We start from the raw sequence: 57,671 nt of genomic DNA, 5'->3' as shown, positions 1-57,671 counted from the left end.
AACCGGCATGACCGGTAGGGTGATGCCAAGTCAATATGATACGTCAAAACAGCATGTTTCAATAACTTCCCATTATCCCGTTTGTTCTCCGCTATCCTTATTTGTGAAACTACTAATCCGTTCTAAGTCAGTGCCAGAAGTGCAGGATCAGTGTTAGCATAATCGCGATTCCAACCAGGAGAATTATTGATTTGATTATCTGGTCATGGTTTTGTTTTCGCGGTTCATTATCATTGGATGGACGTGTATCTTGCAGCAGGCAGGGAACAAGGTTTGCCATGACCAGAAAACAGACCAGGAGCAGGACTGATACAACAACAGTTTTCATCATTGTTTGAATACTCCGGTTATTTATTATGAGCTTGAACACTAAGTTCTGGAAACTGTGAATTTGGTGTAAACAAACAAATAGATGACTGCATGCTTTTTATCAAGATTATGGTGGCTCACTGGCAGAAACTATTGTAGACCATTATTTCTGGATAATTATTGTTTCCTGATTACAAAGATATCGACGTTCAATAAAGTGAGCATGCCGGGCAGTTTGGTGGCATTGACCAACCAATGCCGGTACCCGTTTTGAGAAGTCCGGAAAACTAAAACAACGTCATCAGGATGTCTGCTACTTTCGCCTTGTCCGGTAAGCCTTTGCTATGCCACACGGAGGAAATTTGGGCGACCAGCGTCCGGTTGATCGGCTTGTCCATAACAGCCTCATCAATGCCCCGCCATCCCTCTCTCAAATAGCTCAGCTTCAGGAACGCTTCCACTTTCGCCCGGTCCGGTAAGCCTTTGGTATTACACATGGAGGAAATGTTGCTGATCAGTGCCCGATCAAGCGGCTTGTTCTTAACGGCCTCATCAATACCCTGCCATCCCTCTCTCAAGCAGCCCAACTTCAGGAAGGCTTCCACATTTGTTTTTTTCGGTAAGCCTCTACCAGAAGACATAGAGGAAATGTGCCTGACCAATGCCCGATCAAGCGACTTGTCCTTAACGACCTCATCAATACCCCGCCATCCCTTCTTCAGGCAGCCCATCGTCAAGAAGGCATCCACTTTTGCCTTGCCCGGTAAGCCGTGGCCATAATGCATGGAGCAAATGTGGGCAACCAGTGCCCGGTCGAGCGGCTGGTCCTTGACGGCCTCATCAATGCCCTGCCATCCCTTCTTCAGGCAGCCCATCGTCAAGAAGGCTTCCACTTTCGCCTTTTCCGGTATGCCTTTGCTACGACACATGGAGGTAATGTGGGCGACCAGCTCCCGGTCGAGCGGTTTGTCCTTAACGACCTCATCAATGCCCTGCCATCCCTTTCTCAGGCAGCCCAGCTTCAGAAAAGCTGCCAATTTCGCCTTTTCCGGTATGCCTTTGCCACGACACATAGAGGTAATGTGGGCAACCAGCTCCCGGTCGAGTGGTTTGTCCTTAACGGCCTCATCAACGCCCTGCCATCCCGCTTTCAGGCAGCCCTGTGTCAGGAAGGCTTCCACTTTCGTCTTTTCCGGTAAGCCTTTACCATGACACATGGAGGAAATACGGGCGACCAGTGCCCGGTCGAGTGGCATCGACTTAACAGCCTCATCAATGCCCTGCCAACCCGCTTTCAGACAAGCGAGCTTCATGAAGGCTTCTACTTCCACCTTTTCCGGTATGCCTTGACTATGAAGCATGGAAGAAATATTGGTGACCAGTGCCCGATCGATCGGCTTGTTCTTAACCGCCTCATCAATGCCCTGCCATCCATCTTTCAGGCAGTCCAGCTTCAGAAAGACTTCCGCTTTCGCCTTGCCCGGTATGCCTTTGCGATAACACATAGAGGAAATGTTGGTGATCAGTGCCCGGTTAAGCGGTTTGTCCTTAACCGCCTCATCAATACCCTGCCATCCCTCTTTCAGGCAACCCAGCATCAGAAAGGCTTCCACTTTCGCTTTTTCCGGTAAGCCTTTGCCATAACACATGGAGGAAATATTGCTGACCAGCGCCCGGTTAAGCGGCTTGTCCATAACGTGCTCATCAACACCCTGCCATCCCTCTTTCAGGCAGCCCAGCTTCAGAAAGGCTTCCAGGTTCGCCTTGTCCGGTAAGCCTTTGCAATTACACATGGTGGAAATGTTAGTAACCAGTGCCAGGTCGAGCGGCTGGTTCTTAACAGCCTCATCAATACCCTGCCATCCCTCTTTCAGGCAACCCAGCTTCAGGAAGGCTTCCACATTCGCCTTTTTCGGAAGGCCTTTGTTATGGCACATGGAAGAAATCTGTTTTAAAAATGGGCTGGCAGCAATTGAGGCAACATCCCCTTCTTCCATGGTCGAAAACACGGTTACACTGACCTTACTCTTAAGCATGTTGGTTAAACAACCAGTGTTGTTCATTGTTTTGTCAACCGCCGAAAAAAACACATTGGCTTTTTGAAAATATTCTGAGCACGCCCAATGCTCTGTAACAATGTCGAATTGCTCAATTTTTGAAAACAGAGTCGGCAGGGGAGAGGTGCCTCTGCCCATGGATAACTGGATACTCCTCTCCTCCAGGGTTTTCAGTAAGGTACTGGCGTTAGACAGTAAGGTTTTGACGCTCGGGTGACTCAGGTATCGCCTTATTTGACGTTGATGAGTGGCGATAAACTTTGAGATGATTTTGCTGTAATCTGGCTCTTGCTCAGAAGAAGTTGATCTGCCAGTCTCTACGGTATTCACATGTTGCCGACACCTCCGTTTTTTTGCAGGCCGTTTCGATTCGCCTAACCGCTCTGTGAAATCCTCTTGAGTTTGCCTGTCTTCCCTACCAACGGGTTGAACCCTATGTCCGGAGAAATAGCGCTTTCTGATGTTGTTGTTGTCCGGTAATCGCTCAGTAGCAATGGTGGCTGGGGAAGTGGTGAAAGCAGTGTGATTTGGTACGGGAGTTGCCATGGGGGTACGATTGCATTAAGTAGAACGGCCAATTTATGCCTTGATGGCACATAATGCTGACCAGCTAAACCCGCCATAGTTCAATCATAAAGTTGAATTAGTTGAATTGTAATCTTAAAGTACAACGCGGAGGTGTTCTCAGCACTTGCATTACTGATATTGATTCGCCCATCTTCGCAGTGGACGACCAAATTATACATAGGTTGAGTGCTTATTGAAGGCACCGTGAAGTCAAACTGTCAGGCATGACCTTCAGACTTTTATGCCAGGCTTGAACGGCTCGATCCAAAACATGCGGTGAACTCAATCTTGCACCAGCTGTGATTGTCTCACAGCTGAGAATGAACCGAGTCAACTGTTACGATTTGGCAAAAAGCACCAGATTACCAACCAGAAATAGTGGATGATCCGAAGTAAATTACAAACTTAGTCCCTGGGCTAAGTTACCGTTAATGGTTGGAAGCACCAATGTTCAGTAATTCTGCTGATCAACCGGCCAACAGTTAATTTTTTTGCTGCCGTCAGTTCTCGCCTCCAGGCCAGATAATGGGGAAGGTAACGAGTTGCAACCCCTTGGAATACGCCGCCAATCCAGCGTTTTAAATGACTGTGATAAGAATTTACAGTCTGGATGTGGTAGATGCCTTCAACAACATGTTGACCTGCTGATGTCACCAGCTCCTTGAAGACAAATCCAAGCTTGTCAGCAAGTTTTTCGTGAGCGAGGTGTGCATCCGCACAGACCGTGGCCTGTATCGATATGCGGCCATTTAAATGCCTGCACAATTCATTAGCACTTTCGTTTTCTAATACACCGTCAACGGTATTTCGATTACGGTCCCGAGCCACCATTACCGGGACTTTTCGGGCTTTGTTGGGATCATTACCCCGCTTTCGGGTTGGCCGTGGAAGGCCTTCTCTTTGCCCTTTGAAGGATTCACGGAAAAATGTTTCATCAAGCTCAGTAATGCCACAAAGCTCTTCTGCTTGATCATTATTAATCACTTCAAGAAAGCGGTGACGCCAGCGGAACGCAGTTTTCAAGTCAATGGCATTCTCAGCAGCAGCTGGTCGCAAGACCATAGAGTGAGTCATACCTGCGAGGTACTTGTTCCATTTTTCAGGGTGCCTGAGCCTTGCCAAAGGCGTTCCACTAAAGGCGTTAAACGTTGAGTCGCAAGTCTTGCAGTGGTAGCGCTGTCGGCCATTTCGTATGCCCCAGCGACCAACGCTATGGCTTTTGCATTTGGGGCACCTGGGGTTTTCGGCAAATTGGGCAAGTATGCTCTTTTCTACGTCAGGTGTTGCATTATCGTTATTGGGTATAGATTCACTGTAAACAGGTTCAGAGTCAGTGGTTTCTACTACCTCGGTAACCTCTATTTGAGTACTAAGGAGCGAGTTGTTAAGAATGTCTCGCTGTTCACTGGTTAATGTTGAAATGGAATCAATAAAATTCTGGAAGAGTTCAGATTGCATATCACTCCCCTACAACGTAGATTTTATGGGAGTTTAGCTGATTCAACCATTAACGGTAACTTAGCCTAGTCCCTGTGTATTCGCTGCGTGCTAGGCATATGAAGAGTGACGGTTCTGTCACTGAGTTCTATTCCCCCTGTGTTAATCGTGCGAGGAGCCCTTAACCAATCCTCGCATAAGCATCCTACTGCCGCCCCTGCAATACACCCTTCAACCGGGTGACCCGAATAGGCACCAATAAGACCACCAGTAACGGCTCCAACAAATTCAGGACATTCAGTTCCAGGACAGTTAATATTCACACTGTAAAAGTTATTATTTTGTGGTTGCATATAGAATCACTTCTTAATTGGATTATTGAAGATTTTCAGTCTCTCAAAACTAACCTGCGATAATGCGCAGCAGTTTGTTGTGTTCTTGCCATTCCTTAAGCGTTAAGAAACTGAGAACATTTGACCGTTAAATCGTTAAATCGTTCAAACTCAGCTATGATGATTCTCTTTAAACAAATTCGAAAAGTCTTTGCTATGCTGAATCAGGTATTGATTAACAAAGATATTGTTTGAAATTTTTGATTAAAAACAAATAGTTTTTGCTTGGCCCTCCTTTTTCTGAAGGATAAATGCTGAAGGATAAATGGTTATTGCATCATAGCCTGGTACGGCCGAATCATCATATATGGATTGAATAGAGAAAAGTGTTATGACAAAAGGACAGTTATCAGGAATAATCATTTCAGGTCTTATTGTATCGGCCTGCACCCAGGAACAACACTTCGCTCTTGATGAAAGTGTTATGTTAGAAAAGCCCACGTATCACAGGCACAGTGTGGAAGAAATTCTGAACGCATCAGACGATGAAGAACTGGTTCGGCTTTCCGGGGAAATTGTTAAGAAAATCAAAGGGAAAATTTACCTGTTTCGTGGTGAAACCGGTGATATTAATGTGGTTATTGATGATTCAGCCCTACCTGATGAGCGGCTTAAGCTAAACGCTCCCATCGTTATCAAGGGGGAGGTGGATAACCCACCCGACAGAACCCCCAGGATTGAGGTAGATGATATTTATTATGTTTTTTAACCATTATCAAGAGAGCTATTTGCATTCAAAAAGTGATGATTATTTTATTCAAAATGCCTTTTACCAGGCAGTCTCTCATGAATGCGGTGGCCAGAAACTTTGCCATTCAATGGTTTTATCACCCAGTACAAGAAAGTCAGGATTAACAAGGCTTTCTTTCATGTTATAGCTGAAGCGCTGACCATCCGGATTGAGAAATAAGCCTCCGGCCCCTTCAACAACTCCCTGCACCGCTCCGGTATCCCATTCAGAAGTAGGGCCAAGCCTTGGATAGATATCAGACTGACCCTCAGCAATCAGGCAGCTTTTCAGGGCACTGCCTACTTTTCTTGAAATGAGGTTCGGGTAAATAGCTTTTAGTGCGTTAAGATAATTACGGGCTGCTTCTGTTCCATAACTGCGGCTGCCAAGAACAATCACTTCTTTCTCCGGGGCAAACTTTCTGGGCTGAATCGCCTGAACTACACCCTCTTTATCCTGTTTCCACGCCCCCAGGCTTTCCCCACCCCAGTAAGAGATATCCATTGCGGGAATATGCACGATACCAAGCAGAGGGTAGTTATTCTCAATCAGGGCGATATTGACTGAGAATTCACCATTTCGGTTAATAAATTCGTTAGTTCCATCCAGTGGGTCAATCAGCCAGTATCGCTGCCAGTTTCTTCTTTCCTGCCAGGGAGGATATTCCGATTCTTCAGAAAGCAGAGGGTACTTTATGGATAAACTGTTTAGTCCATCCACAATGACAGCGTTCGCCGCAAAGTCAGCATTAGTTACCGGTGTCGTATCTGGTTTGGTCTGTATCCCGATATCATCCTGGTAATAGACGGCAAGAATACGTTTTCCTGCCTCTCGGGCAATGTGAACTAACTCAGGGGTTAAAGACTCAAGATCGCTGCTCATATCTCGCGCTCATAGTGCCAAAGGTGGGTCAGTCTCTTTTAACATAAGCTTGCTGGCTAATTGTGTGCATTAGCTAATAACCCGGCTTTAAGTTTCTCACGAACCAGAAAGAGAGCTGCGATCACTCTGGCCTCAGTGAAGTCTGGCCGGGTACACAGTTCCAGCAACTGATCAAATGAAAAAGTCTCTACTACACTTAAAGGGATATTAGATATATGCAACCCATATTATCTACCGAAATAAAAAATTATCAAATTAATGCTCCACCAGCTCCTGACTTAAAATCAAACATTGATATCAAAAGAGTTACTGAAAGAAAACCATCAACTCCTGGAGCTCAGGTTTCTTTAAATAAAAGAAAAGCTACATGTTTAACTCGACTTTAGAGTTTTAAGAGCACAATAGTTCCGGCGCATAATCTGCTAAAAGCAACCATCCCCAATGACGAAATTCGAGATGGTTGCCATGCTCACTTCAGATCATCAAGTAATCCTCAGGGAGCTCGCTTCATATACAACCTTTCTTGCTGGAGCGCTATCATCAACTGCAGTACCAACGTTCTGCGAACTGCTGTTCGGTTGCATGCTTTCAGCCGACGGCTTTGTTACACAGGCGTTGTTAACAATTGATTTTCATTGTGTGTGGAGCAGCTACCACCACTGGCTATCTCAGGGCAAGTGGCAATGGAAGAACTTGGCACGCCACTTGATCCGTCTGGTCTGCTCCAAAGCTCCTGAGAATCAACCTGTGGTCCTGGGGCTTGATGACTGGGTAATCGAACGGTTTTCCGACAAAGCCCCTGCTTGGTACGCCCGGCATGGGCATGAACTGATGGGGTGAAAGTCCCCTGTGGGAGAACCTACATCTGACTGGCGGTAAAGACGCCTGCTGATGACAACCACTAGCTTAAGGCAAGTGCAGTCCCGCGAGGGGCTGTGCGGAGGCAGTCTGAGTGCAAAGGTGCGAGCCGACGTACAGAAATCGCATATAAGGCTGAGTCTCTGGGCGAGTGAGCCAAGGATCACAAAGCCCTATGGTTCGTGAGACACGGTAAATGCGGCGGTTGTGCACTGAAAGTTCATGTCCTTATCCCTGTCTCTTGATCACAAATAGCTACCTTGTTCTATCATTTCTCACTGATAAAACAGGTCATGCTTCCACTTTCTCCTAAACCATGGTCAGAACTAACTTTTGGATGTGCTGATTTGGGCGATACTCGACGTACAAAACGACTTGTCAAAGTTGCTGCCGAGCTTTCAGCTCATACCGGTAATTCTTTGTCATCTTCATGCGAAGGTTATACCGCACTGGTAACTGGAGCTTACCGGCTGATTGAGAATGAGGCCGTAAAGCCTGAAGCAATAGCTGAGGCAGGCTTTCAGGCAACTGCCAAAATAGCGAGACAGTCTCGCCTACTTCTGGCTCTCGAAGATACAACAACCCTGGGTTATAAACATGCTGTCAGATCCGAGCTTGGTGATCTTGGAGGTCCTGAAGGCTCTAAAACCAGAGGATTCCACGTCCACTCTGTCTTCTTGGTTGATGCGGATACAGAGCGAAGCATTGGGCTTATTGATCAAGAACGATGGGTTAGAGAGGACGTTCAGCGGGGGAAAAAGAACCAACGTCGTCAGCTACCTTACGAGGGAAAGGAAAGCTTTAAGTGGCAAAGAGCCTCTGAAAACACAGAACAAAGGATGGGGGGTAAAATGCCTGACATCATCAGTGTTTGCGACCGGGAGGCGGATATATACGAATATATGCACTACAAACTGGATAACCGACAGCGGTTTGTTGTAAGAGCTACACAAAACAGAATCCTGGTGGATGGCGAACTCTTATTATTTGATTCCTTAGCTCAGACTGAAGTGTTGGGGAAATATACGATAGTGGTTCCTCAAAAAGGAGGTAGAAAGAAGCGAAAGGCAACGCTGCAGGTCAAAAGAAAGAAGATGACAATACAGGCGCCGCAAAGGCCAGGCGGCAGGCCGGAACCGGTAACTATGAATATTGTGTCGGCTGAAGAGATTGGCAATGACTCCGAAGACCGTTTGCACTGGGTACTATTGACAACTGAAGATATTGAAACATTCGAAGACTGTCGCTCTATCATTCGATTTTACGAGCTCCGATGGCGAATAGAAGAGTTCCATAAGGCTTGGAAATCGGGAGCAGGAGTAGAAAGGCTTCGTCTGCAATCTCCGGATAACATTGAACGACTTGCGGTCATATTAATGTTTGTCGCTGTCAGACTAATGCAAATCCGTGAAGCATTAATGTTACCGAATGACAGGCAGCACAAAGACAGAAAGCTTTGGAGTGAAAAAACACTCGCGAATGAGGTGGTCAGTGATGATGAATGGCAGGTTCTCTGGCTAACCTATGAAAAAAAAGCGTTGCCCGATAAGCCGCCAACAGTCACTTGGCTGCTTCAAACGATTGCTCGGCTTGGTGGTTGGGGTGATTCAAAGCATACAGGGCAGCCCGGCTGGTTAGTGGTATGGGAAGGCTGGGCGAAATTGCAGGATCGGGTAAAAACCTGGCAGATAGCCCGGCAGTTCAGCGCTGGAGAGATGTGATCAAGAGTCAGCCTTATCCGGGGAGATCTGTTCAACATGCGATTGGTAATTCCCAGTTCTCAGCCACTGGTTACAACAGGCTCGGCGAACAGGTCTCATCATCCTGTTCGAGCAAACCCGATGGCAACCAATAGCGCCAGCAGAGGTAACTCCGCGTGGTGATTGGACAGAAGTCAGCAGAGGCCATAGTAGCTGTACGACAGAAGCCATTAACGGATGGGAAGTCGTTAGCGAAGGGCCGAACATCGACGACAAAGAGGAGACTGATTCCCTCAAGGCGATGCAGCCGTCCGGCGACTCACCGTACTTGGCGACAGAATCTTTAACCAGCTTTGAACCATGATCTACTAAATTGCGTACTTGAACCGGCTAATCTGGCAAGTGCATGGAAACAGGTCAAAAGCAACAAGGGTGCTCCGGGTATTGATGGAGTCACTATTGAAGCTTATCCAGACTTTGCCAAACAGCATTGGCCTTCAGTGCGTCAAGCCTTATTGGACGGAACCTACCAGCCATCACCCGTGCGCCGACATGTTATAGAAAAGCCGGACGGCGGTGAGCGTTTGCTGGGAATCCCTACCGTGATGGATAGGGTCATACAGCAGGCCATTGTGCAGGTGCTGACCCCTGTCTTTGATCCGGGTTTCTCTCCAAACAGCTTCGGCTACCGACCGGGACGGTCAGCACACGACGGAGTCCGTCAGGTTAAGCAGTTGATCAACCGGGGGCTTCATTACGCTGTTGACGTTGATCTGAGTAAATTCTTTGATACGGTTAATCACGACGTTTTGATGTCGAGGGTCTCCCGTAAGGTCCGCGACAAACGCCTTCTGAAACTGATTGGTAGCTACCTGCGCTCCGGTGTCATGATTGAGGGCAATGTCTACCCGACCAGGGTTGGCATGCCACAGGGTGGGCCTTTATCACCCTTGCTGTCTAATGTGGTCCTCGACGAACTCGACAAGGAGCTTGAATATCGGGGTCATTGCTTTGCAAGATACTGTGATGATTTTGTGATTCTCGTCAAAAGTCAGCGTGCAGGGGATCGGGTGATGCACAGCATTACCCAATTCATTGAACGCAAATTGAAACTGAAGATTAACTCCCGGAAAAGTAAAGTTGTGAAAGCAACAGAAAGCGAATTCCTGAGTTTCACCTTCACAGGGAAGAAAGTTCGCTGGGCCCAGAAGTGTCTGGACCGATTCAAATACCGGATACTCAAGTTGACCAGTCGTCGCTGGGGTGTCTCAATGCAACATCGGTTACGCAAATTGGCACAATATATCCGGGGTTGGATGGGGTATTTCCGGTTATCGGAATATCACCGACCAATTCCCCTGCTGGATCAATGGATACGTCGGCGAATCCGTTGCTGCTTTCTGAAGCAATGGCGCAAGCCGAAAACCCGTTTTAAGAATCTGGTCAGGTTAGGCGTTGATAAAATTAACGCCGCCAAGATCGCAGCCAGCAGCAAAGGGTATTACCGTCTGAGTAAAACCTATGCGGTACAACAGGCACTGAATAACAGTTACCTCGCGAAAATTGGGCTTGTTTCATTGAAAGACTTATGGATCAGGTTTCACCATCATCGTTGAACCGCCCGGTGCGGACCCGCATGCCGGGTGCTGTGGGGAGGGCTGGAGAAAGACCGGCCCTTACCCGATTCGTACACATCATCAACACAGCAAGAAACGCAATCGGCCGACGTACATCTGGGGGCAGTGTTGGGTTTCCCTGGCCATCATATTTGAGCGGGCTGCAGATGAAGTATTTACCGCCATACCGGTGATCTCATTTCCGACACCAGCTTCAGGTAACACCAGCAAACTGAAAATTGCCGTGGCCATGCTCAGGGTGGTACGCAATGAAGTGAAGGATCGAGTGCTACGCCTGCTAACCGATTGCTGGTATATGAACTGGACACTGATAAAGCCAGCTCTGGAAATGAACATAGAAGTTGTTGGTCAGATACCTTCAAATCGGGCCCTCTATGCTTTGCCGCCAGCACCCACCGTAAAGAAGCGAGGGCGCCCAAAAAAGTACGGCATCAAGATGACGACAGAACAGGTTAAGAAACTGCCGGAAGAAAAAGCAACAGTATGGATGTACGGCAAATTTCGCAAAATACGTTATCGTACCCTGATCTGTCGCGCCAGATTCCTTAAAGGTCGTGAAGTACGCGTCGTCTGGAGTCGCTTTGAAAATGACAAAGGTCTGACCGAAAGCAGAATATTCATCTCGACCAATCCGGAACTTGAGGGACTGGAGGTGCTTCGTGCCTATTCCCGGAGATGGCCGGTAGAGCCAATGTTTCACCAACTCAAACATGCTTTTGGCTGTTGCCATTTATGGCAGCAGAAATTGCGAACACTGCTTCGATGGATGCATTTGAAAATGGCAGGCTATGCATTATTGCAGTTATTAACCGTTTGTAAAAATCAGGCATGTCTGAATATTTCTCGGATACCCTGGAGAAGCCCGGATACAACCACTGCAGGCATGATGAAAATTGCTCTTTCAGGAATTATTCCGAGGTTCTCTATTCGCAAGGGCTGGAACAGATATAAGCAAAAATATGAGTTCAATTTTCGCGATCTGATCGACCAGTTAATACCGGATAATTCAGAAGCAGCATAACTAAAGGCTTTTAGGCAAAAAACGGAAGTAATAACGAACTTGGAAAAACAGTTCACTGATTTCGGCTTGCTTCACTATAAAAAGCTGACCGAATTATCGTTTTATACAGACTCTAAAGTCGAGATGTTTAAAACAACTGCAGGTTTTAGATTCTCCTGAGTTGTACATTAAGATAAAAAAATCGAAGCGAAATCCTGTTGTTTTTCCTTTTGTACTAGGTGGAAGCAAACATTTTAAAATTGATCCAGACATTCCTCTTTTGAATCATAATTGCAGCTTAAGAATACCAGAGGATAATCAACAGCAGCCGAATACGTGGAATGAAGCAGTGACAAGGCTCTCTAATATTTTTACATATAGCTTTCAAAAGTTATGCAAGGTTACAGTGCCTGAGGATAAAGGATGTGTATTTTCCGGGAACTGCCACCACTTTGCAAACTATTTAGCCTTTGGAATGGATAAGCAAGAAGATATTGACTTTCTTGACTGGTATGAAAATCTTCCATTCGCTTCACTCTTACCGTTCAATGAAAAAGACTTAAAGTGGGGTGATATTGTTCAGCTTTTAGATAAAGGAAATCTTGAACACAGTATGTTCTATATCGGTTCCAGCAGCCACAAATCCCGAAGTGGGAAATAATTATTTTCAGAGTCTGTCTTATCATCCTATTAGTTACGACATTCATTTTACACCAGGCAATGCTTGCTGAAACTGCTGACGCTGACGGTTGGCAGCGTTAACGTTGGTTAAGAATAGCAGCGGTTAGTCGTCATAGTGACAGCCTGAAACCGTCAGTCCTGTGGGTGTATCAAGATGGCATTCAACATCCACATAGGTACCGAGCTCTTGTGGAAGACTGCCGTCGGTTGCGGTATAGCCCCACACATTCTTTTGCCCGGCTTCAGACTGAGTCACCTTCCCTTTCAGTTCGATTGTACCATCATAATTTTCATGCTCGATCTCCAGCAGCAGGTTTTGGCTGTTTTGGGTCAGGCCAGAAAGAGAGACTCTGTCGCCATTCAGGTTCTGATAAGGCATGTTATAGAGTTCGTTTTCCATCATCAGGGTTGGCGTGAATGAAAAACCGTTCACTTCGATGGTGTCGGTTGTACTGTCGTAGAAGGCTTTTCCCTCAAGATTAAACTCAGGGCGGGCAAATGTCGGGCCAGTCGGTCCGGAAGGCCCAGTTGGGCCGAAATAACCATCATCATTGTCGAGCTCAACCCGTTGAGCAGCGAGACTATTGGTTGCACTGTCCCAGGTACCGTCAATTTCCAACAGCATACCGGTTTTGATAGCTGCTGCGTTGGCCAAATTCCTGAAGCGAGTGTTGGCAGTCAGGGTGACAAAGCGGTTATGGTTGAGTTGCAGGCGATCAAGATTGGTGCTGATCCAGCTAACCCGGCCCTCCAGTTCCATGGTGGTCATGTCATCATAGTCGGGGTTGTCGATATCGATCATCTCAGCAGTCATGGCCATGCCATTAATAATGCCAGTGACTTCAACCCAGAGACCATTAACAATCATGTCGGGTGCGTAGAATTTGCTGTAGTCGACGATTATGCTGCCGAGCTTGAAGGTTTTTGCAACACTGTCTACCCCGGTCACTACGCCCTCAATTTCGGCCAGTTCAAGTTCGTGAATCTCTTGCTCGATGTAAGTCGCCTGAATAGTCGTGCTATCAATCAGGAAGCCACTGACTTCTACTAATGTACCGCTGATAGCAGTGTCAAAAGTCAGGCCATTACCCCAGCGGGCGTTTTCAGTGAGAATGGTCATACCGGCCACGGTCAGGCTCTTTTTCTCCCTATCAACTGCGGTGACGGGCGCACGAATAATATCGTCATAAACGACAGAGAGCACCTTGTTGTTGCCGTCAGTGGTCAGTTTAAGCACCATGCCAACCTGCAGCTCTGGAGCAGAAGAGCGGCTCAGACTAATACCAGCCAGAGAGACCGAGTAACCAGCGACAACACCGTCGCCACTGTTTTGGTCATACCGGGTCAGTTCACCGTTAATAATTTTAGGTAGCACTTGCGGCATCGGTGTTATTGTCGGTGGCTGAGGTGGGAAATAAACGTCGTCGTCGCCACTGCCATCGCCACCGCCACAGCCAGCAATGACAAGGACGAGAGGGAGAATCAAAACCTTTTTGTTGTGCAACAACTGCTTAAACATGGTAACGCTTCAAAAAATAATAATCGGAAAGCAGTTATTATAAATTTTGTACCTTAATATCACGTTAAGCGTTTATTCATTATACGTTCATGCATGATCTAAATGGGTGCGTAAATGAGAAAAGGAAAAGAATTGAGGGTCAGGTTACTTTTCTTGGCGTTGATCTGAGCAAAACAAAAGCCCCGCATAAAGCGGGGACCGTAGAGAACGAACAGCGTCGTTGGAGTTTCCAGTGCATCCTGCCTGGTTTTTTGAGGCTTCCATTGGTTCACGTCACTGTGATACCAGAACACCTGTTCCCTGGCGCAGTGCTTCACTCAACCCAAGGCCCTGGCCTATAGGTTGAGGTTATTATTTTACGCACAGTGACGTATCATCCTATCCGCCTGAATACGGGAAACACTGCTGACTCTCCCGTAGGTAACAATAAACAACCTCGCCAAAAGCAAGGCTGCAATTGCTGATCCATCAGCTGTATGCGGTTTTTATTATTATTGGGGTGGTATTTATTCTTAGACAAAGAGTGAGTATTTAGTGTTTTTATTACCAGGCCCCGAAACAATCGCTATCGACTTCGGCAATCACTCAATGGACAGACATAGATTACGTATTTACCGAACTAAAAGAATTGATCTACGTCAATAAAACCGAGTTTGTAGTGATAACCGAGCGTCTGACATCGTGGCCATGAACGGCAGTGAAATGAGCTGATGCCCGATATCCTGACCAATAACCTGCTCTTTGTCATGACCAGCTTGATGGGCAGTATCTATTAAGGCCAGTGGAAACTAATCACCCAGTAATCAGCGGCATTATTTTGTTGCTGCTTTGTACCAACCGGGCCAGAAAACTCATTCTTCTACCGGGATGTTATCCGTATCTGCAAGGCCCGGAGAGGTCCGGGATAGTGCAAATCAACACGATACACCAGGGCTAAGTTACCGTTAATGGTTGGAAGCACCAATGTTCAGTAATTCTGCTGATCAACCGGCCAACAGTTAATTTTTTTGCTGCCGTCAGTTCTCGCCTCCAGGCCAGATAATGGGGAAGGTAACGAGTTGCAACCCCTTGGAATACGCCGCCAATCCAGCGTTTTAAATGACTGTGATAAGAATTTACAGTCTGGATGTGGTAGATGCCTTCAACAACATGTTGACCTGCTGATGTCACCAGCTCCTTGAAGACAAATCCAAGCTTGTCAGCAAGTTTTTCGTGAGCGAGGTGTGCATCCGCACAGACCGTGGCCTGTATCGATATGCGGCCATTTAAATGCCTGCACAATTCATTAGCACTTTCGTTTTCTAATACACCGTCAACGGTATTTCGATTACGGTCCCGAGCCACCATTACCGGGACTTTTCGGGCTTTGTTGGGATCATTACCCCGCTTTCGGGTTGGCCGTGGAAGGCCTTCTCTTTGCCCTTTGAAGGATTCACGGAAAAATGTTTCATCAAGCTCAGTAATGCCACAAAGCTCTTCTGCTTGATCATTATTAATCACTTCAAGAAAGCGGTGACGCCAGCGGAACGCAGTTTTCAAGTCAATGGCATTCTCAGCAGCAGCTGGTCGCAAGACCATAGAGTGAGTCATACCTGCGAGGTACTTGTTCCATTTTTCAGGGTGCCTGAGCCTTGCCAAAGGCGTTCCACTAAAGGCGTTAAACGTTGAGTCGCAAGTCTTGCAGTGGTAGCGCTGTTGGCCATTTCGTATGCCCCAGCGACCAACGCTATGGCTTTTGCATTTGGGGCACCTGGGGTTTTCGGCAAATTGGGCAAGTATGCTCTTTTCTACGTCAGGTGTTGCATTATCGTTATTGGGTATAGATTCACTGTAAACAGGTTCAGAGTCAGTGGTTTCTACTACCTCGGTAACCTCTATTTGAGTACTAAGGAGCGAGTTGTTAAGAATGTCTCGCTGTTCACTGGTTAATGTTGAAATGGAATCAATAAAATTCTGGAAGAGTTCAGATTGCATATCACTCCCCTACAACGTAGATTTTATGGGAGTTTAGCTGATTCAACCATTAACGGTAACTTAGCCATACACCAGGGTTATGAAAGCTCTATTGACAAACACCGGAAGTCTTCCAGGAGGCTGGAAACTATGTGATTTCATTTTTTATGTACTTACGTACAGATAAAAAACCATAGAAAATTTGCCATATCTTAAATGATGACTAACCTGCCTAGTGTCCCATCAAATGTTGTCGCTTCTGCCAAGAACCAGACAATAATTCGGACTTATTAATAGATACTATCTAGTTCTCGTCCAAAAACGCATCAGGCAATCATAATTAGATTGTACGTGCGTTTTGATATTTCCTGAAATTCCAGAGAGCCGCAAAAACTCTTCCCTTTTTTTCTCTAATCTGGGACGGATATTGGAGAAAAACGCGAAAAGCAGGCAGAAAACATCCTCCCACCATGCTGGAAAGGTACTTTCATGTAGCGTGGAGGTGGCTATCAGGATGGTGCCGGGTGTCTGGCCAGAATCACCAGGTTGTAACAGACCACCGATAACCAGCAATGAGAATCAAAACGCTCAGAACCCTTGCAGTGGCAACGTGATAGCCCAAAACATCTCTTTAGCCACGAAATTCCCGCTTCAATACCTGCCCGGAAGCGAAAGAGCGTTTTATACACATACTGACTTTTAGTCATCTCTTCGACTTCAAGTCCGCGCTTCTTATTAAAAGCTACATCGCTGATTCCCATGGCCTTGGCTTTTTCCAAATTAGCGCGACACGCGTATCCGCCGTCACCGCTTGTCTGGCGAGGTACACGACCATAAATTTCTTTTTGTCTTTCCATCATCGGAATGAATTGGTCCGAATCCGCTGGGTTACCTTCCTCAATAACCAGGTCCAGGATCAATCGACTTTTTCCCTGAACCAGGTTCAGTTTATGGCCATACTGTACTTGCCGCCTGTCTTTTACGATGATATCCGTATGGGGTTCATACAGGCTAACCACTTTTTCCTGGGCTGGCACCTTTTCACCCTTAAAGACCCTGCGCTCTGTCTGGGAGACTATTGCATCCACCAGGGGTAACAGGTGATCCACATCGGCCTGCCACTTGTCGGCATCATCAGCCAGGAGACACTGCCCCTGCTGACGGGCGTTTGCTAGCGTGACAGTAGCTTCGATAAGTACCTTCCGGGATTTTCGGGTCAACTGCAGCAGTTTTTTATAATGCTGATGCCGCTCTTCTTTGCCAGCGTAGATGCATTTTCTGGCCGCATCTTTTACGGCTCGGTTGTGATGGGTATATTCATAAAGCGGTGTCGCTGTCAGTGTTTGTCCCCGTTCCAGCAGCCGACAAATTTCTTTAACGGAACTGGCTAAAAGATCACTGTCGCAAGGAGGTTTGATATCCGATTCGGTGACTGTGCTGTCAATAGCCACAGTGCGCCCTTTTTCAATACCCTGATCTTTAGCGGTCATTAGCTGACAGTTATTAATCCGTTCCCATGTAGATGCAGTAAGAAGGCTGATGAGCCCATGCAAACTGGAGCGACTGGGGCGCTGGTTTGGTTCGAGGCGACAAAAGTCTCGAAAGAGCATGGAGTCCATCAAAACAAACGACAAGTAGTCATAATCACAATTCAAATACTGTTTCAGGAGTGCCGCACGAAGAACGGATTCTGCTGATAGTCCGTTCCGCCCAGTGTTCTGTTTATCACCAGAACTTAAGTCCTCATAAATCCAGTCATTGAACTGTGGATGGGCGTCAAGCCATTGCGAGATACCGGAAAGCTGGGAGCAGATTTCATGAGGTACGTAATGGAGTTCCATACTACACTGCGGGTTGCGTTTTTTGCGCATTTGGAGTCCTCTGTTTTTGGCAATCCCTTATGTTTCTTGCTCTTGGGAAGTTTAGTCGCCAGATAGCAGTAGGGCTCCACTTAATTTTTCCTGATCCACCGACCCTACGTCGTGAGCCAGCTGCTATAATAAACGTCGATAGTCATGTGTTTTGGAGGTAAAACTGATGTGTAAAAACACCATTCAGTTCCAAAAAGGCCTTGGCATTATGCAATTTCTGGCTAATTACGGCAGTGAAGAGCAGTGTGAGAACGCGCTGTCCTCTTGGCGCTGGCCAGATGGCTTCCAATGCCCGAAGTGTGGCTCCCGCAGTTTCTGCAAGCTTCACCGGAAAGCTGAATTCCAGTGCAATTGCTGCCGTTGCCAAACCTCGCTTACCAGTAACACTATCTTTGACTCAACAAAGCTGCCTCTAGCTACCTGGTTTCTGGGTATCTATCTCGTCACCCAGAATAAAGCGGGGATTTCTTGCCTGACGCTTCATCGACAACTTGGCATTTCCTACAATGCCGCATTGCGCATGAAACACAAACTCATGCAGGTCATGATGGAAAGAGATAACAGCTGGCAGTTGAGTGGTTTTGTTCAGATTGATGACGCCTATTGGGGCGGAGAGCGCCACGGAGGCCGCCGGGGCAGAGGCTCAGAGAACAAAGCCCCCTTCGTGGCCGCAGTTCAGACAGATGCTGATAACCACCCTATCTACATGAAGTTCAATGCCGTTGATAACTTCCGGCGAAAAACCATTCAGGAGTGGGCAGAACATGCCCTGAAAAAGGGTGTCCGGGCCGTCAGCGATGGCTTGTCCTGTTTCCGGGGTATTGAAGATGCCGGATGCCAGCACACAGCCATCATTACCGGTGGTGGGCATGCATCCATGGAGAATGAGTTGTTCACCTGGGTAAATACCATGCTGGGAAACGTGAAAACAGCGATTACCGGTACTTACCATAAGCTCGACCCCAAGCATCTGGGCCGTTATCTATCAGAGTTCAACTATCGGTTTAACCGGCGTTTTGATATGCCTTCAATGATCTCAAGGCTAGGTCGGGCTGCAGTCAATACAGCACCGATGCCGGATCGACTTCTCAAACTGCCAGACGTCCAGTGGAAACCGGGTTAGCCATCAACCGATAATTGAAAGTCAGTTGACGTATTAATATCATTATTTCGAATGATGATGTGGGTCTTTGCTTGTTCGGAGCGGTTATGAAACCGAATTTAGTTGATAATCTGGAGAACAAGCCGTCATGATGCCTGCTCCACCGGTAATACTGGAGAGGTTCTATTATTTCTTTACCGGGTTATAGACATAAAGAATGAAAAGCTGCACGTATATTCTTAAATTATCTTTCCCTGTGTCATGACGTACGATCAGTGGTAATCAGGTAATTTTTTAGGATAAAATCTACAGTTTTCAATTGGTTGTGTTTTTGGACGAGAACTATCTATGGCTCTGACGCAATGAGTGGTGTTGTTAACGTAATTCTCAAGAAGGATTATGAGGGCGCTGAAGTGAAGCTTCGCACTGGTGACGCACATGATGGCGGTTATCAGAATAACAGGCTTGAAGTTTTGGCCGGTACAGCTGGCGAAAGATCCAGGGTAACGTTCATCGCCCAATTCCAGAACAATGAAATGCTTCGTAATGCCGATCGTGACTGGGCAAATAATGATGATAGCGACCGCAGCCAGATTTCTGCTTATAGTTCATACGGTGCTTCTTTTCAGGCAGCGGATAAAACAGTAACTATACCTGCTGATTGTGAAGGCCTGCTTGGTGAAAATGCTGTACTTCGATCCGATGGGAAGTGTGGCTATAACCGTTTCAGCTCACAGGACTCTTAAGCCGGAAAATGAAAGCTTCGACTTAATGGCGAACTTCGAGTATCACCTTTCTGATGATATGACCGCATTTTCCCGTCTGAGGTTTGGTCAGAAAGAGACCTTGGCTTATTTTGAGCCGAATGCCTACGACATTGAGCTTGCAGCTGCCGATCCAGGCAATCCAACCTCTGGTACTCCGGGCGCTCAGGATGGAACATTTACTCGCCGAATGGTGGAGTTTGGAGAGCGATCCAGTGGCGGTGAAAGCCAGTATCTTGGAGCCATGGCTGGAGTTAATGGTCTGTTCAAGGATCAGTATGACTGGGAAACTACCATTGGTTATACCATCCAGACAATGGATGAAACAAGCGACGAAATTATCCAGAAAACCATCGATGATATGGTGAAGGCTGGAACGTTGAATCTTCTGGAAGAGATTCCTCAAAGTGTTGTTGATGCAGCCCGCGGTACTTCTAAAATTGACTCAGAGTCTTCCATCATCAGCTGGACAGGTTCCTTTTCTGGTGACCTGATGGAGCTGCCTTCTGAACTGCTGCTTTTGCTACCTTCGCAGAAATTAACCGCACAGAGTATGAGGATGTTAGGGATCAAGGCACCCTTGATGGCATCGTAACTGTTCAGCACCCCCACATAAATCTGGAATTTTCTGATTTTTATACCATCCTCTTAAGCACCATTTTTCCACAATATTCGCCAGCATGATTCCAGAACTACCCGCAACTATGTCGGCTGAGATTCTCTTGAAAGAGAATGCAGAGCTGCGGATGAGAGTTGCCTGTCTGGAAGAGCGATGTCGAGAATTGGAAGAAAAGGTTGGCAAGAACAGTCAAAACAGCAGCAAGCCGCCATCGTCTGATGGTTATCAAAAACCTTGTAAAAACAGTAATTCTCCAGATCATTCTGACGACCTTTCCGCAGATAAAGGTACCGATCCATCGGATGAAAAACCCAATCCTAAAAGTCTGAGACAGTCTTCTGGTAATAAAGCCGGTGGAAAGAAAGGGCATCAGGGCACTTGTCTTAAACAGGTCGATATCCCTGACTATATTGAGTACCTTCCGGTTAAAGAATGCAATAAATGTCAGGCGTCTCTTCTTGATAGTGAGCCGGTCAATATATTGAACGACAGGTGTTTGAACCAGGGAGACCGGGTGAATTTGAAGTAACGGCCCATAGAGCTGAAGTAAAAATCTGCACTTGTGGTTGTCGGAATCAGGCTGAATTCCCGGAAGGTGTTACCGCTGCCGCACAATATGGCTCAGCCACACAGGCTATGGCCGTCTATCTTAACCAATACCATTTCCTGCCTTTTAAGCGCGTGTCAGAGTATTTTAATACTCTCTATAAAATGAGTGTAAGTGCAGGCACTGTCGCCAATTTTGTGGCCAGAACCTATGAAAATCTGGCTTCTACTGAAGAGGTTATTCGTGACGCCTTGCGGGAATCGTCTGTTGCCGGAGCCGATGAAACGGGTATGCGGGCCGAGGGCTCTTTGCACTGGCTACACGTTATGCGGGATGAACAATGGACGCTCTACTACTTGTCTGGTAACTATTCAGCACTGAGCAAAGGCATATTACAGTAATTCCGAACAGCTCTATGAAGTGATTGATATATGTCCATTCCCTGTTTTCTGGCAGACGACAAATAGCTGCGAATCCGTGCAAACATAGAACCACCGTCTGCACTCCTGAAGCAGCCTGAGATTTTCTGCTTTAACTTGGCCATTCGAACATCCCGCTCACTGCCATTGTTATCGAAGGGAATGGTAAAATCTGACATGAAGCGCAGTGTCTCAGCCTTGAACTCAGTGAGTCGTTTGAAGAGATTGTAAGCTTTAGTATTCTTGACTTTCTTGCGCTTAAGCTCCTCTCGTTGCTTCTCCATATAGACGACTTCTTTCATTAGAGCCCGCTGAAGCAACCGGTCATAAATCTTCTCGATTCGTTCACAGACAACACTTGGCATCTGTAGCATACCTATGGTCTTAAAGCCCTTGCAGTAATGCCAGGAAAGCCTCAGTAGCTTCATCAATCGCAACGCCAGTTGATTGCTGTCCCTATCAACAACACCCAAAAGCTCCCTCAGGTGATGGGCATTGCAAAGTACGTGAGTTGCCGCATATGCAAAATAGGATTTCCAATGATCATGAACCAGAACGCCTGCAAATGTTAGCAGTATGCCCATCGTGTCCATGGCCTCACGACCTCGCTTTTCAGACAAGTAGTAGAGCGTCCATTGTTCATCCCGCATAACGTGTAGCCAGTGCAAAGAGCCCTCGGCCCGCATACCCGTTTCATCGGCTCCGGCAACAGACGATTCCCGCAAGGCGTCACGAATAACCTCTTCAGTAGAAGCCAGATTTTCATAGGTTCTGGCCACAAAATTGGCGACAGTGCCTGCACTTACACTCATTTTATAGAGAGTATTAAAATACTCTGACACGCGCTTAAAAGGCAGGAAATGGTATTGGTTAAGATAGACGGCCATAGCCTGTGTGGCTGAGCCATATTGTGCGGCAGCGGTAACACCTTCCGGGAATTCAGCCTGATTCCGACAACCACAAGTGCAGATTTTTACTTCAGCTCTATGGGCCGTTACTTCAAATTCACCCGGTCTCCCTGGTTCAAACACCTGTCGTTCAATATATTTGACCGGCTCACTATCAAGAAGAGACGCCTGACATTTATTGCATTCTTTAACCGGAAGGTACTCAATATAGTCAGGGATATCGACCTGTTTAAGACAAGTGCCCTGATGCCCTTTCTTTCCACCGGCTTTATTACCAGAAGACTGTCTCAGACTTTTAGGATTGGGTTTTTCATCCGATGGATCGGTACCTTTATCTGCGGAAAGGTCGTCAGAATGATCTGGAGAATTACTGTTTTTACAAGGTTTTTGATAACCATCAGACGATGGCGGCTTGCTGCTGTTTTGACTGTTCTTGCCAACCTTTTCTTCCAATTCTCGACATCGCTCTTCCAGACAGGCAACTCTCATCCGCAGCTCTGCATTCTCTTTCAAGAGAATCTCAGCCGACATAGTTGCGGGTAGTTCTGGAATCATGCTGGCGAATATTGTGGAAAAATGGTGCTTAAGAGGATGGTATAAAAATCAGAAAATTCCAGATTTATGTGGGGGTGCTGAACAGTTACATGGCATCTATGTAGGTAAAGGTGGTACCTCAGGCGGTGGTGAGAGAACCCAATATGGTGTTGGTGGTGAGGTGATGGTTCCAGTTGTTGAGGATTTGGAAGTTACCCTTGCCGGTGGCTAAGTTACCGTTAATGGTTGAATCAGCTAAACTCCCATAAAATCTACGTTGTAGGGGAGTGATATGCAATCTGAACTCTTCCAGAATTTTATTGATTCCATTTCAACATTAACCAGTGAACAGCGAGACATTCTTAACAACTCGCTCCTTAGTACTCAAATAGAGGTTACCGAGGTAGTAGAAACCACTGACTCTGAACCTGTTTACAGTGAATCTATACCCAATAACGATAATGCAACACCTGACGTAGAAAAGAGCATACTTGCCCAATTTGCCGAAAACCCCAGGTGCCCCAAATGCAAAAGCCATAGCGTTGGTCGCTGGGGCATACGAAATGGCCAACAGCGCTACCACTGCAAGACTTGCGACTCAACGTTTAACGCCTTTAGTGGAACGCCTTTGGCAAGGCTCAGGCACCCTGAAAAATGGAACAAGTACCTCGCAGGTATGACTCACTCTATGGTCTTGCGACCAGCTGCTGCTGAGAATGCCATTGACTTGAAAACTGCGTTCCGCTGGCGTCACCGCTTTCTTGAAGTGATTAATAATGATCAAGCAGAAGAGCTTTGTGGCATTACTGAGCTTGATGAAACATTTTTCCGTGAATCCTTCAAAGGGCAAAGAGAAGGCCTTCCACGGCCAACCCGAAAGCGGGGTAATGATCCCAACAAAGCCCGAAAAGTCCCGGTAATGGTGGCTCGGGACCGTAATCGAAATACCGTTGACGGTGTATTAGAAAACGAAAGTGCTAATGAATTGTGCAGGCATTTAAATGGCCGCATATCGATACAGGCCACGGTCTGTGCGGATGCACACCTCGCTCACGAAAAACTTGCTGACAAGCTTGGATTTGTCTTCAAGGAGCTGGTGACATCAGCAGGTCAACATGTTGTTGAAGGCATCTACCACATCCAGACTGTAAATTCTTATCACAGTCATTTAAAACGCTGGATTGGCGGCGTATTCCAAGGGGTTGCAACTCGTTACCTTCCCCATTATCTGGCCTGGAGGCGAGAACTGACGGCAGCAAAAAAATTAACTGTTGGCCGGTTGATCAGCAGAATTACTGAACATTGGTGCTTCCAACCATTAACGGTAACTTAGCCCTTGCCGGTCGTTTTGATGATTACAATGATGACTCAAAAACCGGATCAGCATTTACGCCGAAGGCATCTTTTGCTTATCGTCCAGCCGATGTGTTGCTGGTCCGGGGCGGGGTTGGTAAGAGTTTCAGGGCCCCCGACATGCAACGTTTATTTGGAGGCACTTCAAAAGGCTTCCTGATTACCACTGATCGTACGTCATGACACAGGGAAAGATAATTTAAGAATATACGTGCAGCTTTTCATTCTTTATGTCTATAACCCGGTAAAGAAATAATAGAACCTCTCCAGTATTACCGGTGGAGCAGGCATCATGACGGCTTGTTCTCCAGATTATCAACTAAATTCGGTTTCATAACCGCTCCGAACAAGCAAAGACCCACATCATCATTCGAAATAATGATATTAATACGTCAACTGACTTTCAATTATCGGTTGATGGCTAACCCGGTTTCCACTGGACGTCTGGCAGTTTGAGAAGTCGATCCGGCATCGGTGCTGTATTGACTGCAGCCCGACCTAGCCTTGAGATCATTGAAGGCATATCAAAACGCCGGTTAAACCGATAGTTGAACTCTGATAGATAACGGCCCAGATGCTTGGGGTCGAGCTTATGGTAAGTACCGGTAATCGCTGTTTTCACGTTTCCCAGCATGGTATTTACCCAGGTGAACAACTCATTCTCCATGGATGCATGCCCACCACCGGTAATGATGGCTGTGTGCTGGCATCCGGCATCTTCAATACCCCGGAAACAGGACAAGCCATCGCTGACGGCCCGGACACCCTTTTTCAGGGCATGTTCTGCCCACTCCTGAATGGTTTTTCGCCGGAAGTTATCAACGGCATTGAACTTCATGTAGATAGGGTGGTTATCAGCATCTGTCTGAACTGCGGCCACGAAGGGGGCTTTGTTCTCTGAGCCTCTGCCCCGGCGGCCTCCGTGGCGCTCTCCGCCCCAATAGGCGTCATCAATCTGAACAAAACCACTCAACTGCCAGCTGTTATCTCTTTCCATCATGACCTGCATGAGTTTGTGTTTCATGCGCAATGCGGCATTGTAGGAAATGCCAAGTTGTCGATGAAGCGTCAGGCAAGAAATCCCCGCTTTATTCTGGGTGACGAGATAGATACCCAGAAACCAGGTAGCTAGAGGCAGCTTTGTTGAGTCAAAGATAGTGTTACTGGTAAGCGAGGTTTGGCAACGGCAGCAATTGCACTGGAATTCAGCTTTCCGGTGAAGCTTGCAGAAACTGCGGGAGCCACACTTCGGGCATTGGAAGCCATCTGGCCAGCGCCAAGAGGACAGCGTGTTCTCACACTGCTCTTCACTGCCGTAATTAGCCAGAAATTGCATAATGCCAAGGCCTTTTTGGAACTGAATGGTGTTTGGCTCTTGTAGGATTTCAGACTGCTACTGGGTTGAACATTGCTGAAGCCCTTTATCTACAAAGGTTGTCAGCATATTGTCCGGTAATGTTGCCCAATCCTTGTTTTTCGTGACCTACAGTCAGTTTTCACTGTAGAGCAGTTCGTAATCAAAATAGAGCCTGGTGTTTTTACACATCAGTTTTACCTCCAAAACACATGACTATCGACGTTTATTATAGCAGCTGGCTCACGACGTAGGGTCGGTGGTAATCAGGAATTTCTGTAACTGTTCAGCACCCCCACATAAATCTGGAATTTTCTGATTTTTATACCATCCTCTTAAGCACCATTTTTCCACAATATTCGCCAGCATGATTCCAGAACTACCCGCAACTATGTCGGCTGAGATTCTCTTGAAAGAGAATGCAGAGCTGCGGATGAGAGTTGCCTGTCTGGAAGAGCGATGTCGAGAATTGGAAGAAAAGGTTGGCAAGAACAGTCAAAACAGCAGCAAGCCGCCATCGTCTGATGGTTATCAAAAACCTTGTAAAAACAGTAATTCTCCAGATCATTCTGACGACCTTTCCGCAGATAAAGGTACCGATCCATCGGATGAAAAACCCAATCCTAAAAGTCTGAGACAGTCTTCTGGTAATAAAGCCGGTGGAAAGAAAGGGCATCAGGGCACTTGTCTTAAACAGGTCGATATCCCTGACTATATTGAGTACCTTCCGGTTAAAGAATGCAATAAATGTCAGGCGTCTCTTCTTGATAGTGAGCCGGTCAAATATATTGAACGACAGGTGTTTGAACCAGGGAGACCGGGTGAATTTGAAGTAACGGCCCATAGAGCTGAAGTAAAAATCTGCACTTGTGGTTGTCGGAATCAGGCTGAATTCCCGGAAGGTGTTACCGCTGCCGCACAATATGGCTCAGCCACACAGGCTATGGCCGTCTATCTTAACCAATACCATTTCCTGCCTTTTAAGCGCGTGTCAGAGTATTTTAATACTCTCTATAAAATGAGTGTAAGTGCAGGCACTGTCGCCAATTTTGTGGCCAGAACCTATGAAAATCTGGCTTCTACTGAAGAGGTTATTCGTGACGCCTTGCGGGAATCGTCTGTTGCCGGAGCCGATGAAACGGGTATGCGGGCCGAGGGCTCTTTGCACTGGCTACACGTTATGCGGGATGAACAATGGACGCTCTACTACTTGTCTGAAAAGCGAGGTCGTGAGGCCATGGACACGATGGGCATACTGCTAACATTTGCAGGCGTTCTGGTTCATGATCATTGGAAATCCTATTTTGCATATGCGGCAACTCACGTACTTTGCAATGCCCATCACCTGAGGGAGCTTTTGGGTGTTGTTGATAGGGACAGCAATCAACTGGCAACTGGCGTTGCGATTGATGAAGCTACTGAGGCTTTCCTGGCATTACTGCAAGGGCTTTAAGACCATAGGTATGCTACAGATGCCAAGTGTTGTCTGTGAACGAATCGAGAAGATTTATGACCGGTTGCTTCAGCGGGCTCTAATGAAAGAAGTCGTCTATATGGAGAAGCAACGAGAGGAGCTTAAGCGCAAGAAAGTCAAGAATACTAAAGCTTACAATCTCTTCAAACGACTCACTGAGTTCAAGGCTGAGACACTGCGCTTCATGTCAGATTTTACCATTCCCTTCGATAACAATGGCAGTGAGCGGGATGTTCGAATGGCCAAGTTAAAGCAGAAAATCTCAGGCTGCTTCAGGAGTGCAGACGGTGGTTCTATGTTTGCACGGATTCGCAGCTATTTGTCGTCTGCCAGAAAACAGGGAATGGACATATATCAATCACTTCATAGAGCTGTTCGGAATTACTGTAATATGCCTTTGCTCAGTGCTGAATAGTTACTTACTGTTTTTACAAGGTTTTTGATAACCATCAGACGATGGCGGCTTGCTGCTGTTTTGACTGTTCTTGCCAACCTTTTCTTCCAATTCTCGACATCGCTCTTCCAGACAGGCAACTCTCATCCGCAGCTCTGCATTCTCTTTCAAGAGAATCTCAGCCGACATAGTTGCGGGTAGTTCTGGAATCATGCTGGCGAATATTGTGGAAAAATGGTGCTTAAGAGGATGGTATAAAAATCAGAAAATTCCAGATTTATGTGGGGGTGCTGAACAGTTACGAATTTCTTTAACGGAACTGGCTAAAAGATCACTGTCGCAAGGAGGTTTGATATCCGATTCGGTGACTGTGCTGTCAATAGCCACAGTGCGCCCTTTTTCAATACCCTGATCTTTAGCGGTCATTAGCTGACAGTTATTAATCCGTTCCCATGTAGATGCAGTAAGAAGGCTGATGAACCCATGCAAACTGGAGCGACTGGGCGCTGGTTGGTTCGAGGCGACAAAAGTCTCGAAAGAGCATGGAGTCCATCAAAACAAACGACAAGTAGTCATAATCACAATTCAAATACTGTTTCAGGAGTGCCGCACGAAGAACGGATTCTGCTGATAGTCCGTTCCGCCCAGTGTTCTGTTTATCACCAGAACTTAAGTCCTCATAAATCCAGTCATTGAACTGTGGATGGGCGTCAAGCCATTGCGAGATACCGGAAAGCTGGGAGCAGATTTCATGAGGTACGTAATGGAGTTCCATACTACACTGCGGGTTGCGTTTTTTGCGCATTTGGAGTCCTCTGTTTTGGCAATCCCTTATTTTCTTGCTCTTGGGAAGTTTAGTCGCCAGATAGCAGTAGGGCTCCACTTAATTTTTCAGGATAAAATCTACAGTTTTCAATTGGTTGTGTTTTTGGACGAGAACCAGATAGCAGTAGGGCTCCACTTAATTTTTCAGGATAAAATCTACAGTTTTCAATTGGTTGTGTTTTTGGACGAGAACTAGGTAGAGCCGTCGCAGTCATCGACAGCCGGATGAGCAATTTTTCGGTCCGCACCAAATTCATTCAGATACTGAAAGTGATAAAGGTGATCATTATCAAAATCAAAGGCGTCAAGGATGGCTTCCGCCAGGTCATCAAGCAGATGGTTAGCCGATATTTTCAGTGTACGGGTACACTCATTTCCCAAAGCAACTGACAGTACATAACTGGCAGCAATAACCGGTTCCGGCTGCTCAAAGGTGCGTTGAAAATCTGGCCGAACTGCCTTTATCGCAGGTAGCAGGTTGATTTGCTCATCACCGTCTTCATATTCGCCGCTTTTCAGTGAATCTATAAACCCTTGCCGACAAGTGCTTAAAAACAACTGCCCCCAGGATGTTAATTTCAGAGAATGGATTTTCCGATTGTTATCCTCAAGGTGAAACTCGGCCAGTCCGGCCATTTTGAGAATGGACAGATTGAACGCCTTACCCCTGCGCAACCAGAAGTCGGGATCATTAACAGCTTTGTCTTGCCAAATGTCATTGTCGCCGAAAATCATCATAAACCCGGGCAGAAAACGATCATCGATAGAACTGATGCGCTCCCCGACACTCATGGCATAGCCTCGATTAATCCATGCTTCAAGCAAGGAAAAATACCGCTCAATATCATTCATTCCCTGCCACTGCTGGTACAGGGTTTCATTGATATGGAGCTCTGCATTCCCCCTGCTGTCCGGCTGAAGGCTGGCAAGACTTGAGCTGCGAGCCAACAATAATAGCCCCATGATTTGTGCATAATGAGGGAGCATTGGTCGTTGCAACGTCAGTATTTCTGGCTTTGACAGAAGGCTGTTAAGTGACTGAGCCCATTTAACCGGAGGCAGGTTCTTGTTTTTCGATAAAGGAACCGGGTTTTTAACCAGGTAGTCCAAAAAAACATCAAAATCCCGGATAAATATCTGCTGGAGGTCAGACAGGGTGAAAGCCGGCTAAGTTACCGTTAATGGTTGGAAGCACCAATGTTCAGTAATTCTGCTGATCAACCGGCCAACAGTTAATTTTTTTGCTGCCGTCAGTTCTCGCCTCCAGGCCAGATAATGGGGAAGGTAACGAGTTGCAACCCCTTGGAATACGCCGCCAATCCAGCGTTTTAAATGACTGTGATAAGAATTTACAGTCTGGATGTGGTAGATGCCTTCAACAACATGTTGACCTGCTGATGTCACCAGCTCCTTGAAGACAAATCCAAGCTTGTCAGCAAGTTTTTCGTGAGCGAGGTGTGCATCCGCACAGACCGTGGCCTGTATCGATATGCGGCCATTTAAATGCCTGCACAATTCATTAGCACTTTCGTTTTCTAATACACCGTCAACGGTATTTCGATTACGGTCCCGAGCCACCATTACCGGGACTTTTCGGGCTTTGTTGGGATCATTACCCCGCTTTCGGGTTGGCCGTGGAAGGCCTTCTCTTTGCCCTTTGAAGGATTCACGGAAAAATGTTTCATCAAGCTCAGTAATGCCACAAAGCTCTTCTGCTTGATCATTATTAATCACTTCAAGAAAGCGGTGACGCCAGCGGAACGCGGTTTTCAAGTCAATGGCATTCTCAGCAGCAGCTGGTCGCAAGACCATAGAGTGAGTCATACCTGCGAGGTACTTGTTCCATTTTTCAGGGTGCCTGAGCCTTGCCAAAGGCGTTCCACTAAAGGCGTTAAACGTTGAGTCGCAAGTCTTGCAGTGGTAGCGCTGTCGGCCATTTCGTATGCCCCAGCGACCAACGCTATGGCTTTTGCATTTGGGGCACCTGGGGTTTTCGGCAAATTGGGCAAGTATGCTCTTTTCTACGTCAGGTGTTGCATTATCGTTATTGGGTATAGATTCACTGTAAACAGGTTCAGAGTCAGTGGTTTCTACTACCTCGGTAACCTCTATTTGAGTACTAAGGAGCGAGTTGTTAAGAATGTCTCGCTGTTCACTGGTTAATGTTGAAATGGAATCAATAAAATTCTGGAAGAGTTCAGATTGCATATCACTCCCCTACAACGTAGATTTTATGGGAGTTTAGCTGATTCAACCATTAACGGTAACTTAGCCGTGAAAGCCGCTATGGCTTCCGTCGTTTTGGTTTCAAATATCATTGCGCTCAATTTTATTTCCATTGCCAGCCAGCATGTTGATGAGTTCAGCGAAAGCACAGTGGGAGCGGGTTCACAGAAAGTTATAGTTTAGTAAAAGTCACTTCAGTAAGCAGGTCAGAAAAGCCATCCGGTATGCGGGCGAGTTCATATTTTATAAATTTTTTATTGAGGCTTCAGTATCAACCAAATTATATTTTGGTCAACCTGCTTACTCTCCCTTGACAATCCGATTGTCAACCAAGGTTCGGTGACTCAGACCAACTCTTCCGTTTCAGTAAATACGTAATCTGTGCTTATCCATTGAGTGATTGCCGAAGTCGATAGTGATTGTTTCGGAGCCTGATAATAAGAACAGCAAAACTAACTCTCTGGCTAAGAATAAATACCACCCCAATAATAATAAAAACCGCTTACGGCTGATTTTTCAGCACTTGCAGCCTTGCTTCGGGCGAGGTTTTTTTATTGATTGATACGGGGAATAAGCAGTGTATTCCGTATCTGAGCGGATAGGATGATACGGCACTGTTCGTAAAATAGCCGGCTCAACAAACAGGCTAAGACCTTGAGTTGAGTGAAGCATCAAGGATGAGGTTATACGGTGTCACAGTGATGTGAACCGACGGAAGCCTCGAAAAACCAAGCAGGATGCCCGGGAACCCATGACGACTCCGGTCGTTCTCTACGGGCCTCGCTTTATGCGGGGTTTTTGTTTTGATGAGTTATTCACTGCTGTTCAAAAAATAAACAATCTGTTTTTGTTCTGCTTTTTCCCCTGTTTCATTGATTATCCCACGGGTTGTGCACCGAGTTATCCACGGAATTAGTGGACGACTAAAGTTATCCATCATATGGTCGACGGCTGTGCCACTGTCCGTCGGTATGAAAAACGGGTGCCGTGCCTTTTATGATGAATGAATGGAATAATCAGGACCCGGCCACGTTATTCTTCAGGCCTTTCTGAAGACGTTTCTGCAACGCCGCCTGATCAGGTATCCATCCCTTGACCCTGAACAAAAAAACAAGCATAACGATCAACCTTTGGCTGGCCAGCGAATGGCAGATAGTTTTGCGAGGGGAGAATCAAGATGAAACCGTTAACCCGGCAAGATGTGGATGATATTGTGCAGTGGGGAAGGTCGTTATCAGAAGAGCAGGGCACCCGACTGCTGGATCATTTTGAAAACCACCAGAGTCAGCTTTATAACGCCATCTACGGTGTGCTGTCAGACGCCATTGCTGAAGATAATGTCGATATGGCTAACCTGTTTATGGATCTCTGTTTCGATATCGTTCTGGTCTATCACCGGACACTGGGCGAAGCCCCACAGGAACCAGAGGATACCCGGTGGCTGGAGTCTAAAATGGCCTTGCTGGATGCTGAGTTCAAGTCGCTCAGCCCCGAAAGCCCGATGGCATCAAAACTGTCCTCAACACTGAATGATCGGTTTGTCCAGCGTTGCATGGAGTCCGGCACTCCGGTAGCACTGCTGAATTACCTGGATGATCAGGTGCTTCACTATGCCAGCTTCGATTCGGCACGGATCCCGGCCATCGCTCTGACCAATAACCTGCTCTTTGTCGTGGTTCGTCTGATGGACAGTCTTTATGAATACCAGCCGGAAACACTTACCCGATAACAGGAGGAAATGATCAGGTTCCATTACGGGTGGGTAAGTAAAGCACCACTGCGCGGCTGCTGGGCAAGCCAGGAGGTTCTGCCGATCTGGTAAGCCATAAAATGCAAGACACGATGCCAGCCTCGGTCAGTACTCCCGGGGAGCTTCCCCTTTTGCTTCGGTAAGCATAATACTGTCCGGTTTTTCATCCACGCCATCGACGATCTGGAGTGTAAACTCCCACTCAGTGTCGAGGTCATAAATAAACGTCAGATGGTCACCTGGTACCAGTGGCAGATCTTTAAGGCAGATGTCGTTGGTATGATCCACATTGGGCTGTTGTATCAATGGATGTTCTATGTGATAAGAGTGACCATAGCAATCTTCACAAAAAAAGTAGAAGAGCTTGTGGTTGCTGAACGAAAAGGCACTGAGAATCGCGTTTGCCAGTTGATCCAGTGTAGATTCGGCAGGCACCATCAGGGTTCGCCGGCACTTATAGGCAAACAGTGAAGCATTGATGATATAACTGTTGGCTCTTTTCGTATTGCAGACTGCTGATTTCATAAATCAGGCTGGAATCCTCCTGTGGCAGGGCTTGGCAATATTTAGCCAGCAGTTTCCTGAAGGCATTGTATATCAAGGCCTTTGGCCAATTTTCATTGCAGAGCAGTCTGTAACCCGAAAAGAGCCTAACTGTTAAATGCGTCGGCTTTTTGTGGATGAAGCAACTGCCGGATGTCTTCTCGCCAGGGTTGAACCACATTCTGCATACCATCGACTTCGTAAAGTTCATCCACGCAACCCCGGGGAATCGCCAGCCCTTCTAGGTCTATGGATCTGTGAAACCGGTTAAAGAGAACCACGCCGAGGGGAGTGAACTGCAGGTGTTTCAGCTGATGGCTGTCCTGCCATTGAAGCTTGACCAGGCCAAACAGTCTCAACAGGCTTACATTGTATGCCCCCAGTTGAGACGGCAGAACTTCAAGGCTCAGCGTCTGGATAGGGTCTTCTGTGAATAAACCCTGCCTTAGAAAGTTAACGCCAGCGCAACCCAGGATACGACTATCACGACTGCCAAGATCTTCACCAATAATGCTCGCATGGCCCATGGTGAGCCAGGCGTCCAGCAGGGAAAAATACTGCTCGGTGGCTGACAGTTGTTGCCATTGCGCCATCATGGTGTCGTTGATGACCAGTTGAAATTTTCGAGTACCCGCTATAATAATCCTGCCAAGGTCGGCGGCTCGAACCAGCAGGTATAAGCCAAGAACTGATGGATAGTGAATGGTGAGAGGCCGTTTCAGCGTGGTGCGGTCTGGCTCGGTCAGTTCATCATTGAATAGCGCGGCCCATTTTTGGATTGGCTGCAGTTTTCCTTTGCTCAGCGGCACGGGCTGAGCCATTACCCGGTTTAAAAAGCGGTTGAAATCCTGAAGCAGTGAGCAGGGCTGTACATCCGAGAAGGTTTGTTCCTGAACAATTTTCAGGTTTTCAGGTGAAAGTTTGATCAGTTTCATCGCTGTATCGAACGCCATGCAGATTATTGATGTCAGCAATAGTCTAATCGGTTTGCTCTGTATCGTAGGTTTATTTGCGCTTCCTGTTTGGCTTCTTCTGTTAAGGCTATTGATAAAAAAGAGAAGCGGCAAAGGTGTTACTACTGCCTTTTATTGACGAAAGTCCTTTTTGAATGAACTTACTTAAGAATCAAGCCCCGCTCCGGTTTCCTTTTTCTTCAGACGAAAAAAAACCGCCAGCCCAGCGGTTAATTCTGACTTCGGTTAAACGTCACAAATCATGTCGATGTGTTGCCATGGGCTGCTTTTTCTTGGTGAAGAATCCCAGGATTTTTCGCTTAAAGTGCATTCTTCGACGCCTGCGTTCCTCAATGTTCCATTTTTTTTCCCGCTTTTCCTCTTCCGCTTTGATCAGGGCTTGTCGTTTTTCTACATACTGATCCGAGACATCCGTTATCTGCTGAATCTTACCTTTTGCGAACACAACCTTCTTGATCTCGTTGTACTCAACTGCCGGAGCACTGCCATGATGTCCGCGACCCAGATTACCAACCCAATCATTCCCGAGAAGCACTTCACCAGTATATTCAAGAGGCAGCCACACATCGGTGTAACGGCGGCCAAACATCAAAGCAAGAGTCAGATCATCACACTCCGGTAGTGGGCTGACTCTTGATCACATCTCTCCAGCGCTGAACTGCCGGGCTATCTGCCAGGTTTTTACCCGATCCTGCAATTTCGCCCAGCCTTCCCATACCACTAACCAGCCGGGCTGCCCTGTATGCTTTGAATCACCCCAACCACCAAGCCGAGCAATCGTTTGAAGCAGCCAAGTGACTGTTGGCGGCTTATCGGGCAACGCTTTTTTTTCATAGGTTAGCCAGAGAACCTGCCATTCATCATCACTGACCACCTCATTCGCGAGTGTTTTTTCACTCCAAAGCTTTCTGTCTTTGTGCTGCCTGTCATTCGGTAACATTAATGCTTCACGGATTTGCATTAGTCTGACAGCGACAAACATTAATATGACCGCAAGTCGTTCAATGTTATCCGGAGATTGCAGACGAAGCCTTTCTACTCCTGCTCCCGATTTCCAAGCCTTATGGAACTCTTCTATTCGCCATCGGAGCTCGTAAAATCGAATGATAGAGCGACAGTCTTCGAATGTTTCAATATCTTCAGTTGTCAATAGTACCCAGTGCAAACGGTCTTCGGAGTCATTGCCAATCTCTTCAGCCGACACAATATTCATAGTTACCGATTCCGGCCTGCCGCCTGGCCTTTGCGGCGCCTGTATTGTCATCTTCTTTCTTTTGACCTGCAGCGTTGCCTTTCGCTTCTTTCTACCTCCTTTTTGAGGAACCACTATCGTATATTTCCCCAACACTTCAGTCTGAAGTCTGAGCTAAGGAATCAAATAATAAGAGTTCGCCATCCACCAGGATTCTGTTTTGTGTAGCTCTTACAACAAACCGCTGTCGGTTATCCAGTTTGTAGTGCATATATTCGTATATATCCGCCTCCCGGTCGCAAACACTGATGATGTCAGGCATTTTACCCCCCATCCTTTGTTCTGTGTTTTCAGAGGCTCTTTGCCACTTAAAGCTTTCCTTTCCCTCGTAAGGTAGCTGACGACGTTGGTTCTTTTTCCCCCGCTGAACGTCCTCTCTAACCCATCGTTCTTGATCAATAAGCCCAATGCTTCGCTCTGTATCCGCATCAACCAAGAAGACAGAGTGGACGTGGAATCCTCTGGTTTTAGAGCCTTCAGGACCTCCAAGATCACCAAGCTCGGATCTGACAGCATGTTTATAACCCAGGGTTGTTGTATCTTCGAGAGCCAGAAGTAGGCGAGACTGTCTCGCTATTTTGGCAGTTGCCTGAAAGCCTGCCTCAGCTATTGCTTCAGGCTTTACGGCCTCATTCTCAATCAGCCGGTAAGCTCCAGTTACCAGTGCGGTATAACCTTCGCATGAAGATGACAAAGAATTACCGGTATGAGCTGAAAGCTCGGCAGCAACTTTGACAAGTCGTTTTGTACGTCGAGTATCGCCCAAATCAGCACATCCAAAAGTTAGTTCTGACCATGGTTTAGGAGAAAGTGGAAGCATGACCTGTTTTATCAGTGAGAAATGATAGAACAAGGTAGCTATTTGTGATCAAGAGACAGCGCCAGAACAGAGCATCGCAACGCCGTTACCGACCAGCAATGCCACGGACTATCCCACAGCACCATTGGCAACGGCTGCAATGATAACTACCACCCCGCTGTCCAGTGTTAATCTGACAGCCCCGGCAATTTTCAACGAAACGGCAATGGCCAACACTGCATCTACCGCCACACCGGGCCATTCACCTGGTACCCGGCAACATAGCCCGTTACCGCAGCCAACGGCGGCCTCCGTCAATGAAACCGTGATGGCTGATACCACCTCACAACAACCGGTAATGACACCGCTCAACAACACAGCCATGGCCGAGGCAAGCACCCCGTCGTCCAGCCTGAATCTGGCAACCCCGACACCGTTCAACAACACGATAATGATCAACGCGACCACGCCAGAACAGAGCATCGCAACGCCGTTACCGACCATCAATGCCACGATCAATGCCACAGCACCATTGGCAGCGGCTGCAATGACAACCACTGCACCAGTGACAGAAACCGTGGTGACGTTACCGGCAGCCTCAATGACATTTACTGGTATGCCTCCAACATCAACACTACCCACAACGCCCATACCATTGGTTGAAACCCTGAGCAACTGGGTTGTTGTGGGTGCCAGCTTAGGGACTGCTTTCACAATCGTTGCTGGCATTGGTGCCTGCGCTCTCTACCAATACTGCCAGCGCCAGAACAAGATACCGATAGCAACAGAACCCGAAATACCTTTGGAAGCCCTGAATCAGCAGGCCAAATAACTAATTACCCATATTGATGAATGTTCTGCTGCATGGCTGGCTGTTGCTTGTCGAACATTGATAAGCCAGCGCCTTGATAACTTTCTCAACACCTGCTGGCTCCACCTTGAGGATATGACGATAGGTGGTGAATTTTTCTCTGGAAGTAGATCAGCGAGTGATTTCTATAAAGTGACTTTCTTGCTTTCAGGCATCCGTCCCATCCTTTGAGACATCACCCCAAAGGCCGGTCTCTTTATTAAGACAGTGGAAGCATTACTCTTTAGTCATGATGGAAAACTTTTCCTTGCAAAGCAGGGCGGACCCAGGTTTTTTGGTTTCACTATACTTTTCAACATAATTAAAAAAAGCTTTTTGTAGGCAGGGAAAGGGTATGGCGAGCATAGAGGGAGTCAATCAGCAAAATCATGCGTCGCTGTTAAGTCCCGTAAAAAGTGGTATAAAAAAAATTGGGGCAACTTTTAATCGTGCCGTCGCTCGCTATAAGGCAACCAAACATTTTCATCAACAAGCACCTACGCACCCCCAAAGATCGGTTCACATGCGTGGAGCAAAGATGGTTTCTCCACAAAATCATGTCAACCCAACCGCATTATCATCAAAATCCAACAGTACTCAACTACCACAACGCCAAAAAGTATCGGGTGAAGGGGCCGCACTGTACAAAAATATAAAGTACCGTCGCCTGGTTTCCAGGGAGCGGGTAACCGCTCAATTTGAGCAGCCCCAGCAAGTCTCCAGAAACATAATGAATGCAGCCTGGTCTGCTCATTATCAGGGCAAAACCCCCTGGGGGGAAAACCATGCATTACTGGTAAAAGGCGGTAAGCTTGGTCAGATCAGCATCAATATTTCTCTGCACAGTCAAGCCCTTAAGCAACCCTTATCAGCTAACAAAGGTGAAATTGAGCAGCAGGGTAGGCAGGTCATTGATAATTTGCAGAAAGGTATTAACGAGCTGCGCCAGCTGCTTTGTCAGCAAGGCAGAATGATGCATCCAACAGAATACCAACAACTGAACAGGTTATTGCAGAGCCTTCATAATGAACAGAAGCTGATGCTTCAGGTTATGGATGATCCGGGAGTTTCAAGTGTTGCAGGCTCACTGGATCTGACTCAGGCTATGGAGCTAAAACGACTTGGATACGACCTGACGCCTACTATGGTCAAGCATTTCAGCTCTTTTAACGATAGCCATCTAATACGAGGGTCTGATCAAAAGTTTGGTTCAGGTGCAATTCATTCAGTAACTAAACTCCAGTTTCAGACCACCACCGGCGTGGTCGAAAAAATCTTTAAAGGTGATGACCCTTTTGATCCTTGCCCATTTGACTCCATTATTGGCGCAGAAAACTATCTTGATAAAAGCAAACCAAGATTTGCCACACGCAACTTTGCAGCAGCAAAATTTGACAACCTGCTGGGAACCGGACTGATGCCTGAGATGGAGCTGACGGTTCACGACGGACAAGTCGGCGTACTGATGGATGTGGCCAAAGGTGTTAAGCCTTATGACCAAAGTACTAACCAAATTAACTGGACCCCGGTTGAAGACGATAGCCAGCCTCAAAAAGCAGCAAAGATTCAGGAACAGCTCAACAGTGCAGAATGGCTTGATGGAATCTGTGCCCAACAAGATCGTCATCCAGGCAACCTGTTTATCGATCCGGAAGACGGTAAGGTTACGCTGATTGATAATGACATGGGTTTCTACCCTGGTCTCCATCAGGTACGCACCCCCTCAAAGCCCGGGGGGGTTCGCCGGTTTGCAGGAAGTACCGCAGGGTTACCTTCGGTGATTGATGCCAAAGTTTATGAGAAACTGATGTCAATCACTCCGGCGCAGATTCATCAGCAAATGGATGGATTGATAACCCGAGAGGAAGCAGAGTCTACGGTCAGCCGTGTGAAAGAACTGCAGAGCCATGCCTCCAGGCTGGCAAGCAATGGCCGGGTTATTGAGAATTGGCAGCAATGGAAAGATCCGTCAACAGGATTGAATGCTGCGCAATTCCAGCGCCACTATGCACCCGACAGCTATCTATTATCCGTCCAGGGACAATCAGGAGGTTTATAGCTATGTTTGAGCACGAACCAGGCCGTAACTGTTATCAATCAGCTGTTGCACTCCTGACCAGCGAGGGACTGCCCTGCCCACCGTTGCATCACAAATTTATCGGTAAACTTCAGCAAATCCCCCATTCGGCACTGTTCACGACAGACCCCTCCCTGCCCGACCCCTATCATTTCCAGTTCTACCTGAACCAGTTACTAACTGGTCAGTGCCCAAGCATGGTCGTCTTTGGTGTATCCGGTCATGGTTTTTCTTCCAGAGCAATGCACTACTACATGATTGATCAACACATTGCAGTGCTGTTTCAGGATGGTCTACCGGAAACGCCGAAAGGCTGGCAGGAAAAACAGATTGTGGACTATGACCTCACCAGCCAGCTTTACATTGCCTGTCAGGACTCTGTAGCAACCAATCATCTGGCAGCCGATGAAAAACTGGTTATCTGTCGTTCATTCTTTCAACCCGGACACTGGGGGATCATCAAGCAGTCCGGAGAGAAAGTGAAATGGGAAATGGCCGCCAACCCACTGGACGCAGCTGCTGACTGGCTAACTGGCAAACAGGTTTAATGTTCAAAAAAACCCTGGAACTGGGAGTTTGACATCGTGGTCATGCACGGCAGTGAAGAGAGTACATCTGATATCCAGGTGATCGAACGTAAAGGTGAAGCGCCGGAGCAGTATCCGGAATATGAGGATTCTCATTGATCAATATTTAACCAACTATTCTTACCCCGCCTGCCTGAAAGGCTGCCTTTATCCCCTAACGGTTTATCCACAATCTTTTCCACACAAATTCCGGATAACTGAAAAAGGGGATAATAATTCTACAGGCATATACTGCAATGGGTTATAACGAACTGCTGACAGTATAAACACAACCTGCCAACAACTTATCCACAGACTTATTCCGGGAAAAGTGAGGGCACGTGTCTATTCTTGGGCTCATTCAAAAAGGACGCCCGACTCTCAAACATCCTTTTATTGATGGCAATGGCCGTACGGGTCGGGTACTGAATATTCTGTATCTCATTGAGCAGGAATTACTGAACTTACCGGTTCTCTACCTGAGCCGATACATGGTCAACAACAAGGCAGACTACTACCACCCTGATTTAATGGAGTCCCTGGAGGTTCTTACTAAAAACAGAAATGAAAATATTCCTGTCCGGTGGCGACGCCCCAATAACAATGGAATATTCGGTATTGTCACAGCCGTCCGCTGGGAGAATAGAAAAAAATCAGAAGTATTTGGCAGTTCAGACGACGACAGCGGTTCTTCAAAGTAAAACAACTGCTGACTAAAAAGGAATCACCAAATATGGCAACGTTTCATATTGGCCCCTGGTCAATCCATTTATCGATAGAAAAGCGCGATAAACGCAAGCACTCGAATCATAACAGCAGTCATCATCAAACTGACCAGATTGCTGATAATGAGCACTCTACCCATCTAAAAAATAAAACCATCAGACAGGAAGACAAAATAATGCCAAGCTCAATTACCAGTAAAAAAGCAACGGATAAAAATGTATCCATCTCCGGAGTGGATGCCATTGAAATTCTCAACCGAAATACAGATCTGGTTGCACTCCACAAAAAGGACAACACAGACAAGTTCTGGTCCTACAAACTAACCCACGGTACACGGGCTGAGTTTGCCTTTGACCCTAAAACAAAAACCAAACTCACCATTCGATTTGATAGAAAGCCGCCTGAAATTGAAGGGATCGAGTCAATTGTAGACATCACCCAAGCCAATAAATCAACGGCATTAGGACGAGTATTTACAGGTAATGACAACTCTTTTCAGAAACCGATGGAGTGGATCTGGCAAAAATTCATATCCGCTCCGGCAAACTGACCCTGATGACCTACGAGGGTTTTACAACCCAGCCCATTCCCATGCTTCGTGAAAGGGTTAAGCTTAACCTGCGCGAACGCACTGTCGATTTTTTTGACTACGGCTATGGCGACTACGATCCACAACCACTCTACTGGAAGTCCCGGCTGATCGACGCCAGTTTCCCCGATTATGACAAGCAGCAGTCATTCGATAAACGCCTGTCCGTCTTGAACATTCCTGAGCTGGCTGACGGGCACGGCCCTTCATTAGAGAATCTGACAGCCCTGCTTCGTATAAATCACGGACTCACAATTAAAGGTTACCGGTTCTTCAAAGCACAGAGCGCCATCGCCCCCCTATAATACACAGCACGACCAAGAACAATGCCGATGATCAAAACCGTAAAAGCTGGCCAGAGTGACCGGCCACATCCCGATAGCAAAAGATCTATATATGGACTATATTTAGGCCATAAACAGGAGGCAAAGTGATGAGAATTGAACCGATCAGCTTTGTAAAAAAGAATGCGGCTAACCTGGACCTGGAAGAACCGATTATCGTGACACAAAATGGCAAGCCAGTCTATGTCATTGAATCCTTTGAAGACAGAGAACGCAGGCAAGAAGCCACCGCGTTGTTGAAGCTATTATCTTTTGGTGCCAAAGACGAAGCAGAGGGCAAAACACTGTCGGGTGACCAGGTGCTGAACAATATCAGGGCAAAGTATCTGGATAATAAATGATGCGGGGGGTGTTCTCTCTGAATAATTGAAACCTATGTGCACCCCAATCACGACTATTATGGGAACCATCTTTCACAGTCGTAATCTGTCGCCATGCCTGCTTCTGTCGTTGCCCGTAAACCAAAAACCATTGTGTTGCAAATTGAAGTACCCATTGAATCTGGCAACATGCTGGATCTTGAAGATGGACTGCAGCGAGCATTGAATGAAGCAGGACAGCTCGGAACAAAAGAGTTGCTTGAACTGTTTGAACCACCCAACAAAGACCCCATTGTCGTAAACCAGCAGAAGTGGAGTTACAAGGGAAAGGTGCTGAAGCGATATGAAACCATGTATGGATGTGTGCCTATGGAACGTTCTGTTTATCAGGGGGGCAGAGGTGGTGTTACGCTGGCGCCTCTTGATCTTCGCACCGGTATTGTCGGCTCAGCTACCCCCAAGTTTGCCAAAACACTCGCTTGGAAATACAGTCAGATGCCCGCTCCTGCTGTTAAAGAAGACTTTGCAACCAACCATCAAAGAACTCTGTCTAACTCGTATATCAAGCATTTATCCGACAGGGTAGGTGCATTAATTGAAGACCAGAATGACATCGAATATGACTTGCCGCTCCTGCCAGAACCTGTCGAAACCATTGCCATAGGTCTGGATGGCACCTGCATGTTGCTCTGTGAACACGGCTGGAGAGAAGCGATGTGTGGAACCCTGAGTCTTTACTCGGCCAATGGTGATCGATTGCACACTATTTATACCGCCAGCTCACCTGAATATGGCAAGCAAAGCTTTATGGGCAAATTGGACGAAGAGATTGCAAAACTAAAACGCCTTTATCCACAAGCGACTTATGTGGGGGTCGCTGATGGGGCTAAAGAAAACTGGCGCTATCTGACGAAGCATACCTCTGCTCAGATACTCGATTTTTATCATGCCTCGGAATACTTGGCCGGGCAGCAGAAGCATTATTTCCGGACAGTAAAGCCAGGAGAAAGGTCTGGTTAGAAGATAGGCTCCATAACTTGAAACACACATGCGGTGCGGCCAGGAAAATACTGAAGGAGATTGAATCAGCAGAACTCCCGAAAAAGACGACGGCACTGATAGAAAAGCGTTACAAGGCAGTGACCTACTTTACCAACAATCATCACTTAATGAAGTATCAAGAGGCTCTGGAGCACAACTGGCCGATCGGTTCCGGAGTCACAGAAGCAGCATGTAAGACATTGGTCAAACAACGGCTATGCAGTTCAGGAATGAGGTGGAAATTAGCCGGGGCAGAAGTACTGCTGGAAACAAGGTCTCTTATCCATAGCAAGGGACGCTGGGAACAACTGTGGTCTAACGTTATGTCAGGCAAAGTTTTACTTGATTGCTAAGTCAGCTATTAACCCGAGAGAGCACCCCACGAAGAGTCATTCACCCTGGATAATCTGGACGAGGTAATCGGCGACAGCGGCGCCAGGGGCATGAAGGAGTTCTACGACAAGCGCCTTGCCAACTACATGAAGAAGTACACCAAAAAGTGGGGAGCGAAGCTTGAGCCGGTGGCTATCAACTTCAGTGGATCTCAGTACCCATACGATACCAAACCGGATACCGTCTGGTCGGTTATCGTTACCGAATCGGGTAAGGGCCGGTCTTTCTCCAGCCCTCCCCACAGCACCCGGCATGCGGGTCCGCACCGGGCGGTTCAACGATGATGGTGAAACCTGATCCATAAGTCTTTCAATGAAACAAGCCCAATTTTCGCGAGGTAACTGTTATTCAGTGCCTGTTGTACCGCATAGGTTTTACTCAGACGGTAATACCCTTTGCTGCTGGCTGCGATCTTGGCGGCGTTAATTTTATCAACGCCTAACCTGACCAGATTCTTAAAACGGGTTTTCGGCTTGCGCCATTGCTTCAGAAAGCAGCAACGGATTCGCCGACGTATCCATTGATCCAGCAGGGGAATTGGTCGGTGATATTCCGATAACCGGAAATACCCCATCCAACCCCGGATATATTGTGCCAATTTGCGTAACCGATGTTGCATTGAGACACCCCAGCGACGACTGGTCAACTTGAGTATCCGGTATTTGAATCGGTCCAGACACTTCTGGGCCCAGCGAACTTTCTTCCCTGTGAAGGTGAAACTCAGGAATTCGCTTTCTGTTGCTTTCACAACTTTACTTTTCCGGGAGTTAATCTTCAGTTTCAATTTGCGTTCAATGAATTGGGTAATGCTGTGCATCACCCGATCCCCTGCACGCTGACTTTTGACGAGAATCACAAAATCATCACAGTATATTGCAAAGCAATGACCCCGATATTCAAGCTCCTTGTCGAGTTCGTCGAGGACCACATTAGACAGCAAGGGTGATAAAGGCCCACCCTGTGGCATGCCAACCCTGGTCGGGTAGACATTGCCCTCAATCATGACACCGGAGCGCAGGTAGCTACCAATCAGTTTCAGAAGGCGTTTGTCGCGGACCTTACGGGAGACCCTCGACATCAAAACGTCGTGATTAACCGTATCAAAGAATTTACTCAGATCAACGTCAACAGCGTAATGAAGCCCCCGGTTGATCAACTGCTTAACCTGACGGACTCCGTCGTGTGCTGACCGTCCCGGTCGGTAGCCGAAGCTGTTTGGAGAGAAACCCGGATCAAAGACCTGTCTCTTGATCACAAATAGCTACCTTGTTCTATCATTTCTCACTGATAAAACAGGTCATGCTTCCACTTTCTCCTAAACCATGGTCAGAACTAACTTTTGGATGTGCTGATTTGGGCGATACTCGACGTACAAAACGACTTGTCAAAGTTGCTGCCGAGCTTTCAGCTCATACCGGTAATTCTTTGTCATCTTCATGCGAAGGTTATACCGCACTGGTAACTGGAGCTTACCGGCTGATTGAGAATGAGGCCGTAAAGCCTGAAGCAATAGCTGAGGCAGGCTTTCAGGCAACTGCCAAAATAGCGAGACAGTCTCGCCTACTTCTGGCTCTCGAAGATACAACAACCCTGGGTTATAAACATGCTGTCAGATCCGAGCTTGGTGATCTTGGAGGTCCTGAAGGCTCTAAAACCAGAGGATTCCACGTCCACTCTGTCTTCTTGGTTGATGCGGATACAGAGCGAAGCATTGGGCTTATTGATCAAGAACGATGGGTTAGAGAGGACGTTCAGCGGGGGAAAAAGAACCAACGTCGTCAGCTACCTTACGAGGGAAAGGAAAGCTTTAAGTGGCAAAGAGCCTCTGAAAACACAGAACAAAGGATGGGGGGTAAAATGCCTGACATCATCAGTGTTTGCGACCGGGAGGCGGATATATACGAATATATGCACTACAAACTGGATAACCGACAGCGGTTTGTTGTAAGAGCTACACAAAACAGAATCCTGGTGGATGGCGAACTCTTATTATTTGATTCCTTAGCTCAGACTGAAGTGTTGGGGAAATATACGATAGTGGTTCCTCAAAAAGGAGGTAGAAAGAAGCGAAAGGCAACGCTGCAGGTCAAAAGAAAGAAGATGACAATACAGGCGCCGCAAAGGCCAGGCGGCAGGCCGGAACCGGTAACTATGAATATTGTGTCGGCTGAAGAGATTGGCAATGACTCCGAAGACCGTTTGCACTGGGTACTATTGACAACTGAAGATATTGAAACATTCGAAGACTGTCGCTCTATCATTCGATTTTACGAGCTCCGATGGCGAATAGAAGAGTTCCATAAGGCTTGGAAATCGGGAGCAGGAGTAGAAAGGCTTCGTCTGCAATCTCCGGATAACATTGAACGACTTGCGGTCATATTAATGTTTGTCGCTGTCAGACTAATGCAAATCCGTGAAGCATTAATGTTACCGAATGACAGGCAGCACAAAGACAGAAAGCTTTGGAGTGAAAAAACACTCGCGAATGAGGTGGTCAGTGATGATGAATGGCAGGTTCTCTGGCTAACCTATGAAAAAAAAGCGTTGCCCGATAAGCCGCCAACAGTCACTTGGCTGCTTCAAACGATTGCTCGGCTTGGTGGTTGGGGTGATTCAAAGCATACAGGGCAGCCCGGCTGGTTAGTGGTATGGGAAGGCTGGGCGAAATTGCAGGATCGGGTAAAAACCTGGCAGATAGCCCGGCAGTTCAGCGCTGGAGAGATGTGATCAAGAGTCAGATCAAAGACAGGGGTCAGCACCTGCACAATGGCCTGCTGTATGACCCTATCCATCACGGTAGGGATTCCCAGCAAACGCTCACCGCCGTCCGGCTTTTCTATAACATGTCGGCGCACGGGTGATGGCTGGTAGGTTCCGTCCAATAAGGCTTGACGCACTGAAGGCCAATGCTGTTTGGCAAAGTCTGGATAAGCTTCAATAGTGACTCCATCAATACCCGGAGCACCCTTGTTGCTTTTGACCTGTTTCCATGCACTTGCCAGATTAGCCGGTTCAAGTACGCAATTTAGTAGATCATGGTTCAAAGCTGGTTAAAGATTCTGTCGCCAAGTACGGTGAGTCGCCGGACGGCTGCATCGCCTTGAGGGAATCAGTCTCCTCTTTGTCGTCGATGTTCGGCCCTTCGCTAACGACTTCCCATCCGTTAATGGCTTCTGTCGTACAGCTACTATGGCCTCTGCTGACTTCTGTCCAATCACCACGCGGAGTTACCTCTGCTGGCGCTATTGGTTGCCATCGGGTTTGCTCGAACAGGATGATGAGACCTGTTCGCCGAGCCTGTTGTAACCAGTGGCTGAGAACTGGGAATTACCAATCGCATGTTGAACAGATCTCCCCGGATAAGGACATGAACTTTCAGTGCACAACCGCCGCATTTACCGTGTCTCACGAACCATAGGGCTTTGTGATCCTTGGCTCACTCGCCCAGAGACTCAGCCTTATATGCGATTTCTGTACGTCGGCTCGCACCTTTGCACTCAGACTGCCTCCGCACAGCCCCTCGCGGGACTGCACTTGCCTTAAGCTAGTGGTTGTCATCAGCAGGCGTCTTTACCGCCAGTCAGATGTAGGTTCTCCCACAGGGGACTTTCACCCCATCAGTTCATGCCCATGCCGGGCGTACCAAGATGAAAGACTCGGTGCTGAAGGATGGGCAGCCGCTCTTTTCACTCAAGGGCAAGAAGCAGGGCAAAAAAACAAAGCCTGACAACGCTACCCGCTACGCCCTGAAAGACCTGCCCGACGATGTAGCAACCGTTATCAACGACATCCACGGCGGGATCGCTCCGAAACAGTGGTACGACCGGTTACAGGAGTGGTGGGATGCCAGGCCACTGAAAGAACATATCAAGCGGGGACTGCTGCACGTCCATCAGGGCGTGTTCACCGACGCCGCCATTATTGAACAGCAGGAAAAGCAACTGAATGATGGCAAGCTTATGGACGCAACCGTATCCGCCAGCAAGGCCGTTTACCTGGCTCGCAACCTGGACAACGTGACCGATGCCACATTCCATAAAGGCACTCCGATGTTGAAAGACGGCAGCATCGTCATTAAACCGGGCAGCAAGGGGTTGTTTGAACTGCTGAAGCCAGTCACCGGACGGGATGAGCTGGCCATCTGGGAAGTGTATGAAGGCAGTCACCGGGCGCAGCGGATCATGGATGAAGACAAGGCCGCCAGAGCCAAAGGCAATCAGTTATTGGCTCAGGGGCAGGCATTGAAAGAAACGCTGGATGCTGTGGCACCGGATGAGTACCCCGGCGGTCGAACCGGCTGGAACCGTGACCGCAGGCAAATGGAGAAAGACCTGAAACTGGGCAAGGAACTCAGCGGCCAGAACCGGGAGAACCTATACGACCAGAAGCGAATCGACACCATTCAGAACTGGGTACATACCCAACCGGAGCTGGCCAAGCGGTTCAGGCAGGTGATGGACGATTACCAGCAGCACAACCACGACCTGCTGGACTTTATGGAAGCCGCCGGTACCCTTAATCGGGATGTTCGCAAACTGTTCGATACCGGCGACTACATTCCGTTCCACCGGATACACGACCTGGAATACCAGGAAGAAAACCAGCCATTTATTCGACGGAAAAGGGGACTCGGCGGCCAGACCTCCGGCATTCAGCGGTTGCAAGGCGGGGTAGAGAAGATCGCGCCGCTGGAAGCCATGGTGCGCAATACCCGTTCCATGCTCGATGCGGCCCTGAAGAACATCGCCCAGCAACGGGTGCTCGACAATGCACTGCAACTGGGGGCCGTGGAGAAAATAGAGTCGGCCATTACCTTTACTGACGACGATGTAAAGGCAGCCCTTCAGGGGATCGGCGTGAGTACCGATCTGACGCCAGCACAGATGCGCGGCTGGAAGTCACTCATGGCCAGGTACGAAACCCTGAAAGGCACCACCAGTGTCTCCCGCGACGGCAAGCTGGAAACCTATGCCGTTGAGGATAAGTTACTGCTGGCATCCATTCAGGACATCGGGCCGGAGCTACACAGTGGGTTTATGAAACTGGTGGGCATTCCCAGCCGGATTGTCCGACGTGGGGTAACGGCGTTGCCTGCCTACTGGTTCCGCAACCTGACCAGGGATACGATCTCGACGGCAGTGCATATTGCCCCGGAGGTAAATGGCCGGGTGGTGGGCATGAACCCGCTGGCCGGTGCCATCCGGGGTTTCAGAAAGTCGCTGGATGACGATGAATCGCTATGGGCCATGAAAATGGCCGGGGGCAGCAGTAGTAGCGGTCATTATCGCCGGGGGTATGACAATATCCGCAAGAAGCTCTCCCCTGCGGAACAGAAGCGTATCCTGAGCACTCCCGGCAGACTGATCGACTTCTGGGACAGCATCGGTGCCCGGTTTGAGGATTCCAACCGGCTGCATGTATTTGAACGGGTCAAGGAGGAAGGCGGTTCCACGGCTGAAGCCGCCTATCAGTCGCTGGATGTGATGAACTTTACCCGTAAGGGCCAGTGGGGCATTGTCCGGTTCCTGACCCAGTCCATCCAGTTTACTAATAGTTTGCTACAGGGGCTTAACCGGATGTGGCGGGGCGTCAAGCCTGGTGATGAACTTCACTGGAGTGCCTTTTCCGGTGACGTACTGACACGGGGGTTGATGTACTGCTTTGCCTCCTGGTTGCTGGTGCGAATGTTTGAAGAGGATGACCGTTATAAACAGCTGAGCACCGATGAGAAGGTGGCCTACCACCATTTCTGGATCGGTGACGGGGAAGACGGCCACTACAGAATACCCAAGCCGTTCGAGGTAGGGCATATCTTTGCCACCATTCCGGAGTTTCTGTGGCAGGGCATGATGGGGCATGAAGACGCCAGGTGGACAAAGGACGCCCTGATGACCCTGGGGATGGCGATGTTCAACCTGGAGTCCACTCCCATACCGCAGTTTGTCAAGCCAATCTGGGAAGTGGGCGAGAATCGGGACCGTTTCCGGGACAGGGATATTGTGCCCATGAGCTTGCAGCACCTGAAGCCCGAAGCACAGTATGACCCGTACACCAGTGAGACTCTGAAGGAGCTGGTGAAGTACCTGCCGGAAGGTGCGCCGGACTGGATGCGCTCCCCCAAGAAGCTGGAACACCTGCTGAAAGGGTATTTCAATGCTTTTGCTACCGGCACTTTGATGGTCACCGATGCCGTTACCCGACAACTGACCGGTGCTGGTGAAAAGCCTGCCTGGAATAAACAGGACTACCCGGTGGTTGGTTCGTTCTTTGGTGATCGCATCAAAGGCAGCACCCGTTATACCAACGAGCTGTACGAATTGAACAAAGAGGTGAACGCCATTGCATCGTCCATCAAGCACTATCAGGAGACTGGTGAAACCCGGCGAGAGAACGAACTGAAACAGAACGCCGCTGACAAGTTGAAGCAGAAAGCCGGTCTTAACAAGGCCAGCCGGGATATCAGCAAGCTGCGCAAGGAGTTGCGCAGGGTGATGGAGGACAGAGGGCTAAGTGCCAGGAAAAAACGCGCCGGGCTGGATGAGCTGAATGGAAAGATCAACCAACTGAGTGCGCAGGCCGTGAAGCGCTATCAGAAGCCGGTCCGGGAAATGTGATTTTCATAAGAACCTTTATAACCGATTATTTTTTAATTCCGGTGAAAACCACACTGTTATCACTGCCATAAGGATTCGGCACATAATCATCCGCGTTATGATCATTTTCCCAAACCTTATCATCCAGCAGATACCGAAAGTGGAAAGCACCGTCGCCGGGCAATTTTGCCTTGGTCCGGAATGCCTTGTCTTTCTTATGATACTTCATGGTGACCGGTTGCCACTGGTTGAAATCCGCAACAAGGGATACTGATTTAATCCCCTTTTGAGCAAACTCAAAAGTCACTTCGGTTTCTGCTGTTTTCTTGATGATTTTTTTCTTCAGCATGGGATGCCCTTTATATTGTTGTGTGCAGGAATGCCTTAAATTACAGTGAATCCTCCGGTCGGGCAAATATAATAATCTGTCAGCGTCTTATATGTCAGCCTGGATAATATGGGGGGAAACTGATTAACAGTCAGCTATATCTAAAAAAACCGTGAATTACCATATTTCAACATAATGCAACAAAATCTATTGAAATCCATTTTTTCCCTGTTTAGGATGAAGTCAGGACAAGCAGTTTTCTTCTCAAGGATTACGGAAGATAGATTATATGGACCTGAATTCGGAAGCCGCTGTACCTGACAACGATAAAAAGCAGAACAATCCAAAAATCAGCCAGCAAAAGATAACCTTGGCGTGGAAACAGGCGATCCCCGTCTTTGCTATGCTCAATCTCCATGAGCGCCGGGCGTTTTCCTATTTGCTGTATCAACACTACGGAGCAAGGGACCTCCCGCCATGAATCATCCGGAAATCGCTGAGCGTCTGGCCGAAGCGATGGAGCTGGCAGGCATTGCCAGCATTCCCAAGTTATCACGCAAGTCCGGTATCGACCGGAACTACCTCTATCGCATTGCCAAGGGCGAAATTGCCAACCCGCAAAAACATCTGGATACCCTGACCCTGTCTCTTGATCACAAATAGCTACCTTGTTCTATCATTTCTCACTGATAAAACAGGTCATGCTTCCACTTTCTCCTAAACCATGGTCAGAACTAACTTTTGGATGTGCTGATTTGGGCGATACTCGACGTACAAAACGACTTGTCAAAGTTGCTGCCGAGCTTTCAGCTCATACCGGTAATTCTTTGTCATCTTCATGCGAAGGTTATACCGCACTGGTAACTGGAGCTTACCGGCTGATTGAGAATGAGGCCGTAAAGCCTGAAGCAATAGCTGAGGCAGGCTTTCAGGCAACTGCCAAAATAGCGAGACAGTCTCGCCTACTTCTGGCTCTCGAAGATACAACAACCCTGGGTTATAAACATGCTGTCAGATCCGAGCTTGGTGATCTTGGAGGTCCTGAAGGCTCTAAAACCAGAGGATTCCACGTCCACTCTGTCTTCTTGGTTGATGCGGATACAGAGCGAAGCATTGGGCTTATTGATCAAGAACGATGGGTTAGAGAGGACGTTCAGCGGGGGAAAAAGAACCAACGTCGTCAGCTACCTTACGAGGGAAAGGAAAGCTTTAAGTGGCAAAGAGCCTCTGAAAACACAGAACAAAGGATGGGGGGTAAAATGCCTGACATCATCAGTGTTTGCGACCGGGAGGCGGATATATACGAATATATGCACTACAAACTGGATAACCGACAGCGGTTTGTTGTAAGAGCTACACAAAACAGAATCCTGGTAGATGGCGAACTCTTATTATTTGATTCCTTAGCTCAGACTGAAGTGTTGGGGAAATATACGATAGTGGTTCCTCAAAAAGGAGGTAGAAAGAAGCGAAAGGCAACGCTGCAGGTCAAAAGAAAGAAGATGACAATACAGGCGCCGCAAAGGCCAGGCGGCAGGCCGGAACCGGTAACTATGAATATTGTGTCGGCTGAAGAGATTGGCAATGACTCCGAAGACCGTTTGCACTGGGTACTATTGACAACTGAAGATATTGAAACATTCGAAGACTGTCGCTCTATCATTCGATTTTACGAGCTCCGATGGCGAATAGAAGAGTTCCACAAGGCTTGGAAATCGGGAGCAGGAGTAGAAAGGCTTCGTCTGCAATCTCCGGATAACATTGAACGACTTGCGGTCATATTAATGTTTGTCGCTGTCAGACTAATGCAAATCCGTGAAGCATTAATGTTACCGAATGACAGGCAGCACAAAGACAGAAAGCTTTGGAGTGAAAAAACACTCGCGAATGAGGTGGTCAGTGATGATGAATGGCAGGTTCTCTGGCTAACCTATGAAAAAAAAGCGTTGCCCGATAAGCCGCCAACAGTCACTTGGCTGCTTCAAACGATTGCTCGGCTTGGTGGTTGGGGTGATTCAAAGCATACAGGGCAGCCCGGCTGGTTAGTGGTATGGGAAGGCTGGGCGAAATTGCAGGATCGGGTAAAAACCTGGCAGATAGCCCGGCAGTTCAGCGCTGGAGAGATGTGATCAAGAGTCAGACCCTGACCAGGGCGCTGGGGATTAGTCCCGTCTGGTTCTCCACTGGCAAGGGGGCTCCCTATGACCATGAGGCCATCGCAGACCCTATGGTGACCTGGCGAAAAACGACAATGGTCACAACGGTTGTGGTGGTTCCGTCAGAAGGTGATGTCTATGAAGTAGTCACCCGGGTTCCGGACCTGTTTTCCAGCCCTTACCATCCGCTTAAAAAACCGGAAAGTTATCGGTTTTTTTATATACCAGAAATGATTGAATCCTTTCCTGGCCTGACCCTGTTAACAGTGGAAAAAGAACTTCGCCCCGGTCCGGGGCTGTTTCTGGCCTGGAAAACGGTTAACGGCAATAAACGACTTTTTGCCTTTACCTGCACCTATTCCGGAATGGAAGTTATCAGTACCCAGCAGCCAGACTGGGAAGTGATTGGCCGGGTGAGAAATATGGATTACTGGAAAATTGAACTGCCCGACTGAGCCAGGCAATTTATCCACAAAATCGGTGGATAACCCGGTATAAAACTTGTTAGCCAATAAACAGAAGCCTGGTATCTCAGCCTGCTTCGCGGTTGAACTGCACCACACGTCACAACAACAGCTTTATCACTTTTCGGTCTGGGAAACTATCCAAAAAACAGGCCCAGCCTGCTGGCTGAATCGGTAACTTCGAGTGATCCCCTGTGCCGCAAGCGATGTAAGCTGTTTTAAAATATCAACCGAGAGGCAACGTATGTTGAGATTCCATTCTTATGATGCCATTGACGACACCGCCACCACCACCAACAGCTTCGGCAAAAAACGCACCCGGCATATCAAGCCGTTTATCCGTTCCGGGCAGGCCAATGACCTGCCAAGAGAAGACCGGGCTGAGCTGTTCGGGTACCTGGAGGGGCGCAGCGATATTATCGCCGATCAGGGGTTAAACGGCTGTCACTGTTTTTCTTTGCCTGGTGATCGGCCTTTGCTGAATTATCTCTGGGGCCTGTATATGGTCACCATGGCGTTCTGTCCGGTGCTGTTTAACTACCAGTTTGGCTGGTGGTGGGTGGACTTCACCCTTGGTTCAATGTTGTTCCCGCTGGGTTTTGCGTTTTTGAACCCGGTATCGGAATTATATGGCCAGCGTAGTGCACGACGGTTACTGAATTACACCGTACTGGTGTTACTAAGTCTTGCCCTGTTGAGCGGGGTGCTTAACCTGTTACTTGGGCTGATGGATAACGTTTTGGAGGACTTTCCGATCTATTATGCGCCACTGGCCGCAGCGTTATGGATCACGGATACCATCAACATTCAGCTTTTTCAGAAGTTTCGCTGCTGGATGAATCAGCAGTGGTTTCCTGTACGTGCGCTGTTGTCCAACTGGGTTTCCCTGGTTGTCTTTACGCCGATGTGTGCATTTTTCCTGTATGGTGCCTTTTGGGAGAACAGCGAACTCAACAGTCAGGTCTGGGGTATTGCCAGGCTGAAAGTACTGTTGTCATTGCTCTACCTGACTCTGCCAGTGGCGATAGTTCACTGTGCCAATCAGTGGCGCAGGGATAATATCAAGTGAGTTGAGCCAAGAGCATTAATGGTTTCAACCCACACCCGAAGGTTCTTTTCCTTCGGGGTTTGTTATTATTCCCTGAATTTCAGGAAACTTCGGGTTTCTCTGTTTTTTCCAGGTATTCATCCAGCGGTAACCATTCTGAATCTATTTTATTGTCGTTATAAGACAGTTTCAGAATAACTCTTGTATCTTTTTTACAGTACACCTGTATGTATCTTGTGAAATATTCCCTGACTTCATCCTTGGAAGCACATGCTGTTGCTGTAAATACGGCATCATTGTCAGGATTGGCAAGACCTCTGGAAAAATCCAGCATCTTAAAGTCGTAACTGATATTAAATCCTCGACTTTAGAGTCTGTATAAAACGATAATTCGGTCAGCTTTTTATAGTGAAGCAAGCCGAAATCAGTGAACTGTTTTTCCAAGTTCGTTATTACTTCCTCGACTTTAGAGTCTGTATTAAACGATAATTCGGTCAGCTTTTTATAGTGAAGCAAGCCGAAATCAGTGAACTGTTTTTCCAAGTTCGTTATTACTTCCGTTTTTTGCCTAAAAGCCTTTAGTTATGCTGCTTCTGAATTATCCGGTATTAACTGGTCGATCAGATCGCGAAAATTGAACTCATATTTTTGCTTATATCTGTTCCAGCCCTTGCGAATAGAGAACCTCGGAATAATTCCTGAAAGAGCAATTTTCATCATGCCTGCAGTGGTTGTATCCGGGCTTCTCCAGGGTATCCGAGAAATATTCAGACATGCCTGATTTTTACAAACGGTTAATAACTGCAATAATGCATAGCCTGCCATTTTCAAATGCATCCATCGAAGCAGTGTTCGCAATTTCTGCTGCCATAAATGGCAACAGCCAAAAGCATGTTTGAGTTGGTGAAACATTGGCTCTACCGGCCATCTCCGGGAATAGGCACGAAGCACCTCCAGTCCCTCAAGTTCCGGATTGGTCGAGATGAATATTCTGCTTTCGGTCAGACCTTTGTCATTTTCAAAGCGACTCCAGACGACGCGTACTTCACGACCTTTAAGGAATCTGGCGCGACAGATCAGGGTACGATAACGTATTTTGCGAAATTTGCCGTACATCCATACTGTTGCTTTTTCTTCCGGCAGTTTCTTAACCTGTTCTGTCGTCATCTTGATGCCGTACTTTTTTGGGCGCCCTCGCTTCTTTACGGTGGGTGCTGGCGGCAAAGCATAGAGGGCCCGATTTGAAGGTATCTGACCAACAACTTCTATGTTCATTTCCAGAGCTGGCTTTATCAGTGTCCAGTTCATATACCAGCAATCGGTTAGCAGGCGTAGCACTCGATCCTTCACTTCATTGCGTACCACCCTGAGCATGGCCACGGCAATTTTCAGTTTGCTGGTGTTACCTGAAGCTGGTGTCGGAAATGAGATCACCGGTATGGCGGTAAATACTTCATCTGCAGCCCGCTCAAATATGATGGCCAGGAAACCCAACACTGCCCCCAGTGTAGTCTGGCCGATTGCGTTTTCTTGCTGTGTTGATTATGTGTACGACAAGCAGGGGCTTTGTCGGAAAACCGTTCGATTACCCAGTCATCAAGCCCAGGACCACAGGTTGATTCTCAGGAGCTTTGGAGCAGACCAGACGGATCAAGTGCGTGCCAAGTTCTTCCATTGCCACTTGCCCTGAGATAGCCAGTGGTGGTAGCTGCTCCACACACAATGAAAATCAATTGTTAACAACGCCTGTGTAACAAAGCCGTCGGCTGAAAGCATGCAACCGAACAGCAGTTCGCAGAACGTTGGTACTGCAGTTGATGATAGCGCTCCAGCAAGAAAGGTTGTATATGAAGCGAGCTCCCTGAGGATTACTTGATGATCTGAAGTGAGCATGGCAACCATCTCGAATTTCGTCATTGGGGATGGTTGCTTTTAGCAGATTATGCGCCGGAACTATTGTGCTCTTAAAACTCTAAAGTCGAGAAGCGATAGTATTCACTCCTAAAATAACCTCAGAGGGTAATTTTGCACATGTCGGATAGTGCAACAAGAGCTTACTGCCTGGACAAAATCAAGGAACAATTCAGTTCTACCGATGGCCTTTGTATGACCGGTAGTGCAAGGCAGGGCATAGTTTCCCTTGGCTTCAGTGATGAGGATGTTATTGGGGCTATACAGGCACTGACAGACAGTGATTTTTATAAAAGCATGTCCCCGGAGCATCCCGGGTTTACTCACTGGCAGGATGTGTACAAAAGCAGCTTTAAAAGTAAAGCGCTGTATATTAAGGGTCAAAGTGGCCAGTTTTACTTACTTATTTCGTTTAAGGAAAAGTGAAACCAGGGAGATATCAACATGAGTGAATGGCATTGTGAGTTATGCGGTGAGCCTGCGGTCAGAGACACTCGTCCAATGGAATATGAGTATAAGGGCCGTACAATTACACTCGATCAGCCCGGCATTTATTGTGACTCATGTGGCGAGTCTATGTTGTATCCGGAAGACCTGGATGCCACCCGGGTAGCCATTATGGATTTTCATGCACGAATTGACGATATATTAGGCCCCAGTGCCGTGAAAAGTATCAGAAAGTTTTTGAATAAAACCCAAAAGCAACTTTCCGATATCCTGGGAGGTGGGGCTAACGCATTTAGCCGTTATGAGAGGGGGATTACACCGGTTCCCAAGTCAACTTCCGTCGCACTTACACTCATGGCCAAGCATCCGGAAGATGTTGAAACAATTAATAATCATCCGCTTTATAGTGCATCATAGACTCTATCTGCATTGGCTTGTATCGAAATCGCCATAGCAATAATACCCGAGAACAGGCAGAACGCAGGAAAAAATTAACCAAACGTCTTTTCCTGCCCACTGAAAACTGTCAACTGAAAACTATGCCCCATACCCCTCCGGATTATCCGACTGCCAGCGCCAAGCGTGGGTCATAATATCGTCCAGCGAGTATTCCGCTTTCCAGCCTAATTCACGTTCTGCCTTTTCCGGGTGCGCATAACAGGCGGCAATATCACCGGGGCGACGCTCGGTAATCACATACGGCACCGGTCGGCCAGAGGCCTTTTCAAAGGCATGCACCATCTCCAGTACCGAATACCCCTTGCCCACACCCAGGTTCCACACATGGCAGTCCCGGTTGTTGTCCGTCAGATTCTCCAGCGCCTTCACATGGCCACGGGCCAGATCCACCACATGGATATAATCACGCACACCGGTACCGTCCGGCGTCGGGTAATCGTTACCGAATACCTGCAACTGCTGCAATTTGCCAATGGCCACCTGGGAGATATAAGGCAGCAGATTATTGGGGATATCGTTCGGGTCTTCACCAATCAGGCCAGAGGGGTGCGCCCCCACCGGGTTAAAGTAACGCAACAGGGCGATATTCCACTGTGGGTCCGACTTATAAAGCTCCCGCAGAATCTCCTCAACCACCAGTTTGGAATGGCCATACGGGTTGGTGGTTGAGAGGGGGAAGTCCTCTTCAATGGGCAGCGCATGGGGGTCGCCATAGACCGTGGCGGAGGAGCTGAAAATCAGGCGTTTGACCTTATGCTCCGCCATCACCTGGCACAGCGAAATGGTACCGCTGATGTTGTTCTCATAATACGTCAGCGGAATGGTGCAGGACTCCCCCACCGCCTTCAGCCCGGCAAAATGCATCACGGCATCAAAGGTATGGGCTTTGAACAGCTGGCGCAGCGTATAGTCGTCCCGGATATCGCCTTCGATCAGCGGAACTTCCTTACCGCTAATCCGCCGTACCCGTTTAATGGCCTCGGGCGAGCTATTGCAGAAATTGTCAAAAACAATCACCTCATGGCCTGCCACCAACAACTCAACGCAGGTATGGGAACCAATATAGCCCGCTCCGCCGGTTACCAGAATCTTCATGGTCTTTCCCCGTTAAATAACAAACAGCAACGCCACCCCAAGGGCCAGCCGGTAGATCACAAACGGCATCAGCCCCATGCGGTTAATCGCCCCAAGAAACAGATGAATACAAAGCAACGCACTGATGCCGGATAACAACGCCCCCATCATCAGCACCTGCCAGTCCACCGGTGCGGGAGATTTCATCAGGTCCAGGGTCAGCAGCAGGCCAGCCCCGAGAATCACCGGAATGGAAAGAAGGAAAGAGAACCGGGCGGCAGACTCCCGGTCAAACCCAAGGAACAATGCAGCGGTCATGGTAATACCGGAGCGTGACGTTCCCGGAACCAACGCCAGCATCTGGGCAAAGCCGATCACCATCGCCTTTGGCAGATTCATCGCTTTTAATGGCCAGCGACAGGGCGCGTAATAATCCGCCACCCCGAGCAGTGCGCCAAAAATCAGCGTTGTGCCGGCAATCACCTGCAACGAGCGCATACTGTCATCCAGCCCGGAGACTTTCAGAAACAGGCCAAACAGCACCGCCGGAATGGTCGCCAGCCCGACATACCACGCCATATTGCTGTGCGGCGTTGCTCCGCGCCCCATCAAAGACAGGCACCAGTCACGAATCAGCAGCACCAGGTCCTTACGGAAATAGATAATCACCGCCAACAGCGTGCCGATATGCACCGCCACATCAAAAGCCAGCCCCTGATCCGGCCAGTGCAACAGCTTGGCGGGTAAAATCAGGTGTGCCGAGCTGGAGATGGGCAGAAACTCGGTCAGGCCCTGGATAAGCGAAAGAACAACGATTTGTAGAAGATTCATAAAAAAAGGGCCAAAAAAAGTTGG

General features: G+C 47.8%; 60 protein-coding genes and 1 pseudogene. 37 read left to right on the top strand and 24 right to left on the bottom strand.

From position 1 onward, the window contains the following. Positions 1-596 precede the first annotated feature (596 nt). Both MJO57_RS27645 and MJO57_RS27640 read right to left on the bottom strand, forming a co-directional pair. Positions 597-2,345 (bottom strand): hypothetical protein, encoded by a 1,749-nt coding sequence (locus tag MJO57_RS27645; protein ID WP_252020302.1) that lies wholly within the window; start codon positions 2,343-2,345, stop codon positions 597-599. Between the two features lie 1,005 nt (positions 2,346-3,350). Continuing rightward, on the bottom strand, positions 3,351-4,391 hold the full coding sequence (locus tag MJO57_RS27640; protein ID WP_252017335.1) for an IS1595 family transposase: 1,041 nt from the start codon (positions 4,389-4,391) through the stop codon (positions 3,351-3,353). Positions 4,392-5,093: 702 nt separating this feature from the next. On the opposite strand from MJO57_RS27640, the gene MJO57_RS27635 reads away from it, so the two are divergent. Continuing rightward, the gene (locus tag MJO57_RS27635; protein WP_252020300.1) at positions 5,094-5,471 is read left to right on the top strand and encodes a NirD/YgiW/YdeI family stress tolerance protein; all 378 of its coding nucleotides are present in this window, start codon (positions 5,094-5,096) and stop codon (positions 5,469-5,471) included. A 75-nt stretch (positions 5,472-5,546) separates the two neighbouring features. On the opposite strand, the gene cysQ is transcribed toward MJO57_RS27635, so the two are convergent. Beyond that, positions 5,547-6,374 (bottom strand): 3'(2'),5'-bisphosphate nucleotidase CysQ, encoded by an 828-nt coding sequence (gene cysQ / locus MJO57_RS27630; RefSeq protein WP_252020298.1) that lies wholly within the window; start codon positions 6,372-6,374, stop codon positions 5,547-5,549. Between the two features lie 441 nt (positions 6,375-6,815). Between cysQ and MJO57_RS27625 the strand changes: the two genes are divergently transcribed. From MJO57_RS27625 to MJO57_RS27605, 5 genes are all read left to right on the top strand, one after another. Then, on the top strand, positions 6,816-7,214 hold the full coding sequence (locus tag MJO57_RS27625; protein WP_252020296.1) for a transposase: 399 nt from the start codon (positions 6,816-6,818) through the stop codon (positions 7,212-7,214). Positions 7,215-7,525: 311 nt separating this feature from the next. Further along, positions 7,526-8,953 (top strand): IS4 family transposase, encoded by a 1,428-nt coding sequence (locus MJO57_RS27620; protein WP_252017676.1) that lies wholly within the window; start codon positions 7,526-7,528, stop codon positions 8,951-8,953. Positions 8,954-9,285: 332 nt separating this feature from the next. Further along, entirely contained in the window at positions 9,286-10,548 is a 1,263-nt protein-coding gene (gene ltrA, locus MJO57_RS27615; protein ID WP_252017357.1) for a group II intron reverse transcriptase/maturase, read from the top strand. A 190-nt stretch (positions 10,549-10,738) separates the two neighbouring features. After that, positions 10,739-11,590, top strand: a complete 852-nt coding sequence (locus MJO57_RS27610; RefSeq protein ID WP_252020294.1) for a transposase — start codon at positions 10,739-10,741, stop codon at positions 11,588-11,590. A 160-nt stretch (positions 11,591-11,750) separates the two neighbouring features. Beyond that, positions 11,751-12,230: a hypothetical protein gene (locus MJO57_RS27605; protein ID WP_252020292.1), complete on the top strand. Its 480-nt coding sequence runs from the start codon at positions 11,751-11,753 to the stop codon at positions 12,228-12,230. A 123-nt stretch (positions 12,231-12,353) separates the two neighbouring features. Here MJO57_RS27605 and MJO57_RS27600 read toward each other — a convergent pair whose 3' ends face one another. The 3 genes from MJO57_RS27600 to MJO57_RS27590 all read right to left on the bottom strand — a co-directional run bounded on the left by MJO57_RS27600 (position 12,354) and on the right by MJO57_RS27590 (position 17,593). Then, complete coding sequence (locus MJO57_RS27600; RefSeq protein WP_252020290.1) at positions 12,354-13,769, bottom strand: DUF5666 domain-containing protein; 1,416 nt, start codon at positions 13,767-13,769, stop codon at positions 12,354-12,356. A gap of 933 nt (positions 13,770-14,702) precedes the next feature. Then, complete coding sequence (locus MJO57_RS27595) at positions 14,703-15,743, bottom strand: IS1595 family transposase (RefSeq protein WP_252020281.1); 1,041 nt, start codon at positions 15,741-15,743, stop codon at positions 14,703-14,705. Between the two features lie 488 nt (positions 15,744-16,231). Next, positions 16,232-17,593, bottom strand: a complete 1,362-nt coding sequence (locus MJO57_RS27590; protein WP_252017318.1) for an ISNCY family transposase — start codon at positions 17,591-17,593, stop codon at positions 16,232-16,234. A gap of 166 nt (positions 17,594-17,759) precedes the next feature. On the opposite strand from MJO57_RS27590, the gene MJO57_RS27585 reads away from it, so the two are divergent. From MJO57_RS27585 to MJO57_RS27565, 5 genes are all read left to right on the top strand, one after another. Continuing rightward, complete coding sequence (locus MJO57_RS27585) at positions 17,760-18,716, top strand: IS1595 family transposase (protein ID WP_252017306.1); 957 nt, start codon at positions 17,760-17,762, stop codon at positions 18,714-18,716. A gap of 341 nt (positions 18,717-19,057) precedes the next feature. Next, on the top strand, positions 19,058-19,441 hold the full coding sequence (locus tag MJO57_RS27580) for a hypothetical protein (protein ID WP_252020288.1): 384 nt from the start codon (positions 19,058-19,060) through the stop codon (positions 19,439-19,441). After that, positions 19,380-20,054 (top strand): hypothetical protein, encoded by a 675-nt coding sequence (locus MJO57_RS27575; protein ID WP_252020286.1) that lies wholly within the window; start codon positions 19,380-19,382, stop codon positions 20,052-20,054. Before MJO57_RS27580 ends, MJO57_RS27575 begins: the two co-directional genes overlap by 62 nt. An 85-nt stretch (positions 20,055-20,139) precedes the next feature. After that, positions 20,140-20,607 (top strand): DUF6444 domain-containing protein, encoded by a 468-nt coding sequence (locus MJO57_RS27570; RefSeq protein ID WP_252020284.1) that lies wholly within the window; start codon positions 20,140-20,142, stop codon positions 20,605-20,607. Beyond that, positions 20,571-21,026, top strand: coding sequence for a transposase (locus MJO57_RS27565; RefSeq protein WP_252019037.1), 456 nt, complete (start codon positions 20,571-20,573; stop codon positions 21,024-21,026). Before MJO57_RS27570 ends, MJO57_RS27565 begins: the two co-directional genes overlap by 37 nt. On the opposite strand, the gene MJO57_RS27560 is transcribed toward MJO57_RS27565, so the two are convergent. Next, positions 20,993-22,507, bottom strand: a complete 1,515-nt coding sequence (locus MJO57_RS27560; RefSeq protein ID WP_252017330.1) for an IS66 family transposase — start codon at positions 22,505-22,507, stop codon at positions 20,993-20,995. The genes MJO57_RS27565 and MJO57_RS27560 overlap by 34 nt on opposite strands. Between MJO57_RS27560 and MJO57_RS27555 the strand changes: the two genes are divergently transcribed. The 3 genes from MJO57_RS27555 to MJO57_RS27545 are packed head-to-tail and all read left to right on the top strand — an operon-like array spanning position 22,506 to position 24,022. Next, a complete protein-coding gene (locus MJO57_RS27555) occupies positions 22,506-22,718 on the top strand; it encodes a hypothetical protein (RefSeq protein WP_252020282.1) in 213 nt (70 codons plus the stop codon). The two genes, MJO57_RS27560 and MJO57_RS27555, sit on opposite strands and share 2 nt — an antisense overlap. Positions 22,719-22,778: 60 nt before the next feature. Next, entirely contained in the window at positions 22,779-23,819 is a 1,041-nt protein-coding gene (locus MJO57_RS27550) for an IS1595 family transposase (RefSeq protein WP_252020281.1), read from the top strand. Next, positions 23,792-24,022 (top strand): TonB-dependent receptor domain-containing protein, encoded by a 231-nt coding sequence (locus MJO57_RS27545; RefSeq protein ID WP_252020279.1) that lies wholly within the window; start codon positions 23,792-23,794, stop codon positions 24,020-24,022. The genes MJO57_RS27550 and MJO57_RS27545 overlap by 28 nt, the downstream gene beginning before the upstream one ends. A 238-nt stretch (positions 24,023-24,260) precedes the next feature. Here the strand turns inward: MJO57_RS27545 and MJO57_RS27540 are convergent, their stop codons facing one another. Both MJO57_RS27540 and MJO57_RS32925 read right to left on the bottom strand, forming a co-directional pair. Continuing rightward, on the bottom strand, positions 24,261-25,175 hold the full coding sequence (locus MJO57_RS27540) for an IS1595 family transposase (RefSeq protein ID WP_252020277.1): 915 nt from the start codon (positions 25,173-25,175) through the stop codon (positions 24,261-24,263). Positions 25,176-25,436: 261 nt separating this feature from the next. Further along, positions 25,437-25,562, bottom strand: a complete 126-nt coding sequence (locus tag MJO57_RS32925; RefSeq protein WP_256492529.1) for a hypothetical protein — start codon at positions 25,560-25,562, stop codon at positions 25,437-25,439. Between MJO57_RS32925 and MJO57_RS27535 the strand changes: the two genes are divergently transcribed. Beyond that, positions 25,561-26,646, top strand: a complete 1,086-nt coding sequence (locus MJO57_RS27535; RefSeq protein ID WP_252020275.1) for an IS66 family transposase — start codon at positions 25,561-25,563, stop codon at positions 26,644-26,646. The two genes, MJO57_RS32925 and MJO57_RS27535, sit on opposite strands and share 2 nt — an antisense overlap. Beyond that, positions 26,555-27,082 carry a transposase gene (locus MJO57_RS27530; protein ID WP_252020273.1) on the top strand — a complete coding sequence of 176 codons (528 nt, stop codon included), beginning with the start codon at positions 26,555-26,557 and terminating at the stop codon, positions 27,080-27,082. Before MJO57_RS27535 ends, MJO57_RS27530 begins: the two co-directional genes overlap by 92 nt. Here MJO57_RS27530 and MJO57_RS27525 read toward each other — a convergent pair whose 3' ends face one another. Then, positions 27,083-27,274 carry a DUF6444 domain-containing protein gene (locus MJO57_RS27525; RefSeq protein WP_371924672.1) on the bottom strand — a complete coding sequence of 64 codons (192 nt, stop codon included), beginning with the start codon at positions 27,272-27,274 and terminating at the stop codon, positions 27,083-27,085. On the opposite strand from MJO57_RS27525, the gene MJO57_RS27520 reads away from it, so the two are divergent. Then, positions 27,273-27,473, top strand: coding sequence for a hypothetical protein (locus tag MJO57_RS27520; protein WP_252020271.1), 201 nt, complete (start codon positions 27,273-27,275; stop codon positions 27,471-27,473). The two genes, MJO57_RS27525 and MJO57_RS27520, sit on opposite strands and share 2 nt — an antisense overlap. 27 nt (positions 27,474-27,500) lie before the next feature. Here MJO57_RS27520 and MJO57_RS27515 read toward each other — a convergent pair whose 3' ends face one another. The 3 genes from MJO57_RS27515 to MJO57_RS27505 all read right to left on the bottom strand — a co-directional run bounded on the left by MJO57_RS27515 (position 27,501) and on the right by MJO57_RS27505 (position 30,094). Next, on the bottom strand, positions 27,501-27,866 hold the full coding sequence (locus tag MJO57_RS27515; RefSeq protein WP_252020269.1) for a hypothetical protein: 366 nt from the start codon (positions 27,864-27,866) through the stop codon (positions 27,501-27,503). A gap of 212 nt (positions 27,867-28,078) precedes the next feature. Then, positions 28,079-28,996 (bottom strand): plasmid pRiA4b ORF-3 family protein, encoded by a 918-nt coding sequence (locus MJO57_RS27510; protein WP_252020267.1) that lies wholly within the window; start codon positions 28,994-28,996, stop codon positions 28,079-28,081. 57 nt (positions 28,997-29,053) lie between these two features. Further along, positions 29,054-30,094: an IS1595 family transposase gene (locus MJO57_RS27505; RefSeq protein WP_252017335.1), complete on the bottom strand. Its 1,041-nt coding sequence runs from the start codon at positions 30,092-30,094 to the stop codon at positions 29,054-29,056. Positions 30,095-31,289: 1,195 nt separating this feature from the next. Here MJO57_RS27505 and MJO57_RS27500 point away from each other — a divergent pair. Then, a complete protein-coding gene (locus MJO57_RS27500) occupies positions 31,290-31,841 on the top strand; it encodes a hypothetical protein (RefSeq protein WP_252020266.1) in 552 nt (183 codons plus the stop codon). Between the two features lie 126 nt (positions 31,842-31,967). On the opposite strand, the gene MJO57_RS27495 is transcribed toward MJO57_RS27500, so the two are convergent. From MJO57_RS27495 to MJO57_RS33510, 4 genes and pseudogenes are all read right to left on the bottom strand, one after another. Next, positions 31,968-32,387 (bottom strand): plasmid pRiA4b ORF-3 family protein, encoded by a 420-nt coding sequence (locus MJO57_RS27495; protein ID WP_252020264.1) that lies wholly within the window; start codon positions 32,385-32,387, stop codon positions 31,968-31,970. A gap of 125 nt (positions 32,388-32,512) precedes the next feature. Continuing rightward, on the bottom strand, positions 32,513-33,358 hold the full coding sequence (locus MJO57_RS27490; RefSeq protein ID WP_252020262.1) for a hypothetical protein: 846 nt from the start codon (positions 33,356-33,358) through the stop codon (positions 32,513-32,515). Positions 33,359-33,611: 253 nt separating this feature from the next. Beyond that, the gene (locus MJO57_RS27485) at positions 33,612-33,971 is read right to left on the bottom strand and encodes a hypothetical protein (RefSeq protein WP_252020260.1); all 360 of its coding nucleotides are present in this window, start codon (positions 33,969-33,971) and stop codon (positions 33,612-33,614) included. A 45-nt stretch (positions 33,972-34,016) separates the two neighbouring features. Beyond that, positions 34,017-35,451, bottom strand: a pseudogene (locus MJO57_RS33510) (IS4 family transposase). A gap of 139 nt (positions 35,452-35,590) precedes the next feature. Here MJO57_RS33510 and MJO57_RS27470 point away from each other — a divergent pair. From MJO57_RS27470 to MJO57_RS27425, 10 genes are all read left to right on the top strand, one after another. After that, on the top strand, positions 35,591-36,262 hold the full coding sequence (locus MJO57_RS27470) for a hypothetical protein (RefSeq protein WP_252020257.1): 672 nt from the start codon (positions 35,591-35,593) through the stop codon (positions 36,260-36,262). Positions 36,263-36,635: 373 nt separating this feature from the next. Then, complete coding sequence (locus tag MJO57_RS27465; protein ID WP_252020256.1) at positions 36,636-38,339, top strand: phosphatidylinositol 4-kinase; 1,704 nt, start codon at positions 36,636-36,638, stop codon at positions 38,337-38,339. 2 nt (positions 38,340-38,341) lie between these two features. After that, positions 38,342-38,905: a hypothetical protein gene (locus MJO57_RS27460; protein ID WP_252020255.1), complete on the top strand. Its 564-nt coding sequence runs from the start codon at positions 38,342-38,344 to the stop codon at positions 38,903-38,905. 359 nt (positions 38,906-39,264) lie between these two features. Continuing rightward, positions 39,265-39,624 carry a Fic family protein gene (locus MJO57_RS33505; protein WP_371924698.1) on the top strand — a complete coding sequence of 120 codons (360 nt, stop codon included), beginning with the start codon at positions 39,265-39,267 and terminating at the stop codon, positions 39,622-39,624. Between the two features lie 32 nt (positions 39,625-39,656). After that, complete coding sequence (locus MJO57_RS27450) at positions 39,657-40,199, top strand: hypothetical protein (RefSeq protein WP_252020254.1); 543 nt, start codon at positions 39,657-39,659, stop codon at positions 40,197-40,199. Next, positions 40,160-40,543, top strand: a complete 384-nt coding sequence (locus MJO57_RS27445) for a hypothetical protein (protein ID WP_252020253.1) — start codon at positions 40,160-40,162, stop codon at positions 40,541-40,543. Before MJO57_RS27450 ends, MJO57_RS27445 begins: the two co-directional genes overlap by 40 nt. Positions 40,544-40,671: 128 nt before the next feature. Continuing rightward, the gene (locus tag MJO57_RS27440; protein ID WP_252027131.1) at positions 40,672-40,923 is read left to right on the top strand and encodes a type II toxin-antitoxin system Phd/YefM family antitoxin; all 252 of its coding nucleotides are present in this window, start codon (positions 40,672-40,674) and stop codon (positions 40,921-40,923) included. Between the two features lie 93 nt (positions 40,924-41,016). Further along, positions 41,017-41,922: a hypothetical protein gene (locus MJO57_RS27435; protein WP_252020252.1), complete on the top strand. Its 906-nt coding sequence runs from the start codon at positions 41,017-41,019 to the stop codon at positions 41,920-41,922. Positions 41,923-41,939: 17 nt separating this feature from the next. Then, a complete protein-coding gene (locus MJO57_RS27430; RefSeq protein WP_252020251.1) occupies positions 41,940-42,296 on the top strand; it encodes a hypothetical protein in 357 nt (118 codons plus the stop codon). A 90-nt stretch (positions 42,297-42,386) separates the two neighbouring features. Then, complete coding sequence (locus MJO57_RS27425) at positions 42,387-42,620, top strand: hypothetical protein (protein ID WP_252020250.1); 234 nt, start codon at positions 42,387-42,389, stop codon at positions 42,618-42,620. Here MJO57_RS27425 and MJO57_RS27420 read toward each other — a convergent pair. Continuing rightward, positions 42,611-43,591 (bottom strand): reverse transcriptase domain-containing protein, encoded by a 981-nt coding sequence (locus MJO57_RS27420; RefSeq protein ID WP_252020249.1) that lies wholly within the window; start codon positions 43,589-43,591, stop codon positions 42,611-42,613. The two genes, MJO57_RS27425 and MJO57_RS27420, sit on opposite strands and share 10 nt — an antisense overlap. A 44-nt stretch (positions 43,592-43,635) precedes the next feature. Between MJO57_RS27420 and MJO57_RS27415 the strand changes: the two genes are divergently transcribed. After that, a complete protein-coding gene (locus tag MJO57_RS27415; protein ID WP_252017676.1) occupies positions 43,636-45,063 on the top strand; it encodes an IS4 family transposase in 1,428 nt (475 codons plus the stop codon). 920 nt (positions 45,064-45,983) lie between these two features. Beyond that, complete coding sequence (locus MJO57_RS27410) at positions 45,984-48,950, top strand: LPD38 domain-containing protein (RefSeq protein ID WP_252020248.1); 2,967 nt, start codon at positions 45,984-45,986, stop codon at positions 48,948-48,950. Positions 48,951-48,975: 25 nt separating this feature from the next. Here MJO57_RS27410 and MJO57_RS27405 read toward each other — a convergent pair whose 3' ends face one another. Continuing rightward, a complete protein-coding gene (locus MJO57_RS27405; protein ID WP_252020247.1) occupies positions 48,976-49,278 on the bottom strand; it encodes an isoamylase early set domain-containing protein in 303 nt (100 codons plus the stop codon). 268 nt (positions 49,279-49,546) lie between these two features. On the opposite strand from MJO57_RS27405, the gene MJO57_RS27400 reads away from it, so the two are divergent. The 5 genes from MJO57_RS27400 (at position 49,547) to MJO57_RS27380 (ending at position 52,946) form a co-directional block, all read left to right on the top strand. Beyond that, positions 49,547-49,738, top strand: coding sequence for a hypothetical protein (locus tag MJO57_RS27400; RefSeq protein WP_252020246.1), 192 nt, complete (start codon positions 49,547-49,549; stop codon positions 49,736-49,738). Further along, positions 49,735-49,920: a hypothetical protein gene (locus tag MJO57_RS27395; protein ID WP_252020245.1), complete on the top strand. Its 186-nt coding sequence runs from the start codon at positions 49,735-49,737 to the stop codon at positions 49,918-49,920. Before MJO57_RS27400 ends, MJO57_RS27395 begins: the two co-directional genes overlap by 4 nt. A gap of 38 nt (positions 49,921-49,958) precedes the next feature. Then, positions 49,959-51,386: an IS4 family transposase gene (locus MJO57_RS27390; protein WP_252017676.1), complete on the top strand. Its 1,428-nt coding sequence runs from the start codon at positions 49,959-49,961 to the stop codon at positions 51,384-51,386. Next, positions 51,383-51,868, top strand: a complete 486-nt coding sequence (locus MJO57_RS27385; protein WP_252020244.1) for a hypothetical protein — start codon at positions 51,383-51,385, stop codon at positions 51,866-51,868. Before MJO57_RS27390 ends, MJO57_RS27385 begins: the two co-directional genes overlap by 4 nt. Positions 51,869-52,121: 253 nt before the next feature. Continuing rightward, complete coding sequence (locus MJO57_RS27380) at positions 52,122-52,946, top strand: VUT family protein (RefSeq protein ID WP_252020243.1); 825 nt, start codon at positions 52,122-52,124, stop codon at positions 52,944-52,946. Positions 52,947-53,025: 79 nt separating this feature from the next. Here MJO57_RS27380 and MJO57_RS27375 read toward each other — a convergent pair whose 3' ends face one another. From MJO57_RS27375 to MJO57_RS27365, 3 genes are all read right to left on the bottom strand, one after another. Beyond that, positions 53,026-53,259 (bottom strand): hypothetical protein, encoded by a 234-nt coding sequence (locus tag MJO57_RS27375; RefSeq protein ID WP_252020242.1) that lies wholly within the window; start codon positions 53,257-53,259, stop codon positions 53,026-53,028. Between the two features lie 248 nt (positions 53,260-53,507). Next, a complete protein-coding gene (locus tag MJO57_RS27370; protein ID WP_252020241.1) occupies positions 53,508-54,422 on the bottom strand; it encodes a transposase in 915 nt (304 codons plus the stop codon). A 153-nt stretch (positions 54,423-54,575) separates the two neighbouring features. Continuing rightward, on the bottom strand, positions 54,576-54,842 hold the full coding sequence (locus MJO57_RS27365) for a hypothetical protein (RefSeq protein WP_252020240.1): 267 nt from the start codon (positions 54,840-54,842) through the stop codon (positions 54,576-54,578). Between the two features lie 114 nt (positions 54,843-54,956). On the opposite strand from MJO57_RS27365, the gene MJO57_RS27360 reads away from it, so the two are divergent. Continuing rightward, a complete protein-coding gene (locus MJO57_RS27360) occupies positions 54,957-55,262 on the top strand; it encodes a type II toxin-antitoxin system MqsR family toxin (protein WP_252020239.1) in 306 nt (101 codons plus the stop codon). 18 nt (positions 55,263-55,280) lie between these two features. Then, complete coding sequence (locus MJO57_RS27355; RefSeq protein WP_256492498.1) at positions 55,281-55,700, top strand: type II toxin-antitoxin system MqsA family antitoxin; 420 nt, start codon at positions 55,281-55,283, stop codon at positions 55,698-55,700. 120 nt (positions 55,701-55,820) lie between these two features. Here MJO57_RS27355 and galE read toward each other — a convergent pair whose 3' ends face one another. Next, a complete protein-coding gene (gene galE / locus MJO57_RS27350; RefSeq protein WP_252020235.1) occupies positions 55,821-56,837 on the bottom strand; it encodes a UDP-glucose 4-epimerase GalE in 1,017 nt (338 codons plus the stop codon). 12 nt (positions 56,838-56,849) lie between these two features. After that, positions 56,850-57,647 (bottom strand): undecaprenyl-diphosphate phosphatase, encoded by a 798-nt coding sequence (locus MJO57_RS27345; RefSeq protein ID WP_252020233.1) that lies wholly within the window; start codon positions 57,645-57,647, stop codon positions 56,850-56,852. Positions 57,648-57,671 lie beyond the last annotated feature (24 nt).

The organism is Endozoicomonas sp. SCSIO W0465, from assembly GCF_023716865.1.
Lineage (GTDB): Bacteria > Pseudomonadota > Gammaproteobacteria > Pseudomonadales > Endozoicomonadaceae > Endozoicomonas.
The sequence above is the reverse complement of the archived record's forward strand: the minus strand, read 5'-3'. Positions and strand labels throughout refer to the sequence as shown.

Bases quoted from the DNA above. Each gene is read 5' to 3' on its own strand.
- MJO57_RS27590 (WP_252017318.1), bottom strand. From the start codon at position 17,593: ATGCGCAAAAAACGCAACCCGCAGTGTAGTATGGAACTCCATTACGTA.
- galE (WP_252020235.1), bottom strand. From the start codon at position 56,837: ATGAAGATTCTGGTAACCGGCGGAGCGGGCTATATTGGTTCCCATACC.
- MJO57_RS27450 (WP_252020254.1), top strand. From the start codon at position 39,657: ATGGCAACGTTTCATATTGGCCCCTGGTCAATCCATTTATCGATAGAA.
- MJO57_RS27520 (WP_252020271.1), top strand. From the start codon at position 27,273: ATGCTGGCGAATATTGTGGAAAAATGGTGCTTAAGAGGATGGTATAAA.
- MJO57_RS27550 (WP_252020281.1), top strand. From the start codon at position 22,779: ATGCAATCTGAACTCTTCCAGAATTTTATTGATTCCATTTCAACATTA.
- MJO57_RS27535 (WP_252020275.1), top strand. From the start codon at position 25,561: ATGATTCCAGAACTACCCGCAACTATGTCGGCTGAGATTCTCTTGAAA.
- cysQ (WP_252020298.1), bottom strand. From the start codon at position 6,374: ATGAGCAGCGATCTTGAGTCTTTAACCCCTGAGTTAGTTCACATTGCC.
- MJO57_RS27365 (WP_252020240.1), bottom strand. From the start codon at position 54,842: ATGACGAAATTCGAGATGGTTGCCATGCTCACTTCAGATCATCAAGTA.
- MJO57_RS27555 (WP_252020282.1), top strand. From the start codon at position 22,506: ATGCTGGCGAATATTGTGGAAAAATGGTGCTTAAGAGGATGGTATAAA.
- MJO57_RS27355 (WP_256492498.1), top strand. From the start codon at position 55,281: ATGAGTGAATGGCATTGTGAGTTATGCGGTGAGCCTGCGGTCAGAGAC.
- MJO57_RS27595 (WP_252020281.1), bottom strand. From the start codon at position 15,743: ATGCAATCTGAACTCTTCCAGAATTTTATTGATTCCATTTCAACATTA.
- MJO57_RS32925 (WP_256492529.1), bottom strand. From the start codon at position 25,562: ATGCTGGCGAATATTGTGGAAAAATGGTGCTTAAGAGGATGGTATAAA.
- MJO57_RS27425 (WP_252020250.1), top strand. From the start codon at position 42,387: ATGAAGGAGTTCTACGACAAGCGCCTTGCCAACTACATGAAGAAGTAC.
- MJO57_RS27375 (WP_252020242.1), bottom strand. From the start codon at position 53,259: ATGCTGGATTTTTCCAGAGGTCTTGCCAATCCTGACAATGATGCCGTA.
- MJO57_RS27415 (WP_252017676.1), top strand. From the start codon at position 43,636: ATGCTTCCACTTTCTCCTAAACCATGGTCAGAACTAACTTTTGGATGT.
- MJO57_RS27525 (WP_371924672.1), bottom strand. From the start codon at position 27,274: ATGATTCCAGAACTACCCGCAACTATGTCGGCTGAGATTCTCTTGAAA.
- MJO57_RS27635 (WP_252020300.1), top strand. From the start codon at position 5,094: ATGACAAAAGGACAGTTATCAGGAATAATCATTTCAGGTCTTATTGTA.
- MJO57_RS27435 (WP_252020252.1), top strand. From the start codon at position 41,017: ATGCCTGCTTCTGTCGTTGCCCGTAAACCAAAAACCATTGTGTTGCAA.
- MJO57_RS27560 (WP_252017330.1), bottom strand. From the start codon at position 22,507: ATGATTCCAGAACTACCCGCAACTATGTCGGCTGAGATTCTCTTGAAA.
- MJO57_RS27515 (WP_252020269.1), bottom strand. From the start codon at position 27,866: ATGCGCAAAAAACGCAACCCGCAGTGTAGTATGGAACTCCATTACGTA.
- MJO57_RS27585 (WP_252017306.1), top strand. From the start codon at position 17,760: ATGTGTAAAAACACCATTCAGTTCCAAAAAGGCCTTGGCATTATGCAA.
- MJO57_RS27500 (WP_252020266.1), top strand. From the start codon at position 31,290: ATGAAACCGTTAACCCGGCAAGATGTGGATGATATTGTGCAGTGGGGA.
- MJO57_RS27505 (WP_252017335.1), bottom strand. From the start codon at position 30,094: ATGCAATCTGAACTCTTCCAGAATTTTATTGATTCCATTTCAACATTA.
- MJO57_RS27405 (WP_252020247.1), bottom strand. From the start codon at position 49,278: ATGCTGAAGAAAAAAATCATCAAGAAAACAGCAGAAACCGAAGTGACT.
- MJO57_RS27410 (WP_252020248.1), top strand. From the start codon at position 45,984: ATGAAAGACTCGGTGCTGAAGGATGGGCAGCCGCTCTTTTCACTCAAG.
- MJO57_RS27380 (WP_252020243.1), top strand. From the start codon at position 52,122: ATGTTGAGATTCCATTCTTATGATGCCATTGACGACACCGCCACCACC.
- MJO57_RS27495 (WP_252020264.1), bottom strand. From the start codon at position 32,387: ATGAAATCAGCAGTCTGCAATACGAAAAGAGCCAACAGTTATATCATC.
- MJO57_RS27345 (WP_252020233.1), bottom strand. From the start codon at position 57,647: ATGAATCTTCTACAAATCGTTGTTCTTTCGCTTATCCAGGGCCTGACC.
- MJO57_RS27620 (WP_252017676.1), top strand. From the start codon at position 7,526: ATGCTTCCACTTTCTCCTAAACCATGGTCAGAACTAACTTTTGGATGT.
- MJO57_RS27645 (WP_252020302.1), bottom strand. From the start codon at position 2,345: ATGCTTAAGAGTAAGGTCAGTGTAACCGTGTTTTCGACCATGGAAGAA.
- MJO57_RS27465 (WP_252020256.1), top strand. From the start codon at position 36,636: ATGGCGAGCATAGAGGGAGTCAATCAGCAAAATCATGCGTCGCTGTTA.
- MJO57_RS27390 (WP_252017676.1), top strand. From the start codon at position 49,959: ATGCTTCCACTTTCTCCTAAACCATGGTCAGAACTAACTTTTGGATGT.
- MJO57_RS27395 (WP_252020245.1), top strand. From the start codon at position 49,735: ATGAATCATCCGGAAATCGCTGAGCGTCTGGCCGAAGCGATGGAGCTG.
- MJO57_RS27400 (WP_252020246.1), top strand. From the start codon at position 49,547: ATGGACCTGAATTCGGAAGCCGCTGTACCTGACAACGATAAAAAGCAG.
- MJO57_RS27540 (WP_252020277.1), bottom strand. From the start codon at position 25,175: ATGCAATTTCTGGCTAATTACGGCAGTGAAGAGCAGTGTGAGAACACG.
- MJO57_RS27460 (WP_252020255.1), top strand. From the start codon at position 38,342: ATGTTTGAGCACGAACCAGGCCGTAACTGTTATCAATCAGCTGTTGCA.
- MJO57_RS27570 (WP_252020284.1), top strand. From the start codon at position 20,140: ATGATTCCAGAACTACCCGCAACTATGTCGGCTGAGATTCTCTTGAAA.
- MJO57_RS27575 (WP_252020286.1), top strand. From the start codon at position 19,380: ATGCTGTACTTCGATCCGATGGGAAGTGTGGCTATAACCGTTTCAGCT.
- MJO57_RS27440 (WP_252027131.1), top strand. From the start codon at position 40,672: ATGAGAATTGAACCGATCAGCTTTGTAAAAAAGAATGCGGCTAACCTG.
- MJO57_RS27625 (WP_252020296.1), top strand. From the start codon at position 6,816: ATGACGAAATTCGAGATGGTTGCCATGCTCACTTCAGATCATCAAGTA.
- MJO57_RS27640 (WP_252017335.1), bottom strand. From the start codon at position 4,391: ATGCAATCTGAACTCTTCCAGAATTTTATTGATTCCATTTCAACATTA.
- MJO57_RS27470 (WP_252020257.1), top strand. From the start codon at position 35,591: ATGATAACTACCACCCCGCTGTCCAGTGTTAATCTGACAGCCCCGGCA.
- MJO57_RS27600 (WP_252020290.1), bottom strand. From the start codon at position 13,769: ATGTTTAAGCAGTTGTTGCACAACAAAAAGGTTTTGATTCTCCCTCTC.
- MJO57_RS27490 (WP_252020262.1), bottom strand. From the start codon at position 33,358: ATGGCGTTCGATACAGCGATGAAACTGATCAAACTTTCACCTGAAAAC.
- MJO57_RS27580 (WP_252020288.1), top strand. From the start codon at position 19,058: ATGAGTGGTGTTGTTAACGTAATTCTCAAGAAGGATTATGAGGGCGCT.
- MJO57_RS27360 (WP_252020239.1), top strand. From the start codon at position 54,957: ATGTCGGATAGTGCAACAAGAGCTTACTGCCTGGACAAAATCAAGGAA.